The sequence below is a fragment of the Rahnella laticis genome, from assembly GCF_015644585.1.
GTDB lineage: Bacteria > Pseudomonadota > Gammaproteobacteria > Enterobacterales > Enterobacteriaceae > Rahnella > Rahnella laticis.
In genome coordinates this window covers 57,672-113,982 of record NZ_JADOBI010000003.1, presented here as the reverse complement: position 1 = coordinate 113,982, position 56,311 = coordinate 57,672, and the positions used below count along the sequence as shown (strand labels likewise).

59 protein-coding genes and 1 other RNA gene (2 of these 60 only partly in view) are annotated in these 56,311 nt (G+C 51.4%); 31 read left to right on the top strand and 29 right to left on the bottom strand.

All coding sequences use genetic code 11. The features are described 5' to 3' along the window. The 12 genes from IV433_RS06855 to IV433_RS06800 all read left to right on the top strand — a co-directional run. A protein-coding gene (locus tag IV433_RS06855; protein ID WP_101075363.1) for a sugar ABC transporter ATP-binding protein crosses the window boundary here: on the top strand, positions 1-117 show its 3' end. 1,416 nt of this gene lie to the left of the window's left edge; the window shows 117 of its 1,533 coding nt (coding positions 1,417-1,533); its start codon lies beyond the left edge, outside the window; the stop codon is at positions 115-117. Continuing rightward, the gene (locus IV433_RS06850) at positions 110-1,099 is read left to right on the top strand and encodes an ABC transporter permease (RefSeq protein WP_195813888.1); all 990 of its coding nucleotides are present in this window, start codon (positions 110-112) and stop codon (positions 1,097-1,099) included. The genes IV433_RS06855 and IV433_RS06850 overlap by 8 nt, the downstream gene beginning before the upstream one ends. Before the next feature lie 11 nt (positions 1,100-1,110). Beyond that, positions 1,111-2,184: an ABC transporter permease gene (locus IV433_RS06845; protein WP_195813889.1), complete on the top strand. Its 1,074-nt coding sequence runs from the start codon at positions 1,111-1,113 to the stop codon at positions 2,182-2,184. A gap of 49 nt (positions 2,185-2,233) precedes the next feature. Continuing rightward, complete coding sequence (gene alsE, locus IV433_RS06840) at positions 2,234-2,914, top strand: D-allulose 6-phosphate 3-epimerase (protein ID WP_101075366.1); 681 nt, start codon at positions 2,234-2,236, stop codon at positions 2,912-2,914. 15 nt (positions 2,915-2,929) lie between these two features. After that, on the top strand, positions 2,930-3,862 hold the full coding sequence (gene alsK, locus IV433_RS06835; protein WP_195813890.1) for an allose kinase: 933 nt from the start codon (positions 2,930-2,932) through the stop codon (positions 3,860-3,862). Further along, on the top strand, positions 3,859-4,791 hold the full coding sequence (gene rbsK, locus IV433_RS06830) for a ribokinase (RefSeq protein WP_101075368.1): 933 nt from the start codon (positions 3,859-3,861) through the stop codon (positions 4,789-4,791). Before alsK ends, rbsK begins: the two co-directional genes overlap by 4 nt. A 419-nt stretch (positions 4,792-5,210) precedes the next feature. Continuing rightward, complete coding sequence (locus tag IV433_RS06825; protein WP_195813891.1) at positions 5,211-5,525, top strand: hypothetical protein; 315 nt, start codon at positions 5,211-5,213, stop codon at positions 5,523-5,525. Positions 5,526-5,679: 154 nt separating this feature from the next. Beyond that, positions 5,680-6,552, top strand: a complete 873-nt coding sequence (locus tag IV433_RS06820) for a carbohydrate ABC transporter permease (RefSeq protein ID WP_195813892.1) — start codon at positions 5,680-5,682, stop codon at positions 6,550-6,552. Next, the gene (locus tag IV433_RS06815; RefSeq protein WP_195813893.1) at positions 6,542-7,426 is read left to right on the top strand and encodes a carbohydrate ABC transporter permease; all 885 of its coding nucleotides are present in this window, start codon (positions 6,542-6,544) and stop codon (positions 7,424-7,426) included. The genes IV433_RS06820 and IV433_RS06815 overlap by 11 nt, the downstream gene beginning before the upstream one ends. Positions 7,427-7,437: 11 nt before the next feature. Beyond that, a complete protein-coding gene (locus IV433_RS06810; protein WP_101075373.1) occupies positions 7,438-8,265 on the top strand; it encodes a phosphodiesterase in 828 nt (275 codons plus the stop codon). Continuing rightward, positions 8,265-9,365, top strand: a complete 1,101-nt coding sequence (locus IV433_RS06805) for an ABC transporter ATP-binding protein (RefSeq protein ID WP_195813984.1) — start codon at positions 8,265-8,267, stop codon at positions 9,363-9,365. The genes IV433_RS06810 and IV433_RS06805 overlap by 1 nt, the downstream gene beginning before the upstream one ends. 20 nt (positions 9,366-9,385) lie before the next feature. Beyond that, a complete protein-coding gene (locus tag IV433_RS06800; RefSeq protein ID WP_195813985.1) occupies positions 9,386-10,693 on the top strand; it encodes an ABC transporter substrate-binding protein in 1,308 nt (435 codons plus the stop codon). A 52-nt stretch (positions 10,694-10,745) separates the two neighbouring features. Here the strand turns inward: IV433_RS06800 and IV433_RS06795 are convergent, their stop codons facing one another. The 3 genes from IV433_RS06795 to IV433_RS06785 form a co-directional block, all read right to left on the bottom strand. Next, positions 10,746-11,165 (bottom strand): DUF3828 domain-containing protein, encoded by a 420-nt coding sequence (locus IV433_RS06795; RefSeq protein WP_195813894.1) that lies wholly within the window; start codon positions 11,163-11,165, stop codon positions 10,746-10,748. Between the two features lie 5 nt (positions 11,166-11,170). Continuing rightward, positions 11,171-11,527, bottom strand: a complete 357-nt coding sequence (locus IV433_RS06790; protein ID WP_195813895.1) for a CHAP domain-containing protein — start codon at positions 11,525-11,527, stop codon at positions 11,171-11,173. A 206-nt stretch (positions 11,528-11,733) separates the two neighbouring features. Continuing rightward, positions 11,734-12,342 carry an HD domain-containing protein gene (locus IV433_RS06785; RefSeq protein WP_195813896.1) on the bottom strand — a complete coding sequence of 203 codons (609 nt, stop codon included), beginning with the start codon at positions 12,340-12,342 and terminating at the stop codon, positions 11,734-11,736. 348 nt (positions 12,343-12,690) lie between these two features. Between IV433_RS06785 and trhA the strand changes: the two genes are divergently transcribed. Beyond that, entirely contained in the window at positions 12,691-13,335 is a 645-nt protein-coding gene (gene trhA / locus IV433_RS06780) for a PAQR family membrane homeostasis protein TrhA (protein ID WP_195813897.1), read from the top strand. 57 nt (positions 13,336-13,392) lie between these two features. Here trhA and IV433_RS06775 read toward each other — a convergent pair whose 3' ends face one another. Continuing rightward, a complete protein-coding gene (locus tag IV433_RS06775) occupies positions 13,393-14,673 on the bottom strand; it encodes a lysine N(6)-hydroxylase/L-ornithine N(5)-oxygenase family protein (protein WP_195813898.1) in 1,281 nt (426 codons plus the stop codon). A gap of 152 nt (positions 14,674-14,825) precedes the next feature. On the opposite strand from IV433_RS06775, the gene IV433_RS06770 reads away from it, so the two are divergent. Next, a complete protein-coding gene (locus IV433_RS06770; protein WP_195813899.1) occupies positions 14,826-15,707 on the top strand; it encodes a PhzF family phenazine biosynthesis protein in 882 nt (293 codons plus the stop codon). On the opposite strand, the gene IV433_RS06765 is transcribed toward IV433_RS06770, so the two are convergent. Next, a complete protein-coding gene (locus IV433_RS06765; protein WP_229893271.1) occupies positions 15,708-16,616 on the bottom strand; it encodes a LysR family transcriptional regulator in 909 nt (302 codons plus the stop codon). It abuts the gene before it with no gap. A gap of 162 nt (positions 16,617-16,778) precedes the next feature. Between IV433_RS06765 and IV433_RS06760 the strand changes: the two genes are divergently transcribed. The 5 genes from IV433_RS06760 (at position 16,779) to IV433_RS06740 (ending at position 22,289) form a co-directional block, all read left to right on the top strand. Further along, positions 16,779-17,966: a M20 family metallopeptidase gene (locus tag IV433_RS06760; protein WP_195813900.1), complete on the top strand. Its 1,188-nt coding sequence runs from the start codon at positions 16,779-16,781 to the stop codon at positions 17,964-17,966. A gap of 23 nt (positions 17,967-17,989) precedes the next feature. Then, a complete protein-coding gene (locus tag IV433_RS06755; protein ID WP_195813901.1) occupies positions 17,990-18,787 on the top strand; it encodes a transporter substrate-binding domain-containing protein in 798 nt (265 codons plus the stop codon). Beyond that, positions 18,787-20,472 carry a M28 family peptidase gene (locus IV433_RS06750; RefSeq protein ID WP_195813902.1) on the top strand — a complete coding sequence of 562 codons (1,686 nt, stop codon included), beginning with the start codon at positions 18,787-18,789 and terminating at the stop codon, positions 20,470-20,472. The genes IV433_RS06755 and IV433_RS06750 overlap by 1 nt, the downstream gene beginning before the upstream one ends. A 133-nt stretch (positions 20,473-20,605) precedes the next feature. Continuing rightward, positions 20,606-21,703, top strand: coding sequence for a bifunctional DNA-binding transcriptional regulator/O6-methylguanine-DNA methyltransferase Ada (gene ada, locus IV433_RS06745; RefSeq protein ID WP_195813903.1), 1,098 nt, complete (start codon positions 20,606-20,608; stop codon positions 21,701-21,703). A 37-nt stretch (positions 21,704-21,740) separates the two neighbouring features. After that, the gene (locus tag IV433_RS06740; RefSeq protein WP_229893270.1) at positions 21,741-22,289 is read left to right on the top strand and encodes a GNAT family N-acetyltransferase; all 549 of its coding nucleotides are present in this window, start codon (positions 21,741-21,743) and stop codon (positions 22,287-22,289) included. Between the two features lie 77 nt (positions 22,290-22,366). On the opposite strand, the gene IV433_RS06735 is transcribed toward IV433_RS06740, so the two are convergent. The 7 genes from IV433_RS06735 to gatZ all read right to left on the bottom strand — a co-directional run bounded on the left by IV433_RS06735 (position 22,367) and on the right by gatZ (position 28,666). Next, positions 22,367-23,071 carry a GNAT family N-acetyltransferase gene (locus IV433_RS06735; RefSeq protein WP_195813988.1) on the bottom strand — a complete coding sequence of 235 codons (705 nt, stop codon included), beginning with the start codon at positions 23,069-23,071 and terminating at the stop codon, positions 22,367-22,369. A 141-nt stretch (positions 23,072-23,212) separates the two neighbouring features. Beyond that, positions 23,213-24,067, bottom strand: a complete 855-nt coding sequence (locus IV433_RS06730) for a tagatose bisphosphate family class II aldolase (RefSeq protein WP_195813904.1) — start codon at positions 24,065-24,067, stop codon at positions 23,213-23,215. 4 nt (positions 24,068-24,071) lie between these two features. Further along, the gene (gatD, locus tag IV433_RS06725) at positions 24,072-25,121 is read right to left on the bottom strand and encodes a galactitol-1-phosphate 5-dehydrogenase (protein WP_195813905.1); all 1,050 of its coding nucleotides are present in this window, start codon (positions 25,119-25,121) and stop codon (positions 24,072-24,074) included. A gap of 44 nt (positions 25,122-25,165) precedes the next feature. Next, positions 25,166-26,533, bottom strand: a complete 1,368-nt coding sequence (locus tag IV433_RS06720) for a galactitol-specific PTS transporter subunit IIC (RefSeq protein ID WP_195813906.1) — start codon at positions 26,531-26,533, stop codon at positions 25,166-25,168. Between the two features lie 3 nt (positions 26,534-26,536). Further along, positions 26,537-26,821: a PTS galactitol transporter subunit IIB gene (gatB, locus tag IV433_RS06715; protein WP_195813907.1), complete on the bottom strand. Its 285-nt coding sequence runs from the start codon at positions 26,819-26,821 to the stop codon at positions 26,537-26,539. 74 nt (positions 26,822-26,895) lie between these two features. Continuing rightward, the gene (gatA, locus tag IV433_RS06710; protein ID WP_195813908.1) at positions 26,896-27,378 is read right to left on the bottom strand and encodes a PTS galactitol transporter subunit IIA; all 483 of its coding nucleotides are present in this window, start codon (positions 27,376-27,378) and stop codon (positions 26,896-26,898) included. Next, positions 27,371-28,666 (bottom strand): tagatose-bisphosphate aldolase subunit GatZ, encoded by a 1,296-nt coding sequence (gatZ, locus tag IV433_RS06705; RefSeq protein ID WP_195813909.1) that lies wholly within the window; start codon positions 28,664-28,666, stop codon positions 27,371-27,373. Before gatZ ends, gatA begins: the two co-directional genes overlap by 8 nt. A gap of 266 nt (positions 28,667-28,932) precedes the next feature. Between gatZ and IV433_RS06700 the strand changes: the two genes are divergently transcribed. After that, on the top strand, positions 28,933-29,715 hold the full coding sequence (locus tag IV433_RS06700; RefSeq protein WP_195813910.1) for a DeoR/GlpR family DNA-binding transcription regulator: 783 nt from the start codon (positions 28,933-28,935) through the stop codon (positions 29,713-29,715). A 191-nt stretch (positions 29,716-29,906) separates the two neighbouring features. Here IV433_RS06700 and IV433_RS06695 read toward each other — a convergent pair whose 3' ends face one another. Further along, positions 29,907-30,686: an ABC transporter substrate-binding protein gene (locus IV433_RS06695; protein WP_195813911.1), complete on the bottom strand. Its 780-nt coding sequence runs from the start codon at positions 30,684-30,686 to the stop codon at positions 29,907-29,909. A gap of 1,436 nt (positions 30,687-32,122) precedes the next feature. On the opposite strand from IV433_RS06695, the gene IV433_RS06690 reads away from it, so the two are divergent. Continuing rightward, entirely contained in the window at positions 32,123-33,196 is a 1,074-nt protein-coding gene (locus IV433_RS06690; protein ID WP_195813912.1) for a beta family protein, read from the top strand. Here the strand turns inward: IV433_RS06690 and IV433_RS06685 are convergent. From IV433_RS06685 to smpB, 9 genes are all read right to left on the bottom strand, one after another. Beyond that, positions 33,174-33,746 (bottom strand): sce7726 family protein, encoded by a 573-nt coding sequence (locus IV433_RS06685; RefSeq protein WP_195813913.1) that lies wholly within the window; start codon positions 33,744-33,746, stop codon positions 33,174-33,176. The genes IV433_RS06690 and IV433_RS06685 overlap by 23 nt on opposite strands. 260 nt (positions 33,747-34,006) lie before the next feature. Continuing rightward, the gene (locus tag IV433_RS06680) at positions 34,007-34,207 is read right to left on the bottom strand and encodes a helix-turn-helix domain-containing protein (RefSeq protein WP_195813914.1); all 201 of its coding nucleotides are present in this window, start codon (positions 34,205-34,207) and stop codon (positions 34,007-34,009) included. A 334-nt stretch (positions 34,208-34,541) separates the two neighbouring features. Then, positions 34,542-37,172 (bottom strand): DUF927 domain-containing protein, encoded by a 2,631-nt coding sequence (locus IV433_RS06675; protein ID WP_195813915.1) that lies wholly within the window; start codon positions 37,170-37,172, stop codon positions 34,542-34,544. Further along, a complete protein-coding gene (locus tag IV433_RS06670; protein WP_195813916.1) occupies positions 37,169-38,044 on the bottom strand; it encodes an ash family protein in 876 nt (291 codons plus the stop codon). The genes IV433_RS06675 and IV433_RS06670 overlap by 4 nt, the downstream gene beginning before the upstream one ends. Beyond that, complete coding sequence (locus tag IV433_RS06665) at positions 38,037-38,246, bottom strand: helix-turn-helix transcriptional regulator (RefSeq protein ID WP_195813917.1); 210 nt, start codon at positions 38,244-38,246, stop codon at positions 38,037-38,039. Before IV433_RS06665 ends, IV433_RS06670 begins: the two co-directional genes overlap by 8 nt. Positions 38,247-38,393: 147 nt before the next feature. Continuing rightward, positions 38,394-39,095 carry a hypothetical protein gene (locus IV433_RS06660; RefSeq protein ID WP_195813918.1) on the bottom strand — a complete coding sequence of 234 codons (702 nt, stop codon included), beginning with the start codon at positions 39,093-39,095 and terminating at the stop codon, positions 38,394-38,396. Positions 39,096-39,186: 91 nt separating this feature from the next. After that, the gene (locus IV433_RS06655) at positions 39,187-40,455 is read right to left on the bottom strand and encodes an integrase domain-containing protein (RefSeq protein WP_195813919.1); all 1,269 of its coding nucleotides are present in this window, start codon (positions 40,453-40,455) and stop codon (positions 39,187-39,189) included. A gap of 176 nt (positions 40,456-40,631) precedes the next feature. Then, positions 40,632-40,995, bottom strand: a transfer-messenger RNA (tmRNA) gene (gene ssrA / locus IV433_RS06650). 49 nt (positions 40,996-41,044) lie between these two features. Further along, positions 41,045-41,527 (bottom strand): SsrA-binding protein SmpB, encoded by a 483-nt coding sequence (gene smpB / locus IV433_RS06645; RefSeq protein ID WP_101075405.1) that lies wholly within the window; start codon positions 41,525-41,527, stop codon positions 41,045-41,047. 156 nt (positions 41,528-41,683) lie between these two features. On the opposite strand from smpB, the gene IV433_RS06640 reads away from it, so the two are divergent. Then, complete coding sequence (locus tag IV433_RS06640; protein WP_195813920.1) at positions 41,684-42,118, top strand: type II toxin-antitoxin system RatA family toxin; 435 nt, start codon at positions 41,684-41,686, stop codon at positions 42,116-42,118. Further along, on the top strand, positions 42,111-42,395 hold the full coding sequence (locus IV433_RS06635; RefSeq protein ID WP_195813921.1) for an RnfH family protein: 285 nt from the start codon (positions 42,111-42,113) through the stop codon (positions 42,393-42,395). Before IV433_RS06640 ends, IV433_RS06635 begins: the two co-directional genes overlap by 8 nt. Positions 42,396-42,472: 77 nt before the next feature. Here IV433_RS06635 and bamE read toward each other — a convergent pair whose 3' ends face one another. From bamE to nadK, 3 genes are all read right to left on the bottom strand, one after another. After that, complete coding sequence (bamE, locus tag IV433_RS06630) at positions 42,473-42,817, bottom strand: outer membrane protein assembly factor BamE (RefSeq protein ID WP_165059234.1); 345 nt, start codon at positions 42,815-42,817, stop codon at positions 42,473-42,475. Positions 42,818-42,929: 112 nt separating this feature from the next. Next, positions 42,930-44,591, bottom strand: a complete 1,662-nt coding sequence (recN, locus tag IV433_RS06625; protein WP_195813922.1) for a DNA repair protein RecN — start codon at positions 44,589-44,591, stop codon at positions 42,930-42,932. A 96-nt stretch (positions 44,592-44,687) separates the two neighbouring features. Beyond that, the gene (gene nadK, locus IV433_RS06620) at positions 44,688-45,566 is read right to left on the bottom strand and encodes an NAD(+) kinase (RefSeq protein WP_195813923.1); all 879 of its coding nucleotides are present in this window, start codon (positions 45,564-45,566) and stop codon (positions 44,688-44,690) included. 137 nt (positions 45,567-45,703) lie between these two features. Here nadK and grpE point away from each other — a divergent pair, with 137 nt between their 5' ends. Further along, positions 45,704-46,291, top strand: coding sequence for a nucleotide exchange factor GrpE (gene grpE, locus IV433_RS06615; protein ID WP_195813924.1), 588 nt, complete (start codon positions 45,704-45,706; stop codon positions 46,289-46,291). A 60-nt stretch (positions 46,292-46,351) separates the two neighbouring features. Here the strand turns inward: grpE and ung are convergent, their stop codons facing one another. Further along, positions 46,352-47,038: a uracil-DNA glycosylase gene (gene ung / locus IV433_RS06610; protein WP_195813925.1), complete on the bottom strand. Its 687-nt coding sequence runs from the start codon at positions 47,036-47,038 to the stop codon at positions 46,352-46,354. 339 nt (positions 47,039-47,377) lie between these two features. On the opposite strand from ung, the gene grcA reads away from it, so the two are divergent. Further along, a complete protein-coding gene (gene grcA, locus IV433_RS06605; protein ID WP_104923137.1) occupies positions 47,378-47,761 on the top strand; it encodes an autonomous glycyl radical cofactor GrcA in 384 nt (127 codons plus the stop codon). A 90-nt stretch (positions 47,762-47,851) separates the two neighbouring features. Here grcA and srmB read toward each other — a convergent pair whose 3' ends face one another. Beyond that, complete coding sequence (gene srmB, locus IV433_RS06600) at positions 47,852-49,180, bottom strand: ATP-dependent RNA helicase SrmB (protein WP_195813926.1); 1,329 nt, start codon at positions 49,178-49,180, stop codon at positions 47,852-47,854. 156 nt (positions 49,181-49,336) lie between these two features. On the opposite strand from srmB, the gene trmN reads away from it, so the two are divergent. Next, positions 49,337-50,083 carry a tRNA(1)(Val) (adenine(37)-N(6))-methyltransferase TrmN gene (gene trmN / locus IV433_RS06595; RefSeq protein WP_326838646.1) on the top strand — a complete coding sequence of 249 codons (747 nt, stop codon included), beginning with the start codon at positions 49,337-49,339 and terminating at the stop codon, positions 50,081-50,083. A 46-nt stretch (positions 50,084-50,129) separates the two neighbouring features. Here trmN and nadB read toward each other — a convergent pair whose 3' ends face one another. Further along, complete coding sequence (nadB, locus tag IV433_RS06590) at positions 50,130-51,731, bottom strand: L-aspartate oxidase (RefSeq protein ID WP_195813927.1); 1,602 nt, start codon at positions 51,729-51,731, stop codon at positions 50,130-50,132. 214 nt (positions 51,732-51,945) lie between these two features. Here nadB and rpoE point away from each other — a divergent pair, with 214 nt between their 5' ends. Genes rpoE through rseC form a run of 4 tightly spaced genes read left to right on the top strand, consistent with a single transcriptional unit; the run spans position 51,946 to position 54,653 of the window. Continuing rightward, positions 51,946-52,521 (top strand): RNA polymerase sigma factor RpoE, encoded by a 576-nt coding sequence (rpoE, locus tag IV433_RS06585; protein WP_037040184.1) that lies wholly within the window; start codon positions 51,946-51,948, stop codon positions 52,519-52,521. Between the two features lie 30 nt (positions 52,522-52,551). Next, the gene (rseA, locus tag IV433_RS06580) at positions 52,552-53,199 is read left to right on the top strand and encodes an anti-sigma-E factor RseA (protein ID WP_152327811.1); all 648 of its coding nucleotides are present in this window, start codon (positions 52,552-52,554) and stop codon (positions 53,197-53,199) included. After that, positions 53,199-54,149: a sigma-E factor regulatory protein RseB gene (gene rseB / locus IV433_RS06575; protein ID WP_152327812.1), complete on the top strand. Its 951-nt coding sequence runs from the start codon at positions 53,199-53,201 to the stop codon at positions 54,147-54,149. Before rseA ends, rseB begins: the two co-directional genes overlap by 1 nt. 27 nt (positions 54,150-54,176) lie before the next feature. After that, positions 54,177-54,653, top strand: coding sequence for a SoxR-reducing system protein RseC (gene rseC, locus IV433_RS06570; protein WP_195813928.1), 477 nt, complete (start codon positions 54,177-54,179; stop codon positions 54,651-54,653). A 58-nt stretch (positions 54,654-54,711) separates the two neighbouring features. Here rseC and IV433_RS06565 read toward each other — a convergent pair whose 3' ends face one another. After that, complete coding sequence (locus IV433_RS06565) at positions 54,712-55,530, bottom strand: DUF6585 family protein (RefSeq protein WP_195813929.1); 819 nt, start codon at positions 55,528-55,530, stop codon at positions 54,712-54,714. Positions 55,531-55,952: 422 nt separating this feature from the next. On the opposite strand from IV433_RS06565, the gene lepA reads away from it, so the two are divergent. Then, a protein-coding gene (gene lepA / locus IV433_RS06560; RefSeq protein ID WP_152327815.1) for a translation elongation factor 4 crosses the window boundary here: on the top strand, positions 55,953-56,311 show its 5' portion. The gene runs 1,441 nt beyond the window's last position; 359 of the gene's 1,800 nt are visible here — the first part of the coding sequence; it begins with the start codon at positions 55,953-55,955; its stop codon lies beyond the right edge, outside the window.

Here is a 56,311-nt window from a genome sequence, read left to right as displayed (position 1 = left end):
CCGGAAGTGTATTTCAACTGCGACCGCGTACTGCATTTCTCCGAAGGTACGGTGAAGGGCGAATATCTTCCGGGCGCGATTACTCAGCAACAGCTTGCGGAGGCGGTCAATGCTTAAGCTCAGCCGGTTACGCCCGTCCAGCAACGAAGGTTATTTAGCCTGGGTTTTGCTGGTGGTTATCGTCACGTTTTCCCTGCTCACCAATCAGTTTCTGACGCTTCAGAACCTGCTCGATCTGACCGAAAGCTACGCCGTCAGCGGCGTTTTTGCCCTCGGCTTATTTGTGGTGCTGGTCACCGGCGGCATTGATATTTCCTTCGCGGCGGTCGCTTCCGTCGTGCAGTACCTCATCGCCACGCTGGCCATTCATTATGGCCTGAGCAGCCCGACCGGCAGCATTTTACTGGCGATCGCGATCGGCACCGTCCTCGGGATGATCAACGCCATCCTGATCTACTGCCTGCGCATTGTCTCGATCATCGTCACCATCAGCATGCAGTCACTTCTGTTCGGCATGCTGATGTGGCTGACCAACGGCACCAGCCTCTACGACCTGCCGGACTGGCTGACCACGCCGATCCGCGTCCTGCCGTTCAGCGTCGGCGAGCAGCATTACCAGATTGGCTTGCCGGTTGTCGTGATGCTGGCGGTGGCAGCGCTGAGCTGGATTTTACTCAACAAAACGCATCTGGGCCGTCAGCTGTTTGCGGTCGGTGGTGATCAGGAATCCGCGCGCCGCATTGGCATCCGCGTTGGTCTGCTGCACCTGTTTGCGTACGGCTATCTCGGCGCGATGGCGGCGATTGGCGGGCTGGTTCAGGTCTACCGCGTCGGCGAAGTGGTGCCGAATGCGCTGGTCGGCGGCGAGCTGGATGTTCTGGCTGCTGCGGTGCTCGGCGGCGCCAGCCTTAACGGCGGCAAAGGCAGCGTGGTCGGCACACTGATGGGCGTGTTCCTGATTGGCGTGCTGAAAAACGGCCTCAACCTGGTCGGCGTCTCCAGCTACTTCATGAATATCGTCATCGGCGTGGTGATTGTCGCGGCCATCACCGTCACCCATTACAAGAAACGCAAAGAAACCGAAGTCGGCTTCGCCTGAGGAAAACCGCTATGTTCGCGAAAAGCAGAAATGTGAATCTTAAAGACCGGCCACGGCTGAAAATAGCTTCCCTGAAAATAGACAGCACCACACTGGGATTATCGCTGTTGCTGCTGGTGGTCATTATCGGTTTCAGCCTGGCGATGCCGGGGCGATTCTTCAGTGACGCCACCTTTATGAGCGTCGCGTTTCAGCTGCCGGAACTCGGTTTGCTGACGCTGGCTATGTTTATCCCGATCCTCAGCGGCGGCCTGAATCTGTGCATTATCGCCACCGCTAACCTGACCAGCCTGCTGATGGCGTGGGTGTTTCTGACCTGGCTGCCGCCCGATGCCAGCATGGCGATGCAGGCGGTCTGGCTGACGGTGGCGCTGGTTGGCTCAATGATTCTGGCGCTGGTCATCGGCATGCTGACCGGTGCGCTGGTGGCCTATGTCGGGGCGCATCCGATTCTGGTCACGCTCGCCACCATGACGATGGTGAACGGCGTCGGTATCTATCTTTCACGCGGCGCGGCCATCAGCGGCATGCCCGACATCGTGCGCTTTATCGGCGCGGAAACGCTGCTCGGCGTGCCGGTTCCGCTGATTATCTTCCTGCTGACGGCGGTATTCATCGCGGTGTTCCTCGAACGCACGCGCCTTGGCAAATACATCTACATGAGCGGCAGCAACATCAACGCCACCCATTTCAGCGGCGTCAACACGCACCGTGTCCTCATCGCCATTTACGTGATTTCCAGCATGTTATGCGTGATTGCCGGGCTGGTGATGATGGCGCGCTTCAACTCGGCGCGTATGGGCTACGGCGATTCTTACCTGCTGCTGACCGTACTGGCGATCATTTTAGGCGGCACCGACCCGAACGGCGGATTCGGCAAAGTAGCGGGCGTGGTGCTCTCGCTGATTGTCCTCCAGGTAATTTCTACCGGCCTGAATCTGTTGAACGTCAGCCCGCATTTCAGCCTGGCGATGTGGGGCGCGGTACTGATTGTGGTGCTGGCGCTGAAATTCTTCCGTGCCCGTTTCCTGCAAAAACGCGCAGGACGCATGAGCGCCGCCAAAGCGCGGGCTGCACAACCTTAACCCTTATTTTAAAGCTTATTTTCATAGCCTCTGACCTTAGGAAAACATCATGGAATACAAAATTTCTCCGTCGCTGATGTGCATGAGCCTGATAGACATCAGACAGCAACTGGAGGTGCTGAACCGCCGCGCTGACATGCTGCACATCGACATCATGGACGGCCATTACGTCAAAAACATCACGCTGTCGCCGTTCTTCATCGAACAGATCCGCCCGCATACGCCGCTGGTTCTGGACGTGCATATGATGGTGGAAAATCCGTCCGACTTTATCGAACCGATAGCCAGAGCCGGTGCTGATTTTATTTGCCCGCACGCCGAAACCATCAACCGCGACGCGTTCCGCATCATCAACCAGATCCGTTCTCTGGGTAAAAAGGTCGGCGTGGTACTCAACCCTGCGACGCCGGTGGAATACATCCAGCACTACATTCATCTGCTGGACAAAATTACCGTCATGACTGTCGATCCGGGCTACGCCGGGCAGCCGTTCATCCCGGAAATGCTGGGGAAAATTGCCCAGCTGCGCGATCTCAAACAGCAAAAAGGCTACCGCTATCTGATCGAAATCGACGGATCCTGCAACCTGCGGACGTATCAGGATCTGATGTCTGCGGGCGCGGAAGTGTTGATCGTCGGCAGTTCCGGCCTGTTCACGCTCGACAGCGATCTGGATATTGCCTGGGACAAAATGCTCGATCAGATGCGTCAGGCGCGTCACGCAGCCTGAGGGCAGGAGAGCCGTATGCCGCATTTTCTTGGAGTGGACGTCGGGGGCACCAATACCCGTTTAATGCTGATGGACAGCCAGCAAAATTTTCGCGGCTACCACAAAACCCCGACGCAAAGTTGGGCAGGGCAAAGTGATCCGCTGAGCGGGCTGGAAGCACTGATCCGCGGGTATCTGGATGCGCAGGATCCGCATCATCAGGTGGCACAGGTGATGCTCGGTTTGCCGGGGATCTTATCCCGCGACCGGCAAACCGTGTTATCGCTGCCGTTTATTTCCGCGCTGGATAATCAGCCGGTCGCGGAGCAGCTTGCGCAGCGGCTGCATCTGCCGGTGACGATGGATAAAGACGTTAACCATCTGATGTGGTGGGATTTACTTCAGCACGACGCGCTGCCGGACGTCGCCGTCGGCCTGTATCTGGGCACCGGTCTGGGCAACAGTTTGTGGATTAACGGCGATTTTTATCATGGTGCACATGGCGGTGCGGGCGAGCTAGGGCACATTCCGCTGGCAGGCAATCCGCTGTTGTGTCCCTGCGGCAAAACCGGGTGCGTCGAAACGCTGACGTCCGGCAACTGGCTGACCGGCTGGGCGCGGCAGCACGCACCGCAAACGCCGTTCGCCGAACTGTTTGTGCATCATGCAGAACATGTGGATTTAACCGAATTTGTCGCGCGTCTGGCGCGGACGATCGCCAGTGAAATGAACATTCTGGACCCGGAATATCTGGTGCTCGGCGGCGGTGTGCTGGCGATGGAGAATTTCCCGCTGGCGCAGCTTGAACAGCAGTTGCGCAGCCATCTGCGCAGCCCGTATCCGGCGAACGGACTGAAGATCCACTTCAGCGCCGTCACCGATGAGACCGGCTGCCGCGGCGCCTGTCTGGCCGCACAACGCGTTTTTCAGTCGCAGTCACGACCGTTTTCTTTCAGGAGAGAGGCATGAAAAAAGGCAAGGTATGCGTATTTGGTTCTTTCAACCTCGACATCGTCGCTGGCATGGCGCGTTTCCCCAAACCGGGAGAATCCCTGATTGCGCGCAACAGCATGATGGGCGCGGGCGGAAAGGGCGCGAACCAGGCGGTTGCCGCACTGCGCGCCGGTGCACGGGTGCATTACATCGGGAAAGTCGGGCGCGATGATTTCGGCATGTTCGCCCGCCGCCACCTCGACAACGCCGGTTTCGACGCCGTCACGCTGTTTTCCACCAGCGAATGCCCGACCGGCAACGCGCTGATTTACGTCGCCGGTGCGGACGCAGAAAACATGATAGCGGTCGATCCGGGCGCGAACCTGACGGTCACCGACGAAGAAGTCGAACAATGCCGCCCGGCGGTAGCCGCTGCCGATATCCTGCTGACGCAGCTGGAAAATAATCTTCCGGCTATCGAAAAGCTGATCAACATCGCCAGGGAAAACGGGACGTACATTATCCTCAACCCCGCGCCGTTCCAGCCGGTTTCCGACCACCTGCTGGCGCAGGTCGATTTGCTCACGCCCAACGCCACCGAATGCACATTACTGACCGGCATTGAGGTTCACGATATTCCATCCGCAAAGCGCGCTGCCCACGCGCTGCACGCTAAAGGCATTCAGGCACTGATCGTCACGCTCGGCACGCAGGGCGCACTGCTTTCCGTGAATGGCGAAACGCAGATCATCGCCGCCTGCCCGGCCACACCGGTCGATACCACCGGCGCAGGCGATGCCTTCAACGGCGCATTAGCCTCACAACTCGCCGCCGGTTCCACGCTTTCCGAAGCCGCGCAATTTGCCTCCGCGTACGCGTCAGTTTGTGTGGAAAGAGCAGGGGCTGCGGCATCAATGCCGACCTATGAAGAAGCACGGGAAAGGATGGGTGTTGGTGTGGTTTGATATTTCACTGAATGATCAGTCCGCACAAACCTCAATTTTCGAATTCGCCTTTAATACCCCACCCCAGCCCTCCCCTTCGCAGGGGAGGGAGCAGACGTCATTCCTGCGAGACGCCTTCCAATTATCAAAGTAACTTCCTGTAAATCCATACAGTCTGTTTCATTGGCAAAATCATCGGAATATAGTCACCTCGCTGCGGCAAAATCCGTAGCCGGAATTAGCGTTCTGATCACATCTCTTGGCGGCATATGTAATAATGCTGTTCGCTCTGACTCACCCCAAATTATGGTGGCTCAGGCGGGGGCTTCTTAGGAAGCGCCGGTTTTCCGAGAGTGCCGGTAACGCTAACCCTGTCTGAGCTGCCACCCGATATTAGCGTTTCGAGTGGCCGAAATTAAATTCACTCTCGAGGTTTTAAAATGACAACAACCGAAACCCAATACCCTGAAAACTCCATCACCGCTTTTCGCACTTTGATCTCCGATATGGATCTCAGCAACTTCACCGAACCCCAGCTTTATGATCTTGGCGCTGTCGCCTCTGAATCTGCCGAAGGCCTTTGCCACGGTTTGCTGTGTCTGAGCGAAGGTCTGGAAAGCGGCGAGCTTTTGCCGCCTGAAGGTGTGGCGCAGGTGAGCGCGTACATCAAAGCCACGGCGCATGTTTTGCCTGCTTTGTTTGAGTTGTCGGAAAAAGCCGGGAACGCGCTGGCGAGGTGTGAAGTTCAGGGTTAACGATTTTAAGGCCGGCAATACGCCGGTCTTTTCCTCCCATTTGTTCAGTAACATTCGCTCATTTTTCATTCAAATAACCATCACATAACCGCCATGTAACTGACACACATTCCCGACAGGATAGGCACCTTATTTGGCTGACCGGTATCCTGTAATGCGCCGTTTGTTGTTCCCTTATCTTGTTTTGCTGCCGACGCTGATTTTTCTGTTTCTGTTCACCTATTACCCTTTATTCCAGTCAGCGATGGACAGCCTCTTTGACAGCCGTCTGTCGTCGGACGCGCCACCGTTTGCGGGCCTGCAAAACTATCTGCGTCTGGTTCAGGACTCCGTTTTCTGGCGTGCGCTGCTCAATAATCTGGCTTACATCCTGATGACCGTGATCCCCGGTATCGTGCTGGCGCTGTTGCTGGCCGTTGCACTCTGGGAAAACACCTCGCTTAACCGCTGGCTGCGTAGCGCGTTTTTCTTCCCGATGATCATTCCTCTCGTCAGCGCCGCCACCCTATGGCTGTTCATTTTTATGCCCGGCATGGGGCTGCTTGATTACTACCTGGCGAAAATGTTCGGGCCGATGAATAACAACTATCTCGGCATGAGCAACAGCGCGCTGATTGCCCTCAGCGTTATCGGTGTATGGAAATTTGCCGGGTATTACATGCTGTTTTTCCTCGCCGGATTGCAGTCGATTCCCGCTTCAGCCCGTGAAGCGGCGCTGATGGAAGGAGCGTCGCGCCCGCAGGTTTTCTTCTATGTCACGTTGCCGCTGCTGCGCCCGACCATCAGTTTTGTGGTCACGATTGCGCTGATTTACTCGATTACCCAGATTGATCACGTCGCCGTGATGACGCAGGGCGGGCCGAATAACGCTACTACGGTGTTGCTGTATTACATCCAGAGCCTCGCCAACGACACGCACGATTTAGGCAAAGCGTCAGCGGCGACTTTCCTGACGCTGGTGCTGTTGTTTGGTTTTTCGATGCTGAATCTGCGCGTACTGGAAAGAGGGGCTCACTATGAGCGTTGAAACATTGATGACTCAAAAATCGCGCGCCGTGCCGCGATCTTCCGGGCTGCTGCTGCGCGGTGTCCGCCGTTCGACACTGCCGGTTCTGCTGCTCTGCGCCGCGTTTTTATGGATGGCACCTTTCCTGTGGATGCTGTCGTCGGCGTTCAGCGAAAGTAGCTTCGGGCCGGATATGGCGTCGTTGTTGCCCCGTTTCCCGCTGACGCTGCAAAACTTCCGTGATGCCTGGGACAGCGCAGACTGGCTGCGGCTTTACGCCAACACCATTTTCTTCTCGTTCGGCACGTTTCTGGTTCAACTGGTGACGATTACCACCGCCGGTTACGTCTTCGCGTATCACGAATTTCGCGGCAAACAGACGCTGTTCTACCTGCTGCTCATCCAGCTGATGATCATGCCGGTCATCATGATGGTGCCGAACATGATGATCCTCAAACAGCTCGGGCTGCTCAACACATTGACCGGCGTGATGATGCCGTACTTCGCGTCGGCGTTTGGCGTGTTCCTGATGCGTCAGGCGTTTCTCAGTATCCCGCGTGAAATTGAAGAAGCCGCGCTGATGGAAGGCTGCCGCTGGTGGCAGGTGGTATTCCGCGTGCTGATCCCGATGTCATGGCCCGCCATTCTCGCTTTCGCGACCGTCAGCATTACCTATCACTGGAACGAATATCTCTGGCCGCTGATGGTGCTGAACGACCCGGACAAACAGGTGCTCACCGTCGGGCTGGTGTCCTTCGCGATGGGGGCAGAATCGGGCGGCCAGTGGGGATTAATTACTGCCGGAACGCTGATGGTGTGCCTTCCGCTGATGCTAGCGTTCATTGTTTTTCAGAAACAGTTCCTGAAAAGCTTCGGCTTTTCGGGGATTAAATAAAGGAGTCTTCCATGTTTTTAGCTCAGATCTCTGACATGCACTTTCGCAGCCACGGCCGCAAACTGTATGACTTTATCGACGTGAACGGCTGTAACGCCGAAGTGGTCAGCCAGCTGAATGCGCTGGAAGAACAACCGGATGCAGTGGTGATCACCGGCGATATCGTTAACTGCGGTCTGCCGCAGGAATACGAGGTGGCGCGCCGCACGCTGGGCAATCTGCGTTATCCGCTGTTTATTATTCCGGGCAATCACGATGACAAAGCGCAGTTTCTGGAAGCGCTGCATCCGCTGTGCCCGCAGCTCGGAAACGACCCGCAAAACATGCGTTACGCCATCGACGATTTCCCGATGCGTTTGCTGTTTGTGGATTCCAGCCTGGCCGGTGAATCGAAAGGTTTTCTGACGCTGGAAACTCTGGCGTGGCTGGAAGGCCAGCTGGAGCAGGGCGGTGATAAACCGACGGCGGTGTTTATGCACCATCCGCCGGTCAAAGTCGGTTCCGCGCAGATGGACGCGATTTCCTGTGAAAATGGCGACCAGCTGCTGGCGCTGATTGACCGTTTCCCGTCGCTGGTTCGCGTATTCTGCGGCCATACGCATCGCCTGATTTTCACCCAGTACAAACAGGCGATCATCACCACCATTCCCGGCACCGTGCATCAGGTTCCGTACTATCACCACAATCCGGCGCCGTTCTATAACCTCGAACCGGCGGCCTGCGTGATGCACCGTCTGGTGGATAAAACCGGGCTGGTCAGTTATCTGCATCCGTTGTCGCAATATCCGGGGCCGTATCTTTACGACGCGCAAATCAGTTGCCCGGTGGATGATCAATGATGTCTGGCATTCGTCTGGAAAATATTACCAAGCAGTTTGAAGGCAGTACGGCGGTGAATCAGCTTTCGCTGGAGATTGCCGACGGCGAATTTCTGGTGCTGGTCGGGCCGTCGGGATGTGGCAAAAGTACCTTGCTGCGCCTGCTGGCGGGGCTGGAAGATGTCAGCGAGGGCCGTATTTTGCTCGACGGAACTGACATCACCGCGCAGGCACCGCGTGAACGAAATTTCTCGATGATCTTCCAGAACTACGCGCTGTTCCCGCACATGACCGTTGAACAAAACATCACGTTCGGCATGCGGATGCGCAATGAGCCGAAAGATCAGCATCAGGCGCGGGTCGATCGCGTGGCCGGATTATTGCAGCTTGAACCGTTGCTCAAACGCAAGCCGGGCAAATTGTCCGGCGGTCAGCGTCAGCGCGTGGCGATGGCGCGGGCGATAGTGCGCGATCCGAAGTTATTTCTGATGGATGAACCGCTGTCGAACCTCGATGCGCGCCTGCGTACCGAAGTGCGCGATGGGATTATGCAGCTGCATCAGCAACTGAAAACCAGCACCGTTTACGTTACGCACGATCAGATGGAAGCCATGACCATGGCCGACCGGATTGCGGTACTCGATAAAGGCCATCTGCAACAAATCGGCGCGCCGGAAACGCTGTACGCGCACCCGGCCAACCTGTTTGTCGCCGGTTTTATCGGCACGCCGTCGATGAATCTGTTTTTACTACCGTGTGCCGGTGGCGTGCTGAGCGTCGAAAATCAGCCGGTGCATTTGCCGCAAACAGACTACGCGCAGGCGCTCACTGACGTGTATCTGGGCATCAGACCCGAACACATCAGCGACCGCCCGGTGGACGGCGAAAGCCTGCAATTGCAGGCCACACTGACCTATCGCGAACTGCTCGGCGCGGAGTATCTCTGCCACGCCGACACCGCGCTCGGCAAGATCCGTTATGTCCGTAAAAACCAGCTGCGGGAAAATACCGGGGATATTCCACAACCCGGCGACCGCATCACTTTGTATTTCTCTTTGCACGACCTTCATCTTTTTTCAGGCCAAAACCAGCAAAACCTGCACCGGGAGAATTTTTTATGAGCAAACGCATGAATGCCACAATGCGTAAAATAAGTGCGCTGACGCTCGCCATCGGCTTCATTGCCGCAGGCACGGCGTCGGCGAAAGAAAACATCGATTTCATGTTCCCTGCGCCGGTTGACGGTAAGCTGACCATGGAAATGACCCGCGTTATCAAAGAGTTCAACCAGTCACAGAATGATGTCGAAGTGCGCGGGATTTTCACCGGCAACTACGACACCACTAAAGTGAAAGCCGAAGCCGCCGCGAAATCCGGGCAGCCCCCGGCGCTGGTGATCATGTCGGCCAACTTTACGGCGGATCTGGCAATCAAAAATGAAATCCTCCCGATGGACGAACTGTTCAAATTCGGCGACCAGAAAGCGACGCCATTTTTGACGCAAAACTTCTGGCCCGCCATGCGCCAGAACGCCCAGCTGAACGGCGTGACTTACGCCATTCCGTTCCATAACTCGACGCCCATTCTCTATTACAACAAAGACATGTTCGCCAAAGCCGGGATCACCGCGCCACCGAAAGACTGGGACGAACTGCTGGAAGATTCGAAAAAGCTGACCGATTCGGCAAAAGGCCAGTGGGGCATCATGTTGCCATCGACTAACGATGACTACGGCGGCTGGATTTTATCCGCGCTGGTGCGCGCCAACGGCGGCCAGTATTACAACGCGGATTATCCGGGCGAAGTGTATTACGACAAACCGTCCACGCTGGGCGCACTGCACTTCTGGCAGAACCTGGTTTATCGCGACAGAGTGATGCCTTCCGGCGTGCTGAACTCCAAACAAATCAGCGCAGCGTTCTTCTCCGGCAAACTGGGGATGGCGATGCTGAGCACCGGCGCGCTGGGCTTTATGCGTGAAAACACCAAAGATTTCGAGCTGGGCGTGGCGATGATGCCTGCCAAAGTCCGCAACGGCGTGACCATCGGCGGCGCGAGTCTGGTGAGCTTTAAAGGGATTTCCGACGACCAGAAAAAAGCGGCATATCAGTTCCTGCAATATCTGGTCAGCCCGAAAGTGAACGGTGCCTGGAGCCGCTTTACCGGTTATTTTTCACCGCGTATGGCGTCTTATGACACACCGGAAATGAAAGATTATCTGGCGAAAGACCCGCGTGCGGCGATTGCGCTGGAACAGCTGAAATATGCGTATCCGTGGTATTCCACCTACGAAACCGTTGCGGTTCGTCAGGCAATGGAAAACCAGCTGGCAGCGTTGGTGAACGACGAAAAAGTCACCCCGGAAACCGCCGCTGCACAGGCACAGAAAGATGCCGACACCATCATGAAACCGTACGTTGATTCGACGGCGCTGACAGTGCCGAAGTAATTAAAATAAAAAAAAATCAGCCGGATGAACTGTCCGGCTGATTTTGGGATTTCTATTCAATATCAGTCACGCTTTTAATCTTCCACGTATTGCCTTCTTTCACCAGACAATCGACTACGTGCTTTGGATTGATTTTACCGAATGTCATATAGACTTGGGTACAAACGGGATCTGTGATGACTTTGTCTGCTGCAATGTTTTTTAACCAGTCCTGGTCGTCAAAGTCCTGAACTTTAATAAAGTAGTCGACGTCGATTTCATCAGCTTTATAAGCTTTCATCAGCTGTTTATAGGATTCATCAGTGACATATTTTTTTAATTCAGGTTGTACGAGAGGGTTTTTAAGTTCTGCCGCCTCTTTGATATACCATTTATAAAATGAGGTGACGTATTGTCCTGCATCTGAATTCGTAGCATGAGACGCAGGAGAAAATGCGAGCAAAAGCATTAAAATTATGGAGTTATTTTTCATCGGCATTATTTCCGGTAAAGTTGATAGGCAGGAGTTGCTTGCCGATAGTCATTTCCCGGATACATCGTTTTTTGCTTAAAATCCGAATACCAGGTCTGGCCGTCATAGATTGCTGCATGGCCATAAGGATGTCCCGGAATTGGCTGGATCACAACAATATCCCCTTGTTCTGCTGGTGCACCTGATGGCACTTCTATAAACCCAGACTGCCGCAGAGAAAATCCCATATCCAAAGCATTGGCCGGTGTAATGACGACACCTCCAGCCCTGATCGCGTTGGTGACATATCTGGCACAAAGTCCTGTGCTGTGCTGATGCGCATTCTGCCTTGCATGTGTTAACGCAGCATGTTTATTCCACATGGTTAGAATCTTCCTGATAAATGTGTGAGCAAACAAAGTAACGACATCTGAAAAGTTAACATGGGGCATTGAATACAGATTTGTCAGAAGAATAACTTTTCAGACAGATTGCAGCAGATAAGGAAGGGCGTTTGGTGGATTTAAGAATGGATAAAAAATCCCCGATTCAGTAATGCGGGGATTTTAATTAATATTTCGCCAAAGTATTACTTCAACCACCCCTGCTGGTGGGCGTTATCCAGATGGCTGCGGATGTGCAGCCAAAGTTCCGGGTGGATTTCGGCGATAAAGGAATTACGCGCCAGAACCTGTTCCAGACGAATGTTATTTTCTACCCAGCTCTGACCCTGATTATTCAGGTTCATGACCATCGGCATGACGCGGTCAATCACCAGCGCAAAGCGCGCTTCCGGCGTTTCTCCGGCTTCGTATTCGTTCCACAAATCCAGAAATTGTGTGCTCAGCGGCGCAGGCAGCAGGCCGAACAGGCGTTTGGCGGCGATCACTTCCTGATCGTGAACGGCAGCGCGGGCGGCGAGGTCATAAACGATGACGTCACCGGCGTCGATTTCCACGATGTCGTGGATTAGCGCGATGCGGATGACTTTATTGATATCCACGCCTTCCGGCGCAAAAGGTGCCAGAGACATGGCTGCAACGGCGAAATGCCAGCTGTGTTCCGCAGAGTTTTCCTGACGTTCGGTGCCCAGCACTTTTGTGCGGCGTTGCACGCTTTTCAGCTTGTCGATTTCCATCAGGAACTGAAAAACTTCGGTCATTGCGCCAAAATTCAGCGGGGAAGTTGCTACGGACATGGTCAAACCTTAGTCAAATTGACGGCATTATGAAGAGCATTATCAGAGATTTCCGGTACACCTTAATCGGTTGATGTAAAAAAATCATGTTTTTGGGTGCGGAAAATGGCGCTGTCTTCAGAATGTCATATGGGTAAATTATAAACAAAGTGAATGAATTGAAGGGATTCCAGTCATTTGTGTAATGAAATGATGATCCGGCTAAGGGACTGTTACATCAGGAAATACTCAATTTAAGCGTACAGGTGTACACTGGAATCGTTCTCAGTTAATCTGCCTGTCGGCGTAATTTATAAACAGCGTCGGATTAACGTTATTTTATTGTTTTGCCTCGAGGGTTCTCATCGTATGGGTAAGTCATCACCACAGGGATATCCGTGGGCTGAAGAAATTGCCAACAGCCTGAGTCACGGCGTCGGGCTGGTGTTTGGGATTGTCGGCCTGGTCTTGTTACTGGTGCAGGCGGTCAGCGTAAACGCCAGCGCAATGGCGATCACCAGTTATAGTTTGTATGGCGGCAGCATGATTTTGCTGTATCTGGCCTCCACGTTGTATCACGCCATTCCGCATCAGAAAGCCAAATACTGGCTGAAAAAACTCGATCACTGCGCGATTTATCTGCTGATTGCCGGAACCTACACGCCGTTCCTGTTGATCGGACTGAATTCTCCCCTGGCGAAAGGGCTGATGGCGGTCATCTGGGGGCTGGCGTTGTTTGGCGTAATTTTTAAACTGGCGTTTGCGCACCGTTTTGAAGTGCTTTCGCTGATCACCTACCTGACCATGGGCTGGCTGTCGCTGATTGTGATTTATCAGCTGGCGACCAAATTGTCTCTCGGCGGCGTGACGTTGCTGGCGGTGGGCGGCGTGGTGTACACGCTGGGTGTCATTTTCTATGCATCGAAACGCTTCCGTTTTGGCCACGCCATCTGGCACGGTTTTGTGCTGGGCGGCAGCGCCTGCCACTTTCTGGCGATCTACTTCTACGTGTAAATAAAACGATGAGTTGAAAATGAAAGCGGAGCCATGTGCTCCGCTTTTTTGTGCCTGCTATTTGCCGGACCACCATTGCACCAGCGACGGCACCGGACGCAAATCATAATGCGGTTCGCCCAGCAGATGGTTCAGGATCCTGGCCGAACGCCACGCGGTCAGCGTCAGCTGGCCTTCGGCGCTGCCGTGGCTGTGGATACCGGCATTCACCGCGTAAATCCGGTTCTGCTCCGGGCCGTCCCAGCGCAGGTTGAAGTTGGGCAGCAACGGCAAATGCTGTTCGCGGTCGTACGGAATTCTGTCGAGCATTGGCGCGAGATAATCCGGCAAACCGGGGCGATAACCGGTGGCGAGAATGACGATATCGCCGCTGAAATGTTCCTCGCATTTCTCCAGCCCGTGTTTCGCCTGCAAACTGAAATCCCCGGAAGCGTTACGCACGATATGATCCAGCGCGCGGTGCGGTAGCAAACGCACGTTGCGCGGCTGATGCAACACGTCAAAGCGGTGATACAGCTGCTTATAAATGTCTTCCAGCGTGTGATAACTGATGCCGTCGGAAGGCAGTTTCTGCGTTCTGATCTCCTGCTCGCGCACGTCTTCGGGAAGCGTGTAGAAGTAATTCACATACTCGGGTGTGAAATATTCATTAGTGAAAATCGACTCATCCAGCGGCTGAAAATTCGGGCGTCGCGACAACCAGCTCAGCTCCGCGAATTCGCCCCAGTGGCCGCCCAGCGCATTGAGAATAATGTCTGCGCCGCTTTGGCCACCGCCGACCACAATGACGCGCTTGCCGGTGAAATCCGGTTCACGTAATTCAATTTCCGCCGCGTGGAAACAGTTTTCCCCCAGCGCCGCGCGTGCCGGTTTGGGGATCCACGGCGCGTGGCCGGTGCCGAGGCAAATGTTGCGCGCGCGGTGCTCGCCTTTATCGCCCTGCACCACAAATTCCTGCTTTTTATCATCGAAATCAATACGCTCAATCGGCTCGGAAAAATGCAGGCCGGGAATGCGGTCACACGCCCAGCGCAGATAATCTGAGAATTCATCGCGGCTGATGATCAGCTGTTCCGTCGCCAGAAAACGGTAAATCTTCTTCTGCTCAACCAGATAGTTGATAAAGGAGAATTCGCTGCGCGGCGCGACCGTTGTCACCAGATCCTGCAAAACGTAGGTCTGCATGGTGGCTGTCGGCAATAACATGCCGGGATGCCAGCTGAATTCCGGGTTGGCATCAAAAAAAGCCGTGTTAAGTTTCGCGGTATCCTTCGCCATGGCGGCCAGGCTCAGATTAAACGGGCCGATGCCAATACCAATCAAATCCTTCGCGGGCATCTTTCTGTTCCTTATGTGTTTTAGAAAAGACAGTGAAGTGCTTTAAGCATAGGTCAGCCGCCGCAAGCTGACATTTTTCTCGAAAACAGAAAGAAAACTTCATAGACTCAGACACTTCGCCCGTTTCCAAAAGATGAACAAAAGGATCCGTTATGACCCGCCTGCGCCGTTTTAAACAAGTTGATGTGTTTACCGCTGAGCCGCTGAAAGGCAATGCACTGGCCGTAATCCTGGATGCCGAGGGGCTGACCGACGCCGAAATGTTCGCCATGGCGCGCTGGACCAATCTTGCGGAAACCGCTTTTGTGCTTAAACCTGCTTCGCCGAAAGCCGATTACCGCGTGCGTATTTTTACCACCGACAAAGAGCTGCCGTTTGCCGGACATCCGACGCTGGGCACGGCGTATGCGCTGTTGCAAAGCGGGCTGAAGCCTAAAAATCCGGGCCATCTGATACAGGAATGCGGCGTCGGGCTGGTTCAGGTTAACCAGCTTGCCGAAGGCGGGCAGGCGTTTTCTGCACCGCCGGCGGCGATGAAACCGCTGGCGGCTGAGCACAATGCATTGCTGGCGACCGCGCTGCGCGGTGGCAAAATTCAGGCAGACGTCACGCCGGTGGCGGCAGACATGGGCATTATCTGGCTGGTGGTGCGTATGGAAAGTGCGCAGGATTGTCTGAACATCACGGCTGACGCAGCGGCTATCAGCGAGCTGCAAACGCGCCTCGGCGTGAACGGCATTGCGGTTTACGGTTTGCACGATAAAAACGGCCCGGCGGATTATGAAGTGCGGGCGCTGATCGACGAAGACGGCGTGCTGAAAGAAGATCCGGTCACGGGCAGCGCGAATGCCTGCCTGGCGCGGGTGCTGAAAGCGGCGGGATTCCCGGACGGCGCTCATATGGCCGAAAGTTACCGCGTCCGTCAGGGCACAAAACTTCAGCGCGATGGCCGTGTGACAGTCACTTTCGTGGATGGCGAGCCGTGGATCGGCGGCGATACCTGTACGCTGATCGACGGCACGTTAGATCTCTGATCAGCGCGGCGTCAGCCCTTGTTGCGCCGTCTGTAACAGATGAATAAACGCCTGCATATACGGCGTGGCGTTCAGGTTATGGCGGTGCAGCAGCCAGGTGCGGTTCTTCACCGTCGTGCCATCGACGCTGACGGGCCGCCGGTAAAAATGCTCCGGCAGCGGTAAATACGTGGCGACAATCGCGTAGCCCAGCCCGTGCTCCACCATCGCCATACACACTTCGAGTTTATCGACTTCCATCGTGATGTTCGGCGCGTGCGAGAAATTGGCATTCCACCAGCGTTCAATCAGCTGCGTGACGTGCGCGCCGTGATGGATTTTTATCTGCGGCATGTGCGGAAGCAGCGCAAAATCAAAATCCTGACTGTTCACCAGCACATAGTCATCTTCTTCAATCAGATGCTTACCTTCCTTCCAGTTAAAATCATCTTTCACCAGCGCCATATCAATCTCGCCGCGCAGCAGCTTTTGAATAATATCTTCGCTGAATCCGCTCATCAGGCTGACGCGGATCCCCGGATGCGTCTGGCGAAACTGGCTCAGTAAAGGCGGCAGGCGATACGCCGCATAATTGCTGGAAACGCCCAGAGAGATTTCCCCTTGTTGCGCCTGATCCAGACTGTGCAGATTGAGTTTCAGTTGCTGTAAATCGCTGAGCACAGTCACCGCGTGCTGCGCGAGGTATTCCCCCTGCGCGCTGAAAACCAGCCCCTTTTGTCCTTCTTCAAATAAACGGATAGCCAGTTTGCGTTCGATCTGACGCAGGCGATAACTCAGGGCGGGCTGCGAGGTATAAAGCTGCTCGGCCGCGCGGGTAATATTTTTATGCTGATATACGGCGCGCAAAATCAGCCAGTCTTTTTCGTTCATGGATTTCCCCGGATTACTGCCCGCAAAGTCGAACACCATAAAATAATTTTTGCGTAAAAAGGGCAACAGATAAAAAGGCTCAATTTGACCAAAACCCCTAAAAGCCCTATTTCTGGAAGGCATAGAGGCAAAACAACGCAACGGCCAATTCACGCTTTCAGAAAATAATTTTTGGCTTTGCACCATCGCAGGGAATAAAACATGTCGGTTTGCACTACAGAAGAACAAAAGGCGCAGATTATCGCTGCCGTCGATTTACTGGCGGCTCAGGCGACGGAACTGGCGCTGAACATTCATGCCAATCCGGAGCTCAGTTTTGAAGAAGTGAATTCTGCGGCGGCGCTGATTGCGCCCCTGCGTGCGGCAGGTTTTGAGATTGAAGAAGAACTCGGCGGCTTGCCGACGGCGTTCCGCGCCACTTATGACAGCGGTAAACCGGGGCCGGTGATTGCCTTACTGGCCGAATATGACGCGCTGGTCAATCTGGGCCATGCCTGCGGACATAACCTGATCGGCACGGCTTCCGTGACGGCAGCGCTGGCGCTGAAACAGGTTTCGCAGTTTCTGACGGGCAGGCTGGAAGTGATCGGCACACCGGCGGAAGAGGAAGGCGGCGGCAAAATTATCCTCAGCGACAAAGGCATTTTTGACGATGCCGATGCGGTGATGATGTTCCATCCGCGCGATAAAACCATGGTGGTGCGCGGCGGGCTGGCGTGTGTCGATGCCGTCTTTAAATTTTATGGCAAAGCAGCGCATGCGGCGTCCGCGCCGCAAAACGGCATCAGCGCGCTGGATGCCGTCATCCACACTTTCAACGGAATTAACGCGTTACGTCAGCTTTTCACCGATGATGTGCGCGTTCACGGCATCATCACCGACGGCGGCAGCGCCACCAATATCGTTCCGGCCTACAGCGAAGCAAAATTCCTGATGCGCGCCGACACCGTGAAAGGTCTGGCCGCCGTGAAGCAAAAAGTCTTCGATGCGGCACGCGGCGCAGCGCTGATGACCGGCGCACGGCTGGAAATCGAAGAAGGGCTGACCTACGCCGAACGCAACAACAACCTCACGCTGGCCGGATTCTTCCAGCAAAACCTGGAAGCAATCGGCGTTGAAGTCGTTCCGCCTCCGCTGAAAGGCGGCATCGGTTCCTCCGATATCGGCAATGTCAGCCAGATTACGGCGGCGATCCACCCGTATATCCGTATCGGCGATGTCCTTCCTCACACGCCGGAATTTGCCGTTGCTGCCGGTTCAGAAGCCGGGTTGCAGGGCATGTTACAGGCCGCCAAAGCGCTGGCGATGACGGCTCTCGATTTATGTCAGGACGACACAAAGCTCCGCGCAGTCAGAGAAGAATTTTCAAACTGGCAGTCAAAACAATAACTTTGGGAAGAGAGGACAGAATAATGATGAAAAAAACACTGGCGGCTGCCGTTCTGGCACTGACCTTTGGCAGCGCGATGGCTCACGCAGACGGTGAAACCCTGCGCGTCGCCGCCGACATGGGCTATCCGCCATTCCAGTACCGTGATGCCAGCGGGACGCCGACCGGTTTTGAAATTGATATCACCAACGCCATCTGCGACGTGATGAAAGTGAAATGCGAGTTCGTGGTCAGCAGTTTTGACGCCGAAATTCCTTCCCTGCTCGCCAAGAAAGTCGATTTTATTTCGCCACAGGGCGCGACGGAAAAACGCCGTAAAGTGATTGATTTCAGCGATTTCGTTTATCACATTCCAACCAAACTGGTGGTGCAAAAAGGCAGCCCGCTGTTGCCGACGCCGGAGTCTTTGCAGGGTAAACGCATTGCGGTTCAGCAGGGATCGATTCAGGAAATGTACGCCAATACCTTCTGGCAGCCGAAAGGCGTCGATGTGGTGGCTTACGCCGATCAGGATACGATTTATCAGGATCTGGTCGCCGGGCGTTTAGACGGCGCGCTCAGCCCGGCGGTCGCCGTGACCTTCGGATTCCTCAATAAGCCGGAAGGGAAAAACTTTGAGCTGACCGGCCCGGAAGTGCGTGACGACAAAATATTCAGCATCGGCTCCTCCTACGGCGTGCGCAAAGACGACGCCAGAATCAAAGCGTTGCTCAACGACGGGCTGGCAAAAATTAAGGCCGACGGCACCTGGGAGAAGATCAAAGTGAAATATTTCGGCCCGCTGGACATGTCCGTTCATCAGCAGGGGAAAGCCGAATAATGCCACTGCGTCCGCCGGTTCGTGAACATTTACTGCCGCTGATGGACGGCCTGTTGCACGAGTTTTCCTCGCTGCACCGGCTTTCCGGTTGTGATGATGCTGAACTGGCGGCGCAGCGCATGGTGTCTTTATTGCAGGAACAGGGGCTGGATGCGCGCCTGATGCATTGCCCGTTGTATCTCAGCGATCCGCTGAGCGGCAGCCTGGAATTGTCCGGCAAACCCGGCTGGCGCTGTGAAGCGAAAACCCGTTCATTTTCCGCGCATTGCCCGCAGGGCGTGGAAGGGCGGGCTTTTTATGACGCAGAGGCCTGCGCGCCGCGTACCGATCTTCAGTGGAAAGCGTGGGCGCAGAACGTAAAAGGCAAAATCGTGATCGCCGGTCAGGGCTTTGAAGATTACGTGCAACGGCTGTGTGCCGCCGGTGCGCTCGGGCTGATCCATATCTGGGGTTCTGCGGAATCCGCGCTGCATGAAGAAACGGTCGGGCCGGTTTGGGGTACGCCGGAACCGGATGATTTTTTACGTTATCCGCGCCTGCCGGTGATTTCGGTCAATCAGCAGGACGGCCAGCGGTTGTTAGCAGAGCTTCAGAATAACCCGCTGATGGCGTTGAAAATGGCCACACAGCTGAATTATCACGTCGCCGAATGCAGCATGCCGGTGGTGGATATTCCCGGCAGCAGCCCGGAGTTTGTGCTTTTGTCCTCCCACTATGATTCCTGGCACGAGGGCGTGACCGATAACGCGACCGGCAATGCGCTGTGTCTGGCGATGGCGATCCATTTTTATCAGCAACGAGAGACGCTGTTGCGCGGGCTGCGGATTATCTGGTGGCCGGGGCATTCCAATGCCCGTTATGGCGGCTCGACGTGGTACGCCGACCGTTACCGACAGCAGCTGAAACAACATTGTGTGGCGCATATCAACGTGGATTCGCCGGGGTGTCTCGACGCCGTCAATGTGGTGCTGAATGCCAGTGGTTCTGAATCCCACAGGTTCTTAAACGCCGCCGTTGAAGCCGTGACCGGTGAACCGGCGCTGCGCATTACCGCGCTGGGAAAAGGCGGCGACCAGTCATTCTGGGGCTGCGGTTTACCGCTGCATTTTGCCTTCCGCGAAGTGCCTCAGGAAAAAACGACGCAGTCACCGGGCAGCGGTGGCGGCTGGTGGTGGCACACGGAAGCGGACACTTACGATAAGGTGGATCTGAATATTCTCTGGCGCGATACGCAAATTCACGCGCACTGGCTGGAAAGTTTACTGACGCAGCCCGTGCTGCCGCTGGATCCGCTGGCGTATCTTGAAAGTTTGCAGCACTCCCTCACGCAGCTTATCGCAGCTATTTCACCGGAATTCGACCTCGCGCCGGTGGCTGAAAAACTCAGGCAATTGCAGCCTGAACTGGAGAAACTGACGACACGCTGGATGGCGGATCCGCTCGTCTGGCAGCCGCAGCTAAAGCGGGTTATCGCAGATTTACATCGCCTGCGTTACAGCTCGGTTGATGATTTTCACTATGATCTGAGTTATCGCGGCGGCGCGTTTCCCGGCTTTCAGGAACTGGCTTCAGCCCGCAAAAATACGTCGCCCGAGATGTGGCTGATGATGACCACACGCTTCTGGCGCCAGCGGGATCGTGCACTGGCGCTGATTGAAAACGCAGACGCTATTTGTCGCTCATGATTTGAGATTTGCCGCTAAACTGACTGCTCATTTCTCTGTTAGCGTACCGAATGAGAAAGCAAGCGCCGGAGGGCGCACGGTGATTTCACGGCATAAGCTGTGAGTCATCCAGTCGGGAAATGTGAGGCAGACCATGTCAGGTAAAGCGCAAGTTCGTCACGATGCGGTATCGGGAAGTGCGGAAAGTCATCAGGCGCAGGATCCGCGCTGGCAGGCGGTTGTCAGTTGCGATGAGAAGGCCGACGGCCAGTTTGTGTATGCGGTAAAAACCACCGGTATTTACTGCGCGCCTTCGTGTCCGTCACGCCAGCCAAACCCGGAAAATATTGAATTCTACGATAATGCCGAAGCCGCCGAACAGGCCGGTTTTCGCCCGTGCAAACGCTGCCGTCAGGGGCTTATTTCACTGGCGCAGTTTCACGCTCAGCGCGTGGCGCAGGCCTGCCGGCTGCTTGAACAGTCAACCGAAATGCTCACGCTGAACCAGCTGTCGGCAGAAGTCGGCATCAGCGCTTATCATTTTCACCGTATATTCAAAGCCCAAACCGGTGTGACGCCAAAAGAATATCAGCAGGCGCAGCGCACGCGCCGCGTTCGTGAAAAGCTGACCGTTGCGCCGACAGTGACCGAAGCGGTTCACTCCGCCGGGTATTCATCCGATGGCCGGTTTTATGAAACGTCGGGCACGGTGCTGGGCATGACGCCGCAATCATTCCGCGCCGGTGGCCGTGATGTTCGCGTATGGTTTGCCATCGGGCACTCTTCGCTCGGCGAGATTTTAGTCGCTGAAAGCCAGCGCGGAATTTGTGCCATTTTGCTGGGCGATGATCCGGAAAAGCTGATCGCTGAATTACAAAACAGTTTCCCGCAAGCTGAACTGGTCGGCGGCGATCCTGATTTTGAGCAGCGTATTGCCGTGATCGTCGGCTTTGTCGAACAGCCGCAAATCGGGCTGGATTTGCCACTGGATATTCGCGGTACGGCTTTTCAGCAGCGCGTCTGGCAGGCATTGCGCGATATTCCAGCCGGAACGACCGCCAGCTACGCCGATATTGCCCGCAAAATTGGCTCGCCAAAATCCGTTCGCGCCGTGGCCGGTGCCTGTGCGGCGAACCTGCTGGCCGTTGCCATTCCCTGCCATCGCATCGTGAAAACAGACGGGAATATTTCCGGCTACCGCTGGGGCGTGGAAAGAAAGCGTACATTGTTAGCGCGGGAAGAAAAAGCCTGACTATACTCAGCTGACTTTTCTACCACCGGATTTTTTGATGACGAGGGACGCCGTGCCTGTTTTTTCTTTGCGCGAAGCTGCGCCAGAAGATATTAATGAACTTGCCGGATTGCACGTCGCTATCTGGCGTGAAACCTACCGCGAACTCGCCCCGGCGGAAGCTTTCGCTGCGCTGGATGTGCCACGCCGTAAAGCTTTCTGGCAGGATAAATTTGATCATCCCGCAGCCGGGCAGGGTATTTTTCTGGCTGAAGCCAACGGAAGACTGGCCGGATTTTGCCTGACCTCGGCATCATCTAACCCTGATTTTGGCGAGATGGCCGAAATCAAATTCCTGTATGTTTCCGGCGATTTTAAGCGTCAGGGCATCGGGAAACGGTTAATCAGTAAAGCGGCTCAGCATCTTATTGCCGAGGGGTATCGCGGCGTCGGACTTGGCGTAGTGGAAGGCAACGAACCGGCAATCCGGTTTTACAGTGCGCTGGGTGGCCGCGAAGCGGGGCGATATACCGACTCCGGGCCGCTCTGGCGTTCGCGAAATATCCTTTATGCGTGGCCGGATATTACGTTGCTGTCTGCCGCGTAAATCTGCCGTGTAAATTCGCTGTTTAAATCTGCCAGGCAAAGAAAGTGCCCGCGTCAGTGAATTCCGCGGGCTATTTTTTATTTACGCAGTTCTTCCAGACGCTGCTTCTGCTGGCCTTCCGCAGAGAAGTTGTCGGCGCTCAGCCAGCGGTCAAATGCCGTTTTCGATTCCGGCCATTCGCTGTCGATGACGGAATACCAGCAGGTATCACGGTTGTGGCTGCGCAGGACGATAGCCTGGCGGAATGTGCCTTCGTATTGAAAACCGAACCGTAATGCCGCCTGTTTAGACGGTTCATTCAGGCTGTGGCATTTCCATTCGCAGCGGCGGTATTTCAGCGTATCGAACAGATAACGTTGCAGCAGATAAATCGCTTCGGTGCCAAAACGCGTGCGCTTCATCAGCGGTGACCAGTTTACCCAACCAATTTCCGCAACGCCGTTCACCGGGTCGATACGCATCAGCGATACGCTGCCGACGGCGCGGCCTGTGGCGTTATCCACCACGGCGAAAAACAACGGATCTTCACTTTTGACCTGCTGCGAAATAAACAGATCGCATTCAGCCTGCGTCGCCGGGCGGTCAACGGAAAGGTAGGTCCAGTCACTGCCGTTATCAATGCTGTGCCAGGCGTTAAACAGATCCTGACTGTGGCGTTCGCAACTCAGTGGCTCCAGGCGACACCAGGTGCCATTAAGCTGAACGCGTGATGGACGTTCGCGAGGTTGCCAGTCGGGAAGGGCGTCGCCCACGGGCTGACCAAAGTGGTTGAGGGTTGTCATCATCTTTTCCATTTCACTATCAGAGAGCTTTCCATAAAATCAGAATGGCGATTGGGCTGCAACCGGTGAGATGCCAAAGAGCTGAAAAGCGGAGAAAAAACCTCCGCTTTTAATCTATGAAGGCGGTAAATCTCATGCTGGTTATAAACGACCAGCACTGCCACAGACTTTTATCTTTTCCTCCACTACTTTTTGCATAGCCAGCTTTCCGGGAACGATATATTTGCGCGGATCGTTCGCGTCAGGATGCGCTGTAAAATAGTCTTTTACTGCATCGGCAAAGGCAATTTTCAATTCAGTCGCGACATTGACTTTGCAGATCCCAAGCGCAATCGCCTCATGGATCATGTCATTCGGGATCCCGGACGCGCCATGCAGCACCAGGGGAATATCGACCAGTTGACGAATTTGCTCCAGACGGCGGAAATCCAGTTTGGGCGTGCCAAGATATAAGCCGTGCGCTGAACCAATGGCGACTGCCAGAGAATCGATACGGGTGGATTCCACAAAGTGCCTGGCGACAACCGGATCAGTAAAGAAGCTGTCGCCTTCCTCAACGACCAGATCGTCTTCCTGCCCGCCAAGCCGCCCAAGTTCGGCCTCTACGCTCGCGTCAAAGGCATGGCACAAACGCACCGCATCGCGCACCTTTTCAATGTTTTCTGCCAGCGGGAAATGTGAGGCGTCGATCATGACGGATCGGATCCCCGAGCGGACTTTCGCCGCGATGTCTTCCAGTTCCTCATGATGATCAAGATGCAGTGCCAGCGGAATACGGTTTTTCCGTGCTGCTTCCTGACATATCGAAATCAGGTACCGGGTTCCCGCATAACTGAATGTGCCGGGTGTTCCGGCGAGTATGACCGGAGAGCTCATCGCGGCCGCCGTTTCGGCCACAACCTGTACCGTTTCCATATTGTGGATATTGAATGCCGGAACCGCATAACCTTCGCGCTGCGCCGCCAGCAGCATTTCTCTGTTTGAGATCAGATACATGAATTTAGCTCCTTGTTAAATCCAGCAGGATTTTGCCCGCCATAGGTTTTCCCTTCAGGGCGGTAACTTCTTTGGCAAATTCCTCCGGGTCGCCAAGACAGCCAATGAGCGGTGTCAGATTTATTTTCTGTTCCGCGAAAAGCTGCGTTGCGAGCTGCCATTCACTGCCGGGCCAGGGCGCGGAATAATTCATCCAGCTGCCGAGTAACGTCAGCTCTTTACGCAAGATATGGCTGAAGGTTGCCACATTCAGGGTCAGATCTTTATGCAGCGTACCGACCAGCGTGACCTGCGCTTTCGGGCCCGCAATGTCGAGAGCCAGCGCGACGGTTTGCGGCGTGCCAGCGGTTTCGATAATCAGCTGATTAAAACGACGCTCCTGACTTTGCTGGCGGATTTCATCAGCGTTCAGCATGGCGCTGTTGAAGCTATGGCTTGCACCGGTTTCCAGAGCAAGCGCCAGCCGCTGAGGGTTGATGTCTATGGCGGTCACGGAATGCGCACCCAGGGCGCTTGCGGCCTGAATGATCAACTGACCGATCGTCCCTGCACCAATCACGACGACTTCTTTGCCTTCACAACCACCGGCCAGTTTCAGTGCGTGTAAACCCACGGTGATCGGTTCCAGAAATGCGCCCTGTAAAAGAGAAGCGTTTTCCGGCAGCCGGAAGAGATTTTTTCTCGGCGCGACCACATATTCCGCATGGCCGCCATCGCGGCGGGAGCCGATAAACTGGTAGTGCTTACATTGTGAATAGGCTTCTTTTTTGCATTCTTCACACTGGAAGCAGGGGAGCAGAGGAACGCACGCCACAGCATCACCTTCCTGTAAATCATGAACTTCGCCACCTGTGCTGACCACGTAACCACTGAATTCATGGCCGAGCGTAATCGGATAATAATGCGAAGAGTTGGCAAAAATACGCGGAATATCAGAGCCGCACAGGCCGGAATACGCAACGCGAACTAACACATCATCGGGCGCGCTTAATACAGGATTTGCCTTTTCCTCGACGGTAATTGTTCCGCCCTGATGTACAACTACAGATTGCATCATTGTTTCCTTAAGGCGGAGGTAACCCTCCGCCTGGATGAGGGTTAAGCGCTGGCCAGTGCAGCCGCTGCCTGTTTTTCAGCCCGGGTAAAATTACGGGCACGTCGCCATGTGAGGAATACACCCACGGCGTAAATGACGCCGATGATGCTGAGCCCCGCGATGTTTTTCAGCGTACAAAGTTGGATCAGAAGATAGGTAATCGGAGAACCGCCCTGATCCATGGATGCCACCCGGCCACCGGCTGTGAGAGCACCGGCATTTGCCGCGAGCTGCGTATGCAGGTCGATAGTCTGCGTCGCAATCCAGAGGGTGATACTCATGATGATGCAGCCCGAAATCAGCGTGCGGAACAGGTTCCCCTGATGCACGGCAACCGCAATTGCCACAAAGAAACCGATTGTTGCCAGATCCCCAAACGGCAGAACCTGATTTCCCGGTACCAGCACCGCAATCAAAATCGTTAATGGAATAAAGATCAGGCTGGCAGAAACGACGGCGGTATGGCCGAGCAAAAGCGCAGGATCCAGACCAATCAGGAACTCCTGTCCACCGAAACGGGCTTGCAGTCGTGTACGGGCATGGCGGGCAATAGGTGTTAACCCATCCATGATCGGTTTAATCACCCGTGGCATCAGCAGCATGACGGCAGCCGTTTTGACGGCCAACTGCAATACGCCTTTGATGTCATATCCGGCGAGATAGCCAATAATCAGACCCATGACAAAACCCACGGTGACGGGTTCTCCGAACGGGCCAAAGCGTTTCTGAACATCGTCGGCGCTGAAGTGGATTTTGTTCAGACCCGGGATTTTCTCAATAAGGGTATCGACCAGCACGGCAATCGGGCCGAGATAAGCCGAGGAGCCGTGCGGGATAGCGATGCCTTCAAGGTTGAAGAAATCGCGGGTATCTTTCGCAAACCAGTCGCCCAGTTTGTAGATGAATGCCGCGTGAACCACGACGCCCATGATCCCCAGCCAGTATGATCCGGTTGCCAGATGCAGCATGGCGCCGGTGAATGTCATGTGCCAGATGTTCCAGATATCGACGTTGACGACGCGTGTCATGCGGGTCAGCAGCATCACGATATTCACCCCGATAGCAATCGGAATGGCGACCAGCGCAATTTGGGATGCCCAGGTCATCGGTGATGAGCCCGGCCAGCCGATATCCACCACTTGCAGGTTGATTTCAAAATGCTCGGCCATCGCTTTTGCCGCAGGCCCGATGGAATCGAGCATGAGGCCAATGACCAGACCGATCCCGACGAAGCCGATGCCAATGTGAATGGCTGATTTAAATGAGTCCCCCAGTTTCATGCCCAAGATCAGGGAGAAAATGATGATGACGCCGGGCAACATGACTGTCGGCCCGAGATCGAGGATGTAGCGCATTATTTCGGTAAACATGGCTTACTCCTGCAACAGGGTCAGTATTTGCTCACGCAACGCATCCATGCCGACGCCAGAAATGAACGGCATCCCATGTACCAGCGGAATCGCACCGAACTTGCGGTCAACTCTGGCCGTGGTGCAAATCAGATGCGCACCGTCCATGTAGGTTTCGATCTCAGTGACGCGGCACTGGACGAGATCCACTTCAATATTATGTGCTGCGCATAACTCTTTGATTTCCTCTGCTGCCAGAGTGGAAGTGGCAACGGCTCCGCCACAGGCGACAATGATTTTTCGCTTCACGGTAAGGCTCCTTGATGCTTTGTTTTAATGTTTTTAAGTAAGGTGTAGAGGAGGTGCTTCGGTTGGTAACGGCTTCAGATATAAACGGGAGAAATTTTCTCTTCAGCCGGTAAGAAAACCTGTTGCTCAAAGAGGGATGCCAGCTGATTTTCTGGCGCAGTAAGCAGTTTTTCTAAAAATTCCGGCTTCTGTAGCTGACTGAAAAGTTGACGTAACAAGCTCAGCTGTTCTGACGGATGTGTGACGATAAGCGCCACAATCAGAGAAGCAGGAACGGTGCCTTCATCATCAGCCTGAAAGAATTCAACGGGAGCATCCGGGCGAATCAGGTAGATAGCCGGGCTCCGGGCATGGCTGGCTTCGCAGTGCGGAATAGCGACTGCATGCTCTTCAAGCTGAATGCCCGTCGGGAATTCGGCCTCGCGATTCAGCAGCGCCTGCGGATAGGTGCTTTCAACCACACCAGCTTTGACCATGCTTTCTCCGATGTGGGCCAAGGCTTCCAGATAATCCGTGAAGGCAATATTTGTTTTGACGAAGATTTCGCAGTTAAGCATTGCTGCAGGCCTCCGCGCTGACGGGCTGCGGGGAACAGCCGTAATGGTAGGCGCGCAGAACGTCCTGAATTTTATCAATAATCAGTTCGTGAGGATCGCTGGTCAGTTTATTCGCCATCACCCGTTCAAATTGCGCGGGGAGATATTGGCTCAGCAGGCCCAGCGGGATTTCCACAGATTTTAAATTGGCGATCAGCGCTTCCATAGCCCGGTTGATGCGGGCATTGGGCCAGTAATAACGAATGCGATCTGAAAGGCTGAAATGCAGGTCGATCAGCGAAAGGCTGAATGTCGGGTTGTAGTATTTTTTCCAGTAAACCGGTTCGTCCAGCATGACACCGTCGATCACGGTCAGTATCTGGCTGCGGGATTCAGGGGCGATCAGCACCTGTTCGATATTCGCCAGAGCAAAAACGGCTTCACGAAGGGCAAAGGTTAAAGCAGGCCCGACTTTCAGAATGGCAAAGTGATCCTCAACCAGATGACGATAGGATTCACGGGTTTGGTAATCGGTTGAATGTGCTTCATACACCAGCGGAGTCGTTGTTATATATGCCGATAATCCTTCAGCGAGTTTCGGCTGATAGTGGATCACACGGCTATGATCAAACTCTACACCTGGCTGCACAACAACGGCGATGATCCGTTCAATTGCCGCCTCAAGCTCCATTTCCCGGAAAGCCTGATGATGCATTTCGAGCGTAGCTTGCGCGTCTTTCGACTCGGTCACATGAACATGCTGGATAGCAGAAGCTTCTCCGCCAGGAACCGGAACTTCGGTGCCAATGACGTAAGTCAGCGAGCGTTTCTGTTGGGGTGTTGCTACACGTTCGGCCACCTGACACAGACGTGCTGCGCGCTGAGCGACAACAAAAGGATCAAGCGGAACCGGATCGTCTGCGCATGACATTGACGCGTCCAGATGGATTTTGCTGAAACCGGCTTCAACATATTGCGCTATCAGCACTTCTGCCTTAGACATTGCAGTTTCAGCATCTTCAATTTGCCAGCAGTTTGGCCCCAGATGGTCCCCTCCCAGAATGAGTCGCTGCACCGGGAATCCGACTTTTTCCGCAATCGCGAGAACGAAATCCCGAAAATCGATCGGCAGCATTCCTGTATAGCCACCAAACTGGTTCACCTGATTGGAGGTGGCTTCGATCAGCACTTTACGATTGGTGCGGAGATCTTCCCGCAGGGCGGCTTCGATTACCAAAGGATGTGCAGAGCAGACAGAACAAATCCCGGTGCTTTCGCCTTGCTTATGTTTTTCGATAATATCTTTCATATTGGCCTCCGTTTGTTTTCGAAGATACTCATATCATTTCGAAAGCCAAACAATAGCGTTTTACAGAATTCGTGACAGTGATCGAAATATTTCGTAAGGTTGTTGCATTCGTTTTCTTTCGACTTCCAGGTTGTGTCGTAATATGAAAGCAATCAAAGCCTGGCGGGCAAGGTGATATCACGTTTCACAATGTCGGGATTTTTTTCTCCTCTTAATGACGCCTTTTGTTTACACTGTCCGCAATACAGTCTTTCGGATCCTTAATCATGAATACTTATGATAGACGTAACAAAATCATTGATTTAGTGAATCAAAACGGCACCGTCATGGTCGCCGAGCTTTCGAGTTCTTTCGACGTTTCTGAAGTGACAATCCGTTCTGACCTGGGATTGCTGGAACAAAAGGGCGCTCTGAAGCGCTTTCATGGCGGTGCGGCGAAACGCGATGCTTCAGTGACCAACCTGACGGGATTGCCGCAGGATGAAATGGTGCTAGAAGAACGCTATTTGCAGGCCAGTGATCCTAAAAAACGCATCGCTCAGGCGGCTGCAGGATTGGTAAAACCCGGAGATACCGTCATTCTCGACAGTGGCAGCACCACCATGTTGCTGGCGGAAGAACTGGTGAAATCAGGCGACATCACCGTCATCACGAACAATTTGCCCGCTGCGTTTGTGTTATCTGAAAACCCCGATATCACGCTGGTAGTCTGTGGCGGAACGTTGCGGCATAAAACGCGCTCTTTGCATGGAAACATTACGGAATATGCCTTACAGGGAATCGTCGCCAATCTGATGTTTGTGGGCGCAGACGGCCTGGACGCCGCGACAGGCATCACCACATTTAATGAGGGCTACAGCATCAGCGGTATTATGGCTGCCGCCGCTCAGCGGGTCGTCGTTGTCACTGATTCCACTAAGTTTGGCCGTCGCGGATATAACCTTGTGTTGCCGATGGAAAAAATCGACACAATCATTACGGACACGGATATTCGTGATGAAGCTTTGCAGGCGCTCAGGCAGACATCGGCGGATCTCATATTGGTGTAACCTTTTCAGATAACGTTTATCGGCGAGGCTGACTTTAGGCTGAAAGCCGGATCAGTGAAACGGGAAGGTTTGAGGATTGCGGAGGTTCACGAAAACAATCTTCTGAATTGCAGTTTCTGGCAGGTGGTATTGGAATCCGTCCCGCAAATATTGAGCCGCATGGTTAGCCACATGCGGCCTGATGAAAGGAATTACGGCTGTTTGGTATAGACCTCAAATGTGAAGTATTTCTTTTCCAACGTCTGGTAAGTCCAGTTTTTATGGATTTCTGCCAGCGCATTATTGATAAGTGTCAGGTGCGCCTGATCATCCTTACGCAGGCCGATAGCCGTTCCTTCGCCCAGATAACGGGTGTCGTTTAACGGCTCGCCAGCAAAGGCATAATCTTTGCCTTCAGGCGTTTTCAGAAAGCCGGTTTCGGCTGCCGCCGCGTTAGTCAGCGTTACGTCGATACGGCCAGAGGCCAGGTCCTGATTGACGAAATCCTGATTCTGATAAGAGACGACGTTCACGCCTTTCTTCTGCCATTCGCCTTGCGCATATGCTTCCTGCGTGGTTCCCTGAGCGACGCCGACGGTTTTGCCTTGCAGTGATTCCGCCGTCGGTTGCAGGCCACTGCTTTTTTTCGCAATCAGCACACTGGGTACGTGATAAAGCATGTCGGAGAAAGTGACCTGAGTTTTGCGCTTTGGCGTCATCGACATGGCGGAAAGTACGGCATCAAATTTTTTGGCATTCAGGGCAGGAATAATGCCGTCATACGCGGTTTCAACCCACTCACATTTAACCTGAGCCTGCTGACAGATTGCGTTGCCCAGATCGATATCAAAACCGACCAGCTTGCCGTCCGGCGCTTTAGATTCAAAAGGGGGAAACGAAGGATCTACGCCAAAACGCAATGTTGTTTCAGCCTGTGCAAAACCGCTGGTAGCCGCCAGCGCAAGTATGGCCAGCAATATGTTTTTCTTCACAAGTGATCTCCTGATGGTGCCAAAAAAACAAACCCCCGCAGCTAAAGGCGAGGGTAAAAGTGATGCTTTCTTATTTCGAATATGACGACTCAATAAGGCAGGGTCAAGCGCCACACAACTGCGCAAAACGGGCAATAGTCGAAGATGGCAGCAATAAGATAACCGGCCGCTATGGAAAACGATTATCCGCCGAAATGGATGAGATAAATGTCGTGTTATGAATGAAAAACAAAAGGATAGACTGCGATGACTCAACGGAGAGGTTGCAATAAAAAAGCCGCAAACCCTTGCGGGCTGCGGCTTTCTTTGCGGTAACGGCCTTATCTGGTAATAACCGAAACCTTGTTTGGTGGGCTGGGGGAAGTTGATTTAACATCATAACTATATGAATATATGACATTAAGTTAAATTTATTTTTAATGGGTATAACTAAACGTATAACTAAAACTACAAATGACCACGTAATCCAGCGAATTCATCCAAGTGGCTGGAAGCGGCTGATTCAGGACAAAAGTTTTTTGCTGTGAGAACATTTTTCTAGTGTGGGTTAGTTTTAGCAAAAAAACGGTTGGCGGTTTTTTTCCTAATAGCGAGATCCACCGCATATGATAAGTCCGTATTCATTGGCGGGAAAAATTGGTTCTTAAGAGTTTCTTTGAATCTTGATGCTGCAGCTGAGTATCAGTTAAGGATAGGGAAGATTCGTTAATCGAGACTGGTTCTAGGTATTCGTGCCTATCTATGAGCACGTATTCCACCTTTTTGGCGCTTTGCATTAAGACCATGCTTTTGATCAAGGTACGAAGGGCAAGTGGTGGTGTAGTGATTGAGAGTGTTGCTACCGTGAGCTTTTATAAAAACCCTTTTGATTATATTCGAATTAGATAATCCAGTACTGCGGCATCTTTGCAAAAGAAGTAGAAGTTATTTAAAAAAACGCCCAATAATCAATATTAGGCGTCTAATTTTTTTGAGTTTATCAACCTAAATCACTTGAACTATTTGTGATCTCTTGGTTTACCGGTATCGTCACGTTTTTTGCGCAATTGGCCATCTTCATTACGGGATCTAGGTTGTTCACCCCCCCCCGGTTTTGGGACATTTACATCTTTATTGATTGGTCGTCTATCCGTCATATAGATTTTCCTTTCAGCATGGGAAGTATGTTTTTTTATTACTTAAGCAAATTTAAAATGCTCTCGAGCTTGTTATAAGTCAATAACAGTTATTGATCTATCGCATGATTTTAATAGATAAAAAATTAGTTTAATTACTTACGTGTATTAATAATAAACTCGTGTAAGTTTATCTGATTAGATGTGATTTTCATCTTAATTATTAATTTAATTAATTATTTTTTGAAAGAGACGACTTGGTCACGTTATGAGGGTGCTGTAAATGAAATCATATTTCATAAATCAACAATGGAGTCTTTTATGAAAAATGTTATGTACATTCCAATTTTAAAAGGAAAGAGAGCTGAGTTTCGAGCGATCAAAGAATTATCAATTCAAGTCCAAAGGCTTATCGTACCTTTGATTGAGATTGAACCAATAAGTATTGATTTTGATACGGAATTACCTACTAAAACGTATAATGATCATCTTAATGATTTTGGCAAGAAATTATCTGATTGTTTAGGGGAGACCAGGCGTATTATGTTAGATGGTTTACTCATTGAAGAAGAGTATATTTCAGAGGGAGACACTTACCCTGTAATCAATGCAGTAAGTCAATTGAGAGAATATGGAGTTGAAGTAATTCCTGTTACCTCACCGACAAGGAGCGATAAATACAAGAAATTAATCAGTTCTGTTATATCGGATAGTGTTTGCCTTCGCTTAACAACTGCTGATTTAATGAACCCTCAGTTGCTAGTTTCTTATATTGAAAGTCTGAAAATTGGATTGAATAATATTGATGTTATTATAGATTTTCGTGCAAGCTTGAAACAAGATACAATTGATACCTTTGTTATTATGGCAGAGGGGGGAATAAATAATCTTCCTAATTTGTATGATTACCGTAGTGTGTCAGTTGCTGCTGGTTCTTTCCCCACAGACCTATCAGATATTCAGGTTGGTATTGAGGAAATACCTAGGCTTGAGTGGGAGTTATGGAAGAAAATTAAATATAATGGAAACTTAAAGCGTGATATTATATTTAGTGATTATTCTATTCAACATCCTGACTTTACGAGAATTCCGACCAAATTCCCCAGCGTCTCTGCAAGCATCCGTTATACCGGAGAAGATTGTATTTTAGTTTTTCGCGGAAGGGATCCAAAAAAATATGGTTATGAGCAATATGGTGTCCATTGTCAAAGATTGATTGAACATGTTGAGTATTGCGGTGAGAATTTTAGTCAAGGGGATAAAGATATATGGTTATATGCACATGGGCAAATGTTGAAGGCTTCCAAGGAAGTTACTTATGGAAGCCCTGAGGTTTGGCGACGAGTTGCAGCTAATCATCATATTACAAAGGTTATTGCGCAACTCTCCAGTTAATACGTGATTTTATTTTTTCTCTAACAATTTGCCGAAGTTCATCGGTTTTAAAAACTTCGGCAAGTTTATTCCAAAGTATTCTTTTAGGTTTGCTTTTTAAGCCATGCTCTAAGCCAACATCTTTTAATATGGACAAAATCTCATCTTTCCATAATAACATTGCTAAAGATATTTTATCATATTCGGGGTTGAAGCGATTTACCCTTCTAGTTTCAAGATGGATAGCCTTGCGTTTACCTTGCGTAACAACCTTGATCCCCCACCACTCGGGAATCAATTTCGCAGCTTCATGTTGATGTGATTCATCAACAACTAACGTCACTTTGTCCATTACAGACGAATAGTAGTTAATCTGTGAGGGTAAGCGCGTAAGGTTATCACTCTTACTTTTTAATTCGTATCCATGCATTATGCCATTAATAACCGTGATATCGGCACGACTGGCACCTAACCCAAGTGAGAACTCATCGATGACAAGAGTGTTTGGATCCCTGTGATGTTCTTTAAGGATTTTTGCATGCACTGCTTGTCTAACATCTATGTCTCTCATTGTATTAACTTCTCTCTAAGGAAATTTAGCCTTTCGAATTTTTTCATGGAAAGAGATGCTACGCGTTATTGTCGCTTTTAGCACTAACCAAAGAATAGTAGTAAAACAACTAAACATATAAATTGATAGCTGAGAGTTCACATAAATACATGATATTAAGTGTTTTATGCAGAAGCGTTAACCGCTGAAAAAGTATGTCTTGTCAGCGGCTAATGTAGCCTTTTGTATGGATATGCAGCCAGATTAGAAATTTCTTTTGCTCAATACCTGCTCGGCCAAATCTCCTCCGGCCTAACCCCCAGCGCCTCCGCTATCAGCCTCTCACCCTTCGGCCACTTACGCGCTAGCGCATTCGACAATGTTGCCGAACTAAGGCCAGCCAGACGGGAAACCGCAGCCAGAGAAGTGCCTTTCTTTTTGAGTGCGGCGATGATGTCCGCACTGTGCCAATCCTGATTCATGGTCAAACTCCTTTTTAATACAAATTCCAAGCTTCTGTATAGTTATACAAAAGTGGGTCGGTTAGGTGGGTTAAGTCGGTTAACTCACGCAATACACTGATTTTATTTAAATTAATTCGATTAATTTACCCGACTTAGCATTTTTAAAGGTCGGTTAAATCTCTTTCAGGTCGGTTAGATTATCGAGAGCGAATTCAGAAGGTCGGTTAAATGGGGGCAAAGTCGGTTAAAGGTCGGGTAAATTCATTAGATAAAAACTATATTTTTCAATAGATAACACTAATTACCCGACTTAACCCACCTAACCGACCCTATTTCCTCACGTGTACCATTCTTATTCAGTTTCTTTTCCTTCACTGCTGGAACGCCTTAGCACCACAAAACGTTCCTGTTTGCCGTTAATGCTTAGCGTTTTTTTGCTGATCCCTTTCAAAGGCTTTTCCAGCATACCGACATCAGCCAACCCCTGAGCTACAGCCGTGGGGTTAAAACCTTTGGCAATTTCATTACGAAATACTTCAGGCCATGTGTGGTATATCAGCCCCTCGCCGCTGGGGTGAGTCACCCAATATCCGGCTAAATCTTTGACAGAGTCTTCTCGCTGGCTGTGATTGTAGTAATCCAGATAACGGCTTTTACCAAAACGCTGTAAAAAGTAATCAGTACTTTCTACCCACGTTTTTACTTCGCGGTTTTCCATACCAAACTCATTAACCCACGCATTAAAACTTTGCTGTAAAGCGTCGTGAGCCTCTTCGACAGGCCACCTAGTGAAAGGCGTCGCCAGCACCATAGCGGTTTCCAGAAGAGAGAAACGCACGGCAACGCGTTTGACCTGCTCCCCCGCACTGACATCCAGTCCGGCTAACCACTGGCGCTGGTAAATCAGCGCTGTTTCTCTGATGAACCTTTTTTTCTGGCTGGCGAGAAAGGCAATCCATGCACGGCCAGTTGCACCATAGTTAGTATTGCAGGCATCGCACATGGCGGCGGCGTGTGCCTGTCCATCTGCATAGTGATGAAACTGGCTTGCTTTGCTGATAGGAACGTTGAGCAGGCGCACCAGTTGCCCTGCATTAACTTTATGGCCTTCAGCCGAGAGATAACTTTCCAGATCCGTTTCACCAGTGCTGAAGGCCATCGCCCGCCAGCGTTTTAAATCACGGTTGCCGCCTTCTTTTGCGCCCTGAATCTTTCCAACGCCGTTAAACAGCGCATAGGCAGATTCGGCGACGGCGCGGCGGTTACTACCCTGTCCAATTTCATCCAGCGGCATAAAACCATCATTATGGGCGGCAGCCTCGTTGATTAATCCTAGCGCCGTGGAGTTCCACGTCAGCTTCAGTGCCTCCGGTTCGCCGTAAAGGCTTGTGGCCGCATTGCCGGTGGTTGTTTTGCCAGATGATGATCCGCCGAAAAGGTGTACCCCGAAACCATCCGCACCCACCAGCCCGATAAGTGGTGCTGTGAGCGCACAACCTATTGCCAGCATCATGGAAGGGTTACCCCGCGCCAGAGCTGCCACGTTATCGCGCCAGCTATCTGGAGTCCCTTTTACGCCATAACCTTTGGCCGTGCCTGACTTACCATTGAAGAATACCGGCGTGGCTGGTTCGCCAATCAAGGTTCCATCCGGCATCAGATAAGCACCGCATTGCCAGCCTGTAGAATCGGTAACAGACCATTGCTGATTGCTTTTACTTTGCGAGAGATGGTCGGCGAGAATCGCTCTCAGGTTACCTTTTGCCGTTACACGTAGCCCATTGCGACGTAACCGCGCCCAGCCTTCACGCTCACCGACTTCACTCATTGGCATTGCTTCGATGTGTGAGGCCATATCTCCCGCAGGAATTGCCTCTAATATCAGGTAGCGTTCCGTTTCACTTGCACCAATCCCAATTACATCAATCGGGTTACTCAGCCAGCTTTCGCGATCAATCCTTTCGCCGCTGTGAATATTTGTGCTTGGTTCAATCCAGTACAAGCCATCTGGCCGCACATCCACATAAGGTTTCAGCGGAAAAGCATTTTTCATAGCGTGCTCCTGAGGTTGATAGAGCGATGCATTGAACGCGGCCGCACACCGCGTAATGCCGTGCTGCTGTCGGTGATCATCCCAGTCGGATTTATCCAGCGTGGGCGGTAGCGCAATCCAGCCGGAAACCGCCTCAGCGGCTTTCTCAGCGGCAAGCATTCCGATGTTAGATTTATCGGGGTAAACATCGTTATCTGCGGCAATGATGATTTTTGCCTGTGGGTGTTTTCGGCGCATGATTTCCGCCACAGGCAGGAGATTTCCGGCATCGATGGCAACCACACAAAGGGCATCAGGGCGTATCAGGCTTGCGCTGAGTGCTGTCGCTAACCCTTCGGCCAGAATGACGGTTTGCGGCGTATCCTGTTCACAGGGAACAAGGTAAAACGCCCCCTTTTTCTCCGAGCCTTTGAGGAGACATTTAGCCCCATCTGGCCGGATAGTTTGCGCAGCAGTGATCTCTCCGGAATCGTCAGTCAGCCCCAGTAAAATTTGCCCTGCGGCCAGTATCGGAAATGAAAAGTGGTTTAAACCTTTTTGTTTCAGATAATCCGATTCGCCCTGCGAAGACAAAGACAGCATGCGGGCATAAGTGCCAGCAAAAGGCACAGCCTTAACCGTTAACTTTATGGCTGGCGCGTTTACCGTTTTCTTCAGAGTGCTGGCTACCAGTTCGGCGGCTTTCTTCGCCGGACAGTCTTTCACTTTCATGACTAAATCCAGCCCATCACCAGCGCCGCACTGGTTGCAAAAGTAAGTGCCTCTGCCTTCGAGATTATCAAAACGAAAACGATCTTCACCGCCACAGGCAGGGCATGAAGCGTGATGACTGGCCGACGCGGGAACATCGATTGAAAGCGTATTTAGCACGCTGTGCCAGCGGTGCCGAGCCTGTTCAGTTGTCTGGCGGATAGCATCAATAGTTTTCATGGATGCTCTCCGTCTGGCGCGTAGAGTGAACGTTTCAGCATTTCGATACGCTCACATAGCACAAAGGCGATCACCTCTTTGACCATTTTATTGCTCAGCATAATCAGCGCGTAATTCAGTGCGCGGCACTGATCGCACAGCTCAGACGGTTCAAGTTCTGTGTTATCAAATAAACCATCATCAGCCGGTGGCGGTAAGGTTTCCCAGCTTTCAGGAACAGGTAACGCCAGCGCCGTTTCAAGGCTTTCGAGCTGGGTTTGCATCATCAGGGAAAGATAGGCTTGAGAGTCGGCGTTTTGGGGATTAATCAGCGCGTTTGCCAGTAATCGGCAACTGTCACAGATTGACCAGGCGTCGAGAAGGGTATCGGTTGGATTGATAAAATCATTCATGATGCACACCGTTGAATAAACGGCTGGTGCGCGAAATGAAATGATTTTGGGTGAGGATCGTAGCCATTCGGCAGCCTCCTTGAAGTAGCGGTTATTGCTACCACGAGAGGTGCGAAGCTCTTGGGTGGTAGCCCAGACGAGGTTCGCACTACCGGCCTTCAAGGAAACCGGCCAGCCCGAAGGCTGCCCCATCTGAGCCACCATTGAAACATTACAGATGTAGCATAGCCGCCACATTTGCAATGGGTGTGCAAAGACTGCGGCACATGAGCGCAATTTGAATACGCGCAGTGCCGCCTTGAAGGTTAACGGGGTGCGAAACCCGGCTGCGGATTTTGCCGCAGCGGCGCGACTATACTCCAATCTGAAGTATTTAACCAAGTAAGGTGAAAGGGTTTTGCGAGGTGCATTCCACACCTGTACGCGGTGTTTACTCGCGTGCGCGCGCGTTTTGTCGACCATATTAATGGTGTTAGTCATGATTCGCGTCCCGTTCTGCGACACGGTTTATCAACCATTCTTCGACTTCATCTTCAAACCAGCCCAGTAAACGCAGACCAAGCCTGAAACCTTTCGGGAACTCACCGGCATTAATTAATTCCTGAAACGCGCTGTCGGAATTAATGCGGATGAAGGCTTTTACTTCTTTCTTGAGTAAGATTTTACGGGTTGAAAGTGTCATGACAGCTATCTCCAATAACCGGCGTATTCCGGTTTGTGCAGATAGTTAAACAGGATGTGAAAAGCGTTATTGGAACTAGGCGAAAGATTGTTGGAAGGGGGTTTTTACGATTTGGAAATGGAGTTTGAAGTCAGAATAAAGTCCGAATCAGGACTCTTTGAGCAGCGGTGAATATTTTTTAAGTGCCTCATTAATTAAGTTTGTTAGCTGCCTTTCGGTAACGATTTCTACCTCAGGGTTAAAGTCTATCAAAGCATCTTGAGCAGCTTTGGCTATCGCAGAATGATTAAGTTTCTCACCTCGTCGGTATTTGGAACCCGATTTCCCCAGTGCGATAGACAACCCTGCGACAAATTTTAGCGCTGTCTCCATGCCTTTTTCATGAGTATTCCAAAATGGCAACGCATCAGCAGACGCTGTCGGTCGCGCTGGCTTATAAACATCGATGTCTTGTCCGATATCGTGAAAGAATTTTTGCAGAGCCTCGCGTTTAAAGCCGTAATTTTCGACTGATACACGACGACCAGCCATTTCATAATAAACATGCTTACTGAATTCTGAAGAGTATGCCGAGCCGTTGATAATGCACTCATACATATTCTCGATAATGTTAGCGCTGGTCGCGTTGTTATGAGCATTAGCATCAGGGCTAGAAATGACCATTTCATTAGTCGCCGATAAGAAATAGACCTCCAAAAGAGGGCGCTCCTCTCTGAGCATTTTTCTCAGCAAGATTTCCGCTAACTGGCTATTGGTGGCTTCAGGATATTTTGTGGCGAGAAGAGCAACGGATTCTTTAAATGTGACGAATTTCATCATTTGCGACTGATGTTCTTTCAGCAGATCCATGTTCACCTCTCAGCCATTAAATTAAATATCATTTACCATCGAATACAGATACTTAAAGATAATAGAAGAGAACAACGGGTTAGCAAATTGGTTACTCGTTTATCAGTCTCAAACCTCGAGAAGTTTCAGGCACCAGAGTTCTACCCTGTGAGGCAGCTTCGACAAATTCCCCCCACCAGCCCATAAGTATCCGACGCTGTTCCAAATAAGTGCTGCGGTTATAAGCGCGGCGTACTTCATCCTTATCGACGTGAGAAAGTGCAGCTTCTATAGCATCGGGGTTAAATCCATTTTCATTCATCGCTGTAGACGCAATTGAACGCATGCCATGAGCAACCAGCATATTTTGATATCCCATACGCTTTATCGCTGCGTTAGCTGTCTGGCTGTTCATCGGTAGCTTAGGATTTTTAATCGATGGGAAAACATGTTCACGGTGCTGGCTGAGTGGGGAAAGCGTTTGCAGGATATCCAGCGCAGGCTCAGATAGCGGGATGACGTGAATATAACCACTGGCTTTGCGTTTCTGGTTGCCTTTCATTTTGTGCGAAGGGATACGCCATTCTTTATTTTCGAGATCGATATCTTCCCATGCGGTTTCCGCAGCTTCTGCGGGGCGGACTAAGGTCAGAAGTTGCCATTTGATCACCAAGCGGGTGGTGAGGTCGATGTTTGCTAATGAAACCGCCTTTAAGAAAGCTGGCAGCTTCTCAGGGCGAATTGTTGGCATATGCTCTTTGGTTGGTTTTTTGAAGGCTCGCCCAATGCCTGATGCTGGGTTGGCGTCAAGCAAACCTGAGTTAACTGCATAGATCATGATTTCATTAACGCGCTGGCTGAGTCGCCTTACGGTTTCCAGTGCGCCACGTGCAGAGACGGGTTCAAGGGCGCTGATCACTGTTTTCGCTCTGATTGTACTGACGGGTAGATTGCCTAACGCGGGTAACAAATCTTTTTCGATTGAGCGCCATACGTCTTTCGCGTATTCCGCAGAGATTTCAGATTTTTTAATCTGCATCCATGCTTCGGCAACTTTCTCGAAAGTATGTGTGGAGATCGCTGTTTCAGCTTCGGTAAGTTCACGCTGATGATTTTGCGGATCAATATTCTTGGCAAGTAAGGATTTTGCGTTATCACGTCGCTGGCGTGCATCGGCCAGAGAGATTGAAGGGTAGGAGCCAAAACTTATCAGCGCACGGATTTTGCTATGCGGCCGGTAGTAGTTGAAGCGCCATATCTTCGCGCCGCTGGGTTTCACCAAAAGGTAAAGGCCGCCGCCGTCTTGCAACGTGTGCTCTTTATCTTTGCCCTTGGCGGCTTTGATCTCTGTGTTGGTGAGTGGTGTAGTGGTTCGAGCCATTTTAGTTATACGCTCTGTAGTTATATGGTGGCCGTATAACTAAACGTATATCTAAAGTAGCCGGTTGTATACAGGGTCTGCCAGCAGATAACGGGCAATAAAAAAGCCGCAAACCCTTGCGGGCTGCGGCTTTCTTTGCGGTAACGGCCTTATCTGGTAATAACCGAAACCTTGTTTGGTGGAGCTGGGGGGATTTGAACCCCCGTCCGAAATTACTACACCGTCGGCACTACATGCTTAGTCCAATCTTTACATTCGCCGGTTAGCTGCGGATGGACACGCCACTAACAAACTATCCTGATTGGGTTTAACGCTTTCACCCCAGGCAAGGTGTCCACGCGATCTCTTTTGGGTTTGACCTCTCTTGATCCCCGTCCTAAGAGCGGAGGCTAGGGAGAGAGGGCTCTAAGCAGGGTATTAAGCTGCTAGGGCGTAGTTTTCGTCGTTTGCGACTATTTTTTTGCGGCTTTTTACGAGGCCAACCGCCCCTCGGCATGCTCCTTGGGCTTCGCAAATCCCGTCGAATCCAGAATCAGCCCCAAGTACTATTTCGCAGTATACCAGAAAAACTGCAAGCTAAGCCAGAGACTTAGCGGTTTGAGTTCTTCATGATACGTGCTTTGTCTACTTTCCACTCACGATCTTTAATATCATCGCGCTTGTCGTGCTCTTTCTTACCTTTTGCCAGGCCGATTTTCACTTTTGACCAGGCATTTTTCCAGTACATGGAAAGCGCGACGACGGTGTAACCATCGCGTGTCACTTTACCGAACAGCGTCTCTAACTCACGTTTGTTCAGCAGTAATTTTCTTGTGCGGGTCGGATCACAAACCACATGACTTGACGCCACGTTGAGAGGTTGAATGGTTGCGCCGAATAAAAAGGCTTCACCGTCGCGGAATGTGACATAGCTGTCAGTGATGTTTGCTTTACCAGCACGCATCGATTTGACTTCCCATCCCTGCAAAGCAAGCCCCGCCTCGATCTCATCTTCGATGAAGTATTCATGGCGAGCGCGTTTGTTCATCGCGATAGTCGCGGAACCGGGTTTATGTGCTTTTTTCTTTGTCATAGTGACACTTATTATACTGTAAGCGATGCCGAATGAAATCCCCACGCGGTCAGAGTCAGATGTTTTTCCTGTTTGTAGCGCGCTGTGCTTCGTAGTTTTTATTACCGCGCAGATAAATGGTATTATCTGTACGTTTTATGACTCCTGGAAAATGATATGCCACAGATAAGTCGTTCTGCGCTTGTGCCGTTCAGCGTGGAACAGATGTACACCCTAGTAAATGATGTCGATGCTTACCCGCAATTTCTGCCCGGTTGTACCGGCAGTCGGATTTTAGAAAACAGTGGCACGTCTATGACGGCCGCTGTCGATGTTTCTAAAGCAGGCATCAGTAAAACGTTTACCACAAAAAATACGCTTATAAGCAATAAACGCATTGATATGCAACTGGTTGATGGCCCTTTCCGGAAACTAACCGGCGGGTGGGATTTCATTGAACTGAGCCCTGAAGCCTGCAAAGTTCAGCTCAGTCTGGATTTCGAGTTCACGAATAAGCTGATTGAGCTTGCGTTCGGTAAAATCTTCAAAGAGCTGGCAGGAAGCATGGTTCAGGCTTTCACTTTGCGTGCAAAAGAGGTTTACAGTGTCTGAGATCCGCGTTGAAGTGGTCTACGCGTTGCCAGAACGTCAGTACCTGCGAACCGTCAAACTGGAAGAAGGCAGCAATGTTGAACAGGCTGTTATTGCTTCTGGCTTGCTTGAACTGCGTCAGGACATTGATTTAAAGAGGAACAAGCTGGGGATTTACAGCCGGCCCGTAAAATTGGTGGATACGGTGAGCGACGGTGATCGGATCGAAATTTACCGGCCGCTGATTGCGGATCCGAAAGAGCTCCGGCGCATTCGAGCCGAACGTTCTAAAAAATAAGGCGCCTGAGGCGCCTTATTTTTTTACCCTGAAAGATGATTTTTGGTAGTTACCAACGACCATCACACCCGGGCGATTTATTGCTGATCGCTCAACTTCGGTTTGTTATCGATGTTGGTCAGCTCGCCACCCTGGTTGAAGGTCAGCGTTAATGTTTGCTGAGTTATACCTTCATGACCTGGCTCCTGACGGAACACGTAATACCAAACATCACTGCCAAACGGGTCGTGCAACATCGGCGTGCCAAGAACATAAGCAACCTGTTGCTTAGTCATGCCGGTATGAATTTTTTGTACATCAGCAGGAGACAAGTAGTTCCCCTGATTGATGTCAGGCCGATAAACCACCTTTTCCAGAGTGGAACAGCCCGCAGTAAGCATTAGAAGAGCTACAGCGGCGGCAGTTAGCGTTTTACAGCGCATAGTCATTACATTCCTTTAGGGCATAAGATGCCGATGATAATAGACCTTTCATCAGTTTGAAACCTTTGCGGGGCACCTCTATGACCGCTTAAATGTAAAAAAGTTGAGCTTTTTACGCTGCGAGTAACTCTTTTGCATTGGCTAACGTGTTTCGGGTGACTTCACTTCCGCCCAGCAAGCGTGCCAGTTCCTGCAAACGCGCCTTCTTATCAAGACGATTCATTTGAGTTTCTGTCACTTCGCCGTCGGTTTCCTTGCTGACAAAATAATGCTGATGACCACATCCTGCAACCTGAGGTAAGTGTGTTACGCACATTACTTGTGTCGATTCACCCAATTGGCGCAACAGGCGGCCGACAATAGCGGCAGTTGGTCCGCTGATACCGACGTCCACTTCATCAAAGATCAGCGCCGGAGTTTCCATTTTTTGTGCCGTAATGACCTGAATTGCCAGCGCGATACGCGACAGCTCACCGCCAGATGCCACTTTAGCCAGCGCCTGAAGAGGTTGGCCCGGGTTAGTCGTAACCTGGAATTCCAGGCGATCCGCGCCTTCGATGCTGAGATGCTCAGGCTCGAACTGAACCTGAATTTTAAATTTACCGTGCGGCATGGATAGCGCCTGCATGCTTTGGGTAATCAGGTGTGTGAGTTCATCGGCGAAATACTGACGTTTGTCATGTAATTGTTTTGCTATGGTCACTGCCTGTTGGTAATGCACCTGCACGGCTTCGCTCAATTCGGCCTGATTCGTTTCCTGCTCATCCAGTGCCTTTTGTTCTTCAAGTAACTGGCGATGAAGTTCCGGTAATTCTTCTGCGCTGACATGATGTTTACGCGCCAGATTCATTTGCCGGGATAAGCGCTGTTCCAGCTCGTACAATCGGTTTGGATCCATATCCAGACGTTCGCTGTAATGACGCAGTTCGTCGCTGGCTTCGCTAATCTGAATTGAGGCCTCATCCAGCATAATGATCAGTTCGTTCATTTTGCTGTCGAGTTCAGCCAGTTCAGTTAACTGATTACGGGCTGTGTAGAGCATGCTGACAATATTCTGTTCTTCACCATCGGCCAGCAAATACAGAGCACTCTGGCTGAGAGACAGCAGTTGTCCGCTGTTGGCCAGACGCTTGTATTCTTCGTCAATTTGCTCGTATTCACCCGGCTGAGGGGAAAACTCATTGAGCTCCTTTAACTGGTATTGCAGGAGCTGACGGCGTGATTCACGCTCATTCATCTGCTGCTGATATTGCGCCAGCTGGCGGCAGCTTTGGTGCCAGTTCTGGTAAGCGGTGCGCATTTCTGCCAGCAACAAAGGCTGGTCTGAATACGCATCGAGCAGGTCTTTTTGATGCTCAGGTTTGAGCAGAAGCTGATGGGCGTGCTGGCCGTGAATCTGAATAAGATGCTGGCCCAGTTCGCGTAGTTGGGATAACGGCACAGGCGTTCCGTTGATAAAGCCACGTGAGCGGCCATCGCTGCTGATCGTCCGACGCAACAGGCAATCATGCCCTTCATCCAGCTGATTATCGGCCAGCCAGTGTTTTGCGGAAGGTGTATCGGCAAGGGTGAAACGCGCGCAGATATCTGCACGGCTTGCGCCAAGGCGAACCATGCTGCCATCGGCGCGGTTGCCCAGGCAAAGGCCCAGTGCGTCAATAGCAATGGATTTACCTGCACCGGTTTCGCCGGTGATTGCTGTCATCCCTGCATGAAAATCGATTTCTAATTCACGGACAATGGCAAAGTTACTGATAGTTAATTGCGCCAGCATGATCACCTTCCTGTACATAACAACAGACCTGTAATTACATACAGTATAAACTGGTTTTATATACAGTAAAGGGGCTGGCGAATTATTTTTATCAAATCAGAAGAGTTTTTTCGACCATCCGAGTTTTGTGCTTAATGTATTGAAATAACTGTAATCCTTCGGGTGGATTAAGTTCAGATGGAATTCACTGCGGCGGATCACCACTTCTTCACCCGACTGGATGGGCAGGGCGATCTGGCTGTCACAGCTGATTTCCAGATCATTGCTCATATGTGAAAAACGCAGACAAATGGTGCTGCTGCTATTGATGACCAGCGGGCGTGCCGAAAGCGTGTGCGGGAACATTGGCACCAGCGCGATGGCTTCAAGCGTTGGCGTCAGAATCGGCCCGCCGCCGGAAAGTGAGTACGCCGTTGAGCCGGTCGGCGTGGAGATGATCAGGCCATCTGAACGCTGGGAAAATGCGAATTTGTCGTCAATATAGACTTCAAACTCAATCATATGCGCCACTTTCCCCGGATGCAGAACGACTTCATTGATGGCGGTGCTGACGCGGCATTGCTGGTCTTTACAGCGCACCATCGCTTCCAGCAGGAAACGTTGCTCGCTGATGTATTCGCCCTGCAAAACATCATCGAGTTGCTGAAGGGCGTTATCAGGATCGAGATCGGTCAGAAAACCGAGATTACCGCGGTTAATGCCGATGACTTTGATGTCATAGCGTGCCAGGACGCGCGCGGCGCCCAGCATATTACCGTCACCGCCAACTACAACGGCAAGATCGGCCAGTTTGCCTATTTCCGCCAGGCTGCCGGTTTGAGCGCCTTCCAGGGCTAAATCCTGTGCCACTTGCCGTTCAACGACGACCTGATAACCTTTTGAAATTAACCAGTGATAGAGCATTTCATGGGTGGCAAGTGCCGAAGGATGGCGTGGGTGTCCGACGATCCCAATGCACTCAAATTTTTTATTCATCGCTGTGGTTATCCTCAGCAGGGTGTGATGACACCTGCATTATGACCGGTTTCATTCAAAACCAAACCTTGAAACCCCGGTTTTGATCCCCATAATAAGCCAACTAGCAAGATTAATGCTAAAACGCGGAGAGATTCATGAGTAGTAAAGAACATAAGACACCTGACGAGCAAGTCTCTGAAGAACTGAATCAGGAACAAGAGCTGCATGCGGAAGCGGAAACTCAGGCGGCAGATGTCGTTGACCCTCGCGATGAACGCATTGCTGAATTGGAAGCACAGCTGAAAGAAGTTCAGCAGCGTGAGCGTGACAGCCTGCTGCGTGCGAAAGCGGAAGTGGAAAACATCCGTCGTCGTACCGAACTGGATATCGAGAAAGCGCACAAATTTGCCCTTGAGAAATTCTCTGGCGAATTGCTGCCGGTCATCGATAACCTGGAGCGTGCTCTGGATCTGGCTGATAAATCGAATTCAGAACTGGCAGGGTTGATTGAAGGCGTCGAACTGACCCTGAAATCTCTGCTGGACGCTGTACGCAAGTTCGGTATGGAAGTGGTAAGCGACATCCACGTTCCATTCAACCCTGAGCAGCATCAGGCCATGACGATGATGGAATCCGACGAACTGGAACCTAATCACGTCATGATGGTGATGCAGAAGGGCTACATGCTGAATGGCCGTCTGTTACGCCCGGCGATGGTTGCGGTTTCTAAAGCCAAAGCCTGATTCTGTTTCAGAACGACTGTAAAAATGAGAGGCACCTTCGCGGGTGCCTCTTTTTTTATGCTATTCCGTGGCTGGTAAAACAGGCATCCAGTCAATGGGTGCCAGGCCTTGTTGCTTGAGTAATTCATTGGCCTGAGAAAAATGCTTACAGCCCAGAAAACCGCGATGCGCAGAAAGCGGGGAAGGGTGCGGCGCTTTCAGTACGTGATGGCGGTTGCGGTCAATGATATTGCCTTTTTTCTGGGCATGAGATCCCCACAGCAAGAACACAATTCCTTCACGGTTTTCATTCAAGGCTGCGATCACCCGATCGGTAAAGGTTTCCCAACCCAGTTTGGCGTGGGAATGTGCCTGCCCGCCTTCTACGGTTAACACCGTATTGAGCAGAAGTACGCCCTGGTCGGCCCAGCTCTGTAAATAACCATGATGAGGTCGCTCGAAACCGGGGATATCCGTTGCCAGCTCTTTATACATATTCACCAGTGACGGCGGCGCAGGGATACCAGGACGAACTGAAAAGGACAGTCCGTGAGCCTGATTCGGGCCGTGATACGGATCCTGCCCCAGAATAACGACTTTCACATCGGCAAGTTCAGCGGATCGAAAGGCATTAAAAACATCCTGCTGAGGCGGATAAATCGTTTTTCCCGCCGCGCGTTCAGCGGCAACAAACTTCAATGTATCAACAAAGTAAGGCTGTTCTTTTTCCTGACCGATGACGTCATGCCAGGTGAGAGTGGTGGACATTGACGCTCTCCTTTTCAAGGTGATTTTTCTCTGCGCGTAGCTTACCTGCTCATTCTTCCGAGTTAAACCCGCCTGAGCTTTTGCTGATGTTTATCTGCGGCTTAACGCTTTTACGCAAAAATTATTGATAATTTACAAAAATAATTTAAGTCCGCCACTTGGAAAAATTGATATAAAACATAAATATGCTGAGGTGCAGGAATAACCACACCGGAAAGGTTGATATTAATCAAAGAATGCGGGGTGTTCTGCTGTTATATCTGACAGCAGGACAATGGGTTGTTGATCAACCCTACACCAATCAATTCACAGTATCGTAGCCAATTATGGAGGCAACATATGATCACCGGGATCCAAATCACCAAAACCAATAACGAAGCGCTGAAAAACTCTTTCTGGCTGCTGGATGATGAAAAATCGGAAGCTCGCTGTGTTTGTGCAAAAGCGGGTTATGCGGAAGACCAGATCGTTGCTGTCAGCGAACTGGGCCAGTTTGAATACCGTGAAGTTCCAATGGAAATTCAACCGACTGTACGTGTGGAAGGCGGTCAGCACCTGAACGTTAACGTTCTGCGTCGCGAAACGCTGGAAGATGCTGTTAAACATCCGGAAAAATACCCGCAGCTGACCATTCGTGTTTCTGGCTATGCGGTGCGTTTTAACTCGCTGACTGCTGAACAGCAGCGCGATGTCATTACCCGTACTTTCACTGAAAGCCTGTAATCTCAGCAGATTACGTAAATTTCAGACAATAAAAAACCGCCTGTTCAGTTAAGGCGGTTTTTTTTCGTCATGAATAAGTCCGTAGATGGCCTATTTTGACGTGTCTTTCGCAGCATCAGGTTTAACGCGACGTTTGCCGACGTTTTTACTGTCACGATGGCGAACTTTAACTTTCACCTTCGATTTTTCCTGCGCTTCTTTCTGCTTCTCTTTGCGTTTCGCCAGCACTTTCTTCGATGGCTTGCCGGTGACTTTCTCGCTCGGTGCTTTCGTTTTCGCACGGAACCCGTCGAGCACGCGTGCTTTCAGCGGCTCATTCAGGTAGCGACCGATTTTGCCCAGCAGCAGGTGGTCATGCGCTTCCACGAATGAAATGGCTGTGCCTTTACGGCCTGCACGGCCGGTACGGCCGATACGGTGTAGATAAATATCCGCCGTCAAAGGCAGGTCGAAGTTAAACACGTGACTGATGTCGTTGATGTCCAGGCCACGGGCGGCGATGTCAGTCGCTACCAGCACGTTGACGCGGTCTTCAACCATGCGTTTTACCGCTTCAGTACGCTTCACCTGAACCATTTCGCCTTCGAGATAACAGGAGTTGATCCCTGCTTCGCGTAACCAGGCCACCAGCTCATGCACACGCTCACGCTTACGCACGAAGATTACCGATTTAGTGACATCTTCCTGTTTCAGCAAATGGATCAGCATCTGGGTTTTGTGCGCCAGATCGTCTGCGCGGTAGTACCATTGCAGAATTTTTTTACGCTCGCGGCGTGACGGGTCGGCTTCGATTTCAACCGGCTCAGTCAAAATGCGTTCTGCGAATTCACGGATGGCTTCCCCTTCCAGCGTTGCGGAGAACAGCAACGTCTGTTTACGCCAGCGTGCTTCGGCAGAAATCGTTTCGATATCCTGAGCAAAACCCATGTCCAGCATGCGGTCTGCTTCGTCGAGGATCAGCGTTTCAATTGCGCGGCAGTCAAAGTTTTCTTCTTTGATGTATTGCAGCAAACGGCCGGTCGTCGCAACGACGATATCCTGGTTTTCGCTGAACACTTCGGCGTGGTTCATATATGCCACACCGCCGGTGATCGTCGCGATATCCAGATCGGTATGTTTCGCCAGCTCACGGGCCTGTTCAGCAACCTGCATAGCCAGTTCACGAGTTGGCGTGAGGATCAGAATACGGGGCGGACCAGATTTCTTACGCGGGAAATCCAGCAAATGCTGCAAGGCCGGCAACAGGAATGCCGCGGTTTTGCCGGTGCCGGTAGGAGCCGAACCCAACACATCGCGTCCGTCCATTGCTGGCGGAATTGCCTCTGCCTGTATGACAGTAGGGCGGCTATAGCCTTTGTCGCCTAAGGCGTCAATCAGGCGTTCATCGAGTTCGAGTTCGGAAAAAGTGGTTACAGTCATGGTCTACCTCTACTTGGGGCGCCGATTATAGACGTGTTAGACGCGATCTTCACCTATTTAAGCGGTTTGTGTGCCTTTTCCTCCACATCTCTTTACCCTATGCTACGACAGTTTTCGTTCAGAGGCCTGATGGCCGGCGTAATTACGGTGAAATGAGTGGCAAAAGAAGTCAGTTCGGCCCGGCCTTTGCGGCGCAACGGGTTTACCTTTAAACAGTTTTTCGTCGCACACGACCGCTGTGCGATGAAAGTTGGTACCGATGGCGTTCTGCTTGGCGCGACGGCGCCCGTCAGCGGGGCTAAACGCATTCTGGATATCGGCTGCGGCAGCGGCCTTATTGCCATAATGCTGGCTCAGCGCAGTGACCCTCAAACCACTATTGATGCCGTTGAACTCGAACCTGCCGCCGCTGAACAGGCTGCGGAGAATTTTCGCGAATCTGTCTGGGCGCAACGGTTGTCTGTCTTCGCGCAGGATATTAATGATTACGCACGGCAGCACCCGGCTGAGTATGATCTGATTGTCAGCAATCCGCCTTATTTCGAATCGGCGGTAGACTGTCGGGATGAAGCGCGAAATGCGGCCCGTTATACCGAAACTCTTACCCACGCCGCGTTGCTTGAATGCGCCGGAAAGTTGATTACGCCGCAAGGGTTATTCAGCGTTGTTCTGCCTTATGACATTGGTCTGGCATTTGAAACGCTGGCTAATCATCAAGGCTGGTTCACCGCATGGCGGATGGCCGTGCGTGATCGCCCGGGAAAACCCCTTAATCGCTTGTTGCTGACGTTATCGAAACAGCCCGTTGAGAAAGAAGAAATGGAACTGGATTTGCGGAAATCAGAAGGTATTTACAGCGAAGCGTTTTGTGCACTGATTGCTGATTTTTATCTGAACTACTGATGGATTTTGCGTCTTTAAAAGTGCGTTCCTTCGCACTTTTTAGCGTCTAAGGCTGCAAGATTGTCGGTTGAGGATTTTCCTTTAATTCCGGATAATCCAGCGTGAAGTGCAGCCCGCGGCTTTCTTTACGTTCCAGTGCGCTGCGCACTATAAGCTCTGCTACTAACACCAGATTGCGTAATTCGAGTAAGTTATTGGAAATACGGAAGTTGGCATAGTATTCGTCAATTTCCTGTTGCAGAGTCATGATGCGCCGCAATGCGCGCTCCAGACGTTTTGTAGTCCGAACAATCCCGACGTAATCCCACATAAACAGCCGCAGTTCATGCCAGTTATGCTGAATCACCACCTGCTCATCCGAATTGTCGACACGGCTTTCATCCCATTGCGGAATGTTTTTTGCCAGTTTGGCATGCGGTAAACGCTTGATGATGTCTTCCGCCGCCGACCAGCCGTAAACAACGCATTCCAGCAGCGAATTGGACGCCAGCCGGTTAGCGCCGTGTAATCCGGTATAACTCACTTCGCCGATCGCATACAAACCGTCGAGATCGGTACGCCCGTGCTGATCAACCATCACGCCACCGCAGGTATAATGTGCGGCCGGAACAATCGGAATCGCCTCTTTCGTCAGATCAATGCCGAGTGATTGCAGCTTTTCGTCGATCATCGGGAAGTGATGCTTAATGAATTCCGGCGGACGGTGGCTGATATCCAGATACATACAATCCGCGCCAAGACGTTTCATTTCATGGTCGATTGCCCGCGCCACCACATCACGTGGTGCGAGTTCGCCACGTGCATCGAAATCGGGCATAAATCGCGTGCCGTCAGGACGTTTAAGCAATGCGCCTTCGCCGCGCAGGGCTTCAGTGAGCAGAAAATTGCGCGCCTGAGGATGATAAAGACAAGTCGGATGGAACTGGTTGAATTCCAGATTGGCAACGCGGCATCCTGCGCGCCAGGCCATCGCGACGCCATCGCCGGACGAAATGTCCGGATTCGTGGTGTATTGGTAGACTTTCGCCGCACCACCGGTGGCCAGTACAACGGCTTTAGCGCGCAGAGTTTCGACGTGCTCTTTGTCGCGGTTCCAGACATAGGCACCCACCACGCGCTGCGTACCGGGCAAACCCAGCTTGCTTGAGGTAATTAAATCAACGGCATTATAGCGTTCTTTAACGCAAATATTGGCGTGCGCCCTTGCTTTCCCAACCAGCGTAGTCTCTACTTCTTTACCTGTAGCATCAGCAGCATGCAGGATCCTGCGGTGGCTGTGACCGCCTTCGCGAGTCAGATGATATCGCTCTTCTGAGCTCTCGCTGGTTTCGGTATCAAACAGTACGCCCTGGTCGATCAACCACTGGACACAATGACGTGCGTTGCTGGCGATAAATTCAACGGCTTCTTTATCACATAAGCCTGCGCCGGCAATTAATGTGTCATCTACGTGTGAGGCAATGCTGTCTGCTTCGTCGAAAACGGCGGCGATCCCGCCCTGTGCGTAAAACGTTGAGCCTTCGTTGAGCGGGCCCTTACTGAGAACAGTGACGTGACAGTGGTCTGCAAGTCGCAAAGCCAGAGAAAGGCCCGCAGCGCCACTTCCGATAATCAATACATCGCTAACAAATTCAGATGAAGGTTGCATAACGTATGATGTTTGCAGAAGAAGAGGGAAATTCATGTTAGCCTAAACCTCCGTGAAAAAGCCACGGGCATGAGACTTCAATAGAAAAAACAATGGCGATGTGGAACTTTATGTTTCATGTGAACTCCAAGCAGTACTTGCTCAGGAATATAATGATGAAAGCTGGCAGTACGACTTTAAGCGCGGAGATGGTTTTGGGGAGATTTTACCTCGGATGAGCGAGCAGTTAGCCGATCAAGTTCTGGTTGAGCGGGTCCAGAAGGGTGATCAAAAATCGTTCAATTTACTGGTTATTCGTTACCAGCATAAGGTAGCGAGCCTTGTATCCCGCTATGTGCCACAGGGCGATGTGCCTGATGTGGTTCAGGAATCTTTTATTAAAGCGTATCGCGCGCTGGAATCTTTCCGCGGCGACAGTGCTTTTTATACCTGGCTGTACCGTATTGCAGTCAACACAGCGAAAAATTATCTGGTCGCTCAGGGACGACGTCCGCCTTCAAGTGACGTCGACGCAAATGAAGCCGAAAATTTCGAAAGTGGCGGTGCCCTGAAAGAAATTTCGAACCCTGAGAACTTGATGTTGTCTGAAGAGTTACGGCAGATAGTTTTCCGTACTATTGAAGCACTTCCTGAAGATCTTCGCATGGCGATTACCTTGAGGGAGTTGGATGGGTTGAGCTATGAAGAAATAGCCGCCATCATGGATTGTCCGGTGGGTACGGTCAGATCCCGTATATTCCGTGCCCGGGAAGCAATTGATAACAAAGTTCAACCGCTCATCCAGCGTTAGAGATGACGGACACAGGAAGGGTACTTAGGCATGCAGAAAGAAAAGCTTTCCGCTCTGATGGATGGTGAAGCGATTGATTCAGAACTGCTAAGTTCTTTATCAACGGATAATAAGCTTCAGCAAAGCTGGCAGAGTTATCATTTGATCCGCGATACCTTACGCGGTGATATTGGGAATGTGGTGCATCTGGATATCGCAGACCGTGTGGCCGCAGCGCTGGCAAACGAGCCGGTTAAACTGGTGCCGGGTTCCGCTACAGAATCGCAGCCTCAGCCTCATACCTGGCAGAAAATGCCTTTCTGGCACAAAGTTCGTCCTTGGGCGAGCCAGCTGACCCAGATTGGTGTGGCCGCGTGTGTGTCTCTGGCCGTGATTGTGGGTGTGCAGCACTACAATCAGCCTGACGCAACGGGTGCTTCTCCGGAAACTCCTGCGTTCAATACGTTGCCTATGATGGGTAAAGCTTCTCCGGTGAGCTTCGGCGTGCCAAATGAAGGCAATACCACCAGCGGGCAACAAAATGTGCAGGAGCAACGTAAACGCATCAATGCTATGTTGCAGGATTACGAATTGCAGCGCCGCTTGCACTCTGAGCAGCTTCAGCTCGAACCGATCACCCCGCAGCAAGCTGCTGTTCAGGTCCCAGGAACTCAGTCTTTAGGAACGCAAACGCAGTAATGAAGCAATTTTGGTTTGCCGTTTGTTTAGCGACGGGCAGCCTGCTTTCTTCAAGTATCGCCTCGGCAGAACCGACTTCCGAGGCGTTATTACAAGAAATGGGTAAAGCCAGCCAGTCGCTGAATTATGAAATGGGTTTTATCAACATCACGAAGCAGGGGATTGACTCCTTTCGCTATCGTCATGCTGTCTCGAAGGAAGTCTTACTCGCTCAACTGGTTCTGATGGATGGGCCGCGCCGTGAAATTGTCCAGCGTGGAAAAGACATCAGCTACTTTGAGACCGGGTTACAGCCTTTCACTCTGGATGGCGATCATATCGTTGATTCCCTTCCTTCCATCGTTTTCAGTGATTTCTCCCTGCTTTCAAAATACTACGACTTTATTGCCGTAGGACGCGCCCGTGCTGCCGACCGCCTGAGTCAGGTGATCCGCGTTGTTTCGCGTGATGGTACGCGTTTCAGCTATGTCATCTGGGTGGATGAGCAGACGAAATTGCCTATGCGGGTTGATCTGTTAGACAGAGACGGTGAAACACTGGAGCAGTTCCGTGTCATCAGTTTTGATGATGGAAAACAAGCTATTGGCATGCTGGCTGATTTGGAAAAAGCCAGTTTACCACCAGTCCTTTCTTTACCTGCTTCCGAGCAGGCGAAATTTAGCTGGCAGGTGAAATGGCTTCCGGCTGGCGTCACGGAAGTAGCAAGCAGTCGCAGAAACTTGCCAAATATGCCCGTCACGATAGAATCACGTCTGTATACTGATGGATTATTCAGTTTCTCCGTCAATATCAGCTCTACGACCAGCGGGCCCTCTGAACAGTTAATCAGGCAGGGGCGCAGAACGGTGCAGACAGAAATTCGCAACGGCAATGAAATTACCGTTGTCGGAGAATTGCCACCTTCAACCGCCAAACGTATTGCTGACAGTATCGTCTTCTCCGCAAAATGACTTTTGGCTAAAAAAACGGGTGATCACATGATGAAAGAATGGGCCACAGTTATCTCGTGGCAAAATGGTATTGCAACGCTGCGTTGTGAAACGCAGGCGGGTTGCAGTAGCTGCCATTCACGCTCAGGATGTGGTGCCCGCGTATTGAACGAGTTAGGGCCACAAACAGAGCATAATCTTCAGGTCAGCATCAATGAACCTCTGGAACCGGGCCAGAAAGTCGAACTGGGGATCCCTGAGGGAAGCCTTTTGCGTTCGGCATTTTTGGTCTATATGACGCCATTGTTTGGTGTGATTGCCGGCGGGGGATTGCTACAGGCCTTGCTGAAGGAAGATATGTACGCGGTGATTGGTGCTGTGCTCGGCGGGGGATTAGGCTTCCTGATTGCAAAAGCGCTGGCAGCAAAAGTCGATGGCAAAGCCGGTTATCAGCCGGTGGTCTTGCAGGTCGGGTTACCACCGAATGCATTCCGCTACTCTACTGACAGCGAGTTGCCTTCTTAAAATCGCTCCATTCGTGATGCGTATAAATGCCACTCTTTCTATTGATTCAGTGGCATTTTTAGTTTCTGACAGGTATCCGGTTCTGAATCATATGCTCAATCAGCGCTATGAAAAGATCTGCGCTTGAGAGCGAGGTATAGGGCACGGAAAACAGGATCCTGCCATGTTTATCCAGCAATCGGATCAGCGGGCTGTTGCTGCCACCGCTGATAAACTGAATGTCTTCAACCGGCACCGTCTTCCCTTCATCCGTGGTCAGCATCAGTGCGCTCAGCCTGATTCGTTTTTCGTGCGTTGCCAGAAGGTTAGAGCTGATAAACCGTTTCAATCCGCAGCGGGCATTAAGCAGCCGGGTAAAAAGAATATCGCCACCCTGAGCCAATGTATTTAACGCCCACGGACCACGAAACATCAGCTGTTCGTTTTTAATAACTTCAATTAACCGTTCGGAATTAGCAATATTTGGCGTGATCCGATGCCAGGTTTTGCTATTTTCTTCACGAAATATCATCGTGTTTAAAATACGACGTGTGTATTTACCGGTTCTGAAACGATATATATCCATAATCCGTTCGAACGGAATAAAACGATTTTTTTTGTCCGTCTGGCTTATAACTAAAATACCGTTTTCATGCAGCTGATAGATTTGAAGTGGACGGATGAAGCGTCTTAACATGATGAGGACTATCCCCAGCGCAATGCTGAGCAAAGCTGACAACACCACGCTGTGCAGCCCGGCTGTGGTGTGTCCGAAAGCCAGCAGGAATGCAATTTGCACCGCGCCGCCAATCAGTAACAGTACTGACAGGACCAGAGTGATCCACGAGTTGGCTTTGGCAAAGCCATGCTGACTGAGCAGCCGCCCTTCATTGATCATATCGCTAACCTTGTGACCGGATTGAATTAAAATAAAAAAGCTGTTTAAAGAAGACAGTAATTAAGAATTAAGTAGGTTGGGGGAGAGTTATTTCTTTTTATAACAATATATTAAGTTGCGCTGTCTGTTTTTGTATATGGGTATTTTCCTAAAATAAACAGGAGGCTTTTGCATTTGCCCAACCCGGATTAATGGATGTTGCTGGCAGGCGCAAAGAGGTGACAAATGAAAATAAATGAAAAGTTGGCCTCTTCCTGATGGGAAAGCTCGCATAATCTGGAGTTAGGGCGTGCCGAGACTAGGTTTTCCCAGTGCTGGCATGTAGAATGCTGCGACTTAGGCGAAAGACAGCCAACCTACAAACCGTCGCTGTATGTTCATGGCGAATGATTCAGAAATACCAAGGCAGAAAAACTTTTATAATGAAGCATATACGAAATTTCTCCATTATTGCCCACATTGACCACGGTAAGTCGACGCTGTCAGACCGTATTATTCAAATTTGCGGTGGCTTGTCCGATCGTGAAATGGAAGCGCAGGTTCTCGATTCAATGGATCTGGAACGTGAACGCGGCATCACCATTAAAGCGCAAAGCGTTACCCTCGATTACAAAGCGAAAGATGGGCAAGTTTACCATCTGAACTTTATCGACACCCCGGGGCACGTTGACTTCTCTTATGAAGTTTCCCGTTCTCTGGCCGCCTGTGAAGGTGCGTTGCTGGTGGTCGATGCCGGTCAGGGCGTTGAAGCGCAGACGCTGGCAAACTGTTACACCGCGAT

Excerpts from the sequence above, each read along its gene's own strand:
- IV433_RS06820 (WP_195813892.1), top strand. The coding sequence starts at position 5,680 with ATGCGCCGTTTGTTGTTCCCTTATCTTGTTTTGCTGCCGACGCTGATT.
- trhA (WP_195813897.1), top strand. The coding sequence starts at position 12,691 with ATGGGTAAGTCATCACCACAGGGATATCCGTGGGCTGAAGAAATTGCC.
- IV433_RS06675 (WP_195813915.1), bottom strand. The coding sequence starts at position 37,172 with ATGAAAACTATTGATGCTATCCGCCAGACAACTGAACAGGCTCGGCAC.
- IV433_RS06680 (WP_195813914.1), bottom strand. The coding sequence starts at position 34,207 with ATGAATCAGGATTGGCACAGTGCGGACATCATCGCCGCACTCAAAAAG.
- rseA (WP_152327811.1), top strand. The coding sequence starts at position 52,552 with ATGCAGAAAGAAAAGCTTTCCGCTCTGATGGATGGTGAAGCGATTGAT.
- smpB (WP_101075405.1), bottom strand. The coding sequence starts at position 41,527 with ATGACAAAGAAAAAAGCACATAAACCCGGTTCCGCGACTATCGCGATG.
- IV433_RS06800 (WP_195813985.1), top strand. The coding sequence starts at position 9,386 with ATGCGTAAAATAAGTGCGCTGACGCTCGCCATCGGCTTCATTGCCGCA.
- rseC (WP_195813928.1), top strand. The coding sequence starts at position 54,177 with ATGATGAAAGAATGGGCCACAGTTATCTCGTGGCAAAATGGTATTGCA.
- alsE (WP_101075366.1), top strand. The coding sequence starts at position 2,234 with ATGGAATACAAAATTTCTCCGTCGCTGATGTGCATGAGCCTGATAGAC.
- IV433_RS06700 (WP_195813910.1), top strand. The coding sequence starts at position 28,933 with ATGAATACTTATGATAGACGTAACAAAATCATTGATTTAGTGAATCAA.
- IV433_RS06760 (WP_195813900.1), top strand. The coding sequence starts at position 16,779 with ATGTCGGTTTGCACTACAGAAGAACAAAAGGCGCAGATTATCGCTGCC.
- IV433_RS06565 (WP_195813929.1), bottom strand. The coding sequence starts at position 55,530 with ATGATCAATGAAGGGCGGCTGCTCAGTCAGCATGGCTTTGCCAAAGCC.
- grpE (WP_195813924.1), top strand. The coding sequence starts at position 45,704 with ATGAGTAGTAAAGAACATAAGACACCTGACGAGCAAGTCTCTGAAGAA.
- nadB (WP_195813927.1), bottom strand. The coding sequence starts at position 51,731 with ATGCAACCTTCATCTGAATTTGTTAGCGATGTATTGATTATCGGAAGT.
- IV433_RS06815 (WP_195813893.1), top strand. The coding sequence starts at position 6,542 with ATGAGCGTTGAAACATTGATGACTCAAAAATCGCGCGCCGTGCCGCGA.
- IV433_RS06690 (WP_195813912.1), top strand. The coding sequence starts at position 32,123 with ATGAAAAATGTTATGTACATTCCAATTTTAAAAGGAAAGAGAGCTGAG.
- rbsK (WP_101075368.1), top strand. The coding sequence starts at position 3,859 with ATGAAAAAAGGCAAGGTATGCGTATTTGGTTCTTTCAACCTCGACATC.
- IV433_RS06785 (WP_195813896.1), bottom strand. The coding sequence starts at position 12,342 with ATGTCCGTAGCAACTTCCCCGCTGAATTTTGGCGCAATGACCGAAGTT.
- IV433_RS06685 (WP_195813913.1), bottom strand. The coding sequence starts at position 33,746 with ATGAGAGACATAGATGTTAGACAAGCAGTGCATGCAAAAATCCTTAAA.
- IV433_RS06770 (WP_195813899.1), top strand. The coding sequence starts at position 14,826 with ATGACCCGCCTGCGCCGTTTTAAACAAGTTGATGTGTTTACCGCTGAG.
- IV433_RS06755 (WP_195813901.1), top strand. The coding sequence starts at position 17,990 with ATGATGAAAAAAACACTGGCGGCTGCCGTTCTGGCACTGACCTTTGGC.
- IV433_RS06825 (WP_195813891.1), top strand. The coding sequence starts at position 5,211 with ATGACAACAACCGAAACCCAATACCCTGAAAACTCCATCACCGCTTTT.
- IV433_RS06850 (WP_195813888.1), top strand. The coding sequence starts at position 110 with ATGCTTAAGCTCAGCCGGTTACGCCCGTCCAGCAACGAAGGTTATTTA.
- IV433_RS06665 (WP_195813917.1), bottom strand. The coding sequence starts at position 38,246 with ATGACACTTTCAACCCGTAAAATCTTACTCAAGAAAGAAGTAAAAGCC.
- IV433_RS06750 (WP_195813902.1), top strand. The coding sequence starts at position 18,787 with ATGCCACTGCGTCCGCCGGTTCGTGAACATTTACTGCCGCTGATGGAC.
- bamE (WP_165059234.1), bottom strand. The coding sequence starts at position 42,817 with ATGCGCTGTAAAACGCTAACTGCCGCCGCTGTAGCTCTTCTAATGCTT.
- IV433_RS06730 (WP_195813904.1), bottom strand. The coding sequence starts at position 24,067 with ATGTATCTGATCTCAAACAGAGAAATGCTGCTGGCGGCGCAGCGCGAA.
- rpoE (WP_037040184.1), top strand. The coding sequence starts at position 51,946 with ATGAGCGAGCAGTTAGCCGATCAAGTTCTGGTTGAGCGGGTCCAGAAG.
- IV433_RS06765 (WP_229893271.1), bottom strand. The coding sequence starts at position 16,616 with ATGGTGTTCGACTTTGCGGGCAGTAATCCGGGGAAATCCATGAACGAA.
- ada (WP_195813903.1), top strand. The coding sequence starts at position 20,606 with ATGTCAGGTAAAGCGCAAGTTCGTCACGATGCGGTATCGGGAAGTGCG.
- grcA (WP_104923137.1), top strand. The coding sequence starts at position 47,378 with ATGATCACCGGGATCCAAATCACCAAAACCAATAACGAAGCGCTGAAA.
- gatZ (WP_195813909.1), bottom strand. The coding sequence starts at position 28,666 with ATGAAAGATATTATCGAAAAACATAAGCAAGGCGAAAGCACCGGGATT.
- IV433_RS06735 (WP_195813988.1), bottom strand. The coding sequence starts at position 23,071 with ATGACAACCCTCAACCACTTTGGTCAGCCCGTGGGCGACGCCCTTCCC.
- gatA (WP_195813908.1), bottom strand. The coding sequence starts at position 27,378 with ATGCTTAACTGCGAAATCTTCGTCAAAACAAATATTGCCTTCACGGAT.
- IV433_RS06790 (WP_195813895.1), bottom strand. The coding sequence starts at position 11,527 with ATGTGGAATAAACATGCTGCGTTAACACATGCAAGGCAGAATGCGCAT.
- IV433_RS06795 (WP_195813894.1), bottom strand. The coding sequence starts at position 11,165 with ATGAAAAATAACTCCATAATTTTAATGCTTTTGCTCGCATTTTCTCCT.
- IV433_RS06740 (WP_229893270.1), top strand. The coding sequence starts at position 21,741 with ATGACGAGGGACGCCGTGCCTGTTTTTTCTTTGCGCGAAGCTGCGCCA.
- IV433_RS06775 (WP_195813898.1), bottom strand. The coding sequence starts at position 14,673 with ATGCCCGCGAAGGATTTGATTGGTATTGGCATCGGCCCGTTTAATCTG.
- IV433_RS06845 (WP_195813889.1), top strand. The coding sequence starts at position 1,111 with ATGTTCGCGAAAAGCAGAAATGTGAATCTTAAAGACCGGCCACGGCTG.
- IV433_RS06670 (WP_195813916.1), bottom strand. The coding sequence starts at position 38,044 with ATGACTAACACCATTAATATGGTCGACAAAACGCGCGCGCACGCGAGT.
- ung (WP_195813925.1), bottom strand. The coding sequence starts at position 47,038 with ATGTCCACCACTCTCACCTGGCATGACGTCATCGGTCAGGAAAAAGAA.
- rseB (WP_152327812.1), top strand. The coding sequence starts at position 53,199 with ATGAAGCAATTTTGGTTTGCCGTTTGTTTAGCGACGGGCAGCCTGCTT.
- IV433_RS06720 (WP_195813906.1), bottom strand. The coding sequence starts at position 26,533 with ATGTTTACCGAAATAATGCGCTACATCCTCGATCTCGGGCCGACAGTC.
- IV433_RS06655 (WP_195813919.1), bottom strand. The coding sequence starts at position 40,455 with ATGGCTCGAACCACTACACCACTCACCAACACAGAGATCAAAGCCGCC.
- IV433_RS06805 (WP_195813984.1), top strand. The coding sequence starts at position 8,265 with ATGTCTGGCATTCGTCTGGAAAATATTACCAAGCAGTTTGAAGGCAGT.
- srmB (WP_195813926.1), bottom strand. The coding sequence starts at position 49,180 with ATGACTGTAACCACTTTTTCCGAACTCGAACTCGATGAACGCCTGATT.
- IV433_RS06810 (WP_101075373.1), top strand. The coding sequence starts at position 7,438 with ATGTTTTTAGCTCAGATCTCTGACATGCACTTTCGCAGCCACGGCCGC.
- IV433_RS06640 (WP_195813920.1), top strand. The coding sequence starts at position 41,684 with ATGCCACAGATAAGTCGTTCTGCGCTTGTGCCGTTCAGCGTGGAACAG.
- IV433_RS06660 (WP_195813918.1), bottom strand. The coding sequence starts at position 39,095 with ATGGATCTGCTGAAAGAACATCAGTCGCAAATGATGAAATTCGTCACA.
- gatD (WP_195813905.1), bottom strand. The coding sequence starts at position 25,121 with ATGCAATCTGTAGTTGTACATCAGGGCGGAACAATTACCGTCGAGGAA.
- recN (WP_195813922.1), bottom strand. The coding sequence starts at position 44,591 with ATGCTGGCGCAATTAACTATCAGTAACTTTGCCATTGTCCGTGAATTA.
- nadK (WP_195813923.1), bottom strand. The coding sequence starts at position 45,566 with ATGAATAAAAAATTTGAGTGCATTGGGATCGTCGGACACCCACGCCAT.
- alsK (WP_195813890.1), top strand. The coding sequence starts at position 2,930 with ATGCCGCATTTTCTTGGAGTGGACGTCGGGGGCACCAATACCCGTTTA.